The sequence below is a fragment of the Lentzea californiensis genome (genome assembly GCF_024648825.1).
Classification (GTDB): Bacteria; Actinomycetota; Actinomycetes; order Mycobacteriales; family Pseudonocardiaceae; genus Lentzea; species Lentzea californiensis.
Genome location: NZ_JANBBE010000013.1, coordinates 111620 through 168726 on the forward strand (window position 1 = coordinate 111620; position 57107 = coordinate 168726).

General features: G+C 69.3%; 55 protein-coding genes (1 of these 55 cut by a window edge). 31 read left to right on the top strand and 24 right to left on the bottom strand.

All coding sequences use genetic code 11. The features are described from left to right. Positions 1-13 precede the first annotated feature (13 nt). From LX88_RS35330 to LX88_RS35355, 6 genes are all read left to right on the top strand, one after another. Positions 14-193, top strand: a complete 180-nt coding sequence (locus LX88_RS35330; RefSeq protein ID WP_258952120.1) for a hypothetical protein — start codon at positions 14-16, stop codon at positions 191-193. Between the two features lie 278 nt (positions 194-471). Then, positions 472-1311, top strand: a complete 840-nt coding sequence (locus LX88_RS35335) for a helix-turn-helix domain-containing protein (protein WP_090066966.1) — start codon at positions 472-474, stop codon at positions 1309-1311. 289 nt (positions 1312-1600) lie between these two features. Beyond that, positions 1601-2203, top strand: a complete 603-nt coding sequence (gene pgsA, locus LX88_RS35340) for a phosphatidylinositol phosphate synthase (protein WP_258952121.1) — start codon at positions 1601-1603, stop codon at positions 2201-2203. Further along, on the top strand, positions 2200-3102 hold the full coding sequence (locus LX88_RS35345; RefSeq protein ID WP_258952122.1) for a phosphatidylinositol mannoside acyltransferase: 903 nt from the start codon (positions 2200-2202) through the stop codon (positions 3100-3102). The genes pgsA and LX88_RS35345 overlap by 4 nt, the downstream gene beginning before the upstream one ends. Then, the gene (locus LX88_RS35350) at positions 3099-4211 is read left to right on the top strand and encodes a glycosyltransferase family 4 protein (protein ID WP_258952123.1); all 1113 of its coding nucleotides are present in this window, start codon (positions 3099-3101) and stop codon (positions 4209-4211) included. The genes LX88_RS35345 and LX88_RS35350 overlap by 4 nt, the downstream gene beginning before the upstream one ends. Further along, complete coding sequence (locus tag LX88_RS35355; RefSeq protein WP_258952124.1) at positions 4208-5158, top strand: NUDIX hydrolase; 951 nt, start codon at positions 4208-4210, stop codon at positions 5156-5158. Before LX88_RS35350 ends, LX88_RS35355 begins: the two co-directional genes overlap by 4 nt. On the opposite strand, the gene LX88_RS35360 is transcribed toward LX88_RS35355, so the two are convergent. The 5 genes from LX88_RS35360 to LX88_RS35380 all read right to left on the bottom strand — a co-directional run bounded on the left by LX88_RS35360 (position 5118) and on the right by LX88_RS35380 (position 11981). Next, positions 5118-7175, bottom strand: coding sequence for a tetratricopeptide repeat protein (locus tag LX88_RS35360; RefSeq protein ID WP_258952125.1), 2058 nt, complete (start codon positions 7173-7175; stop codon positions 5118-5120). The two genes, LX88_RS35355 and LX88_RS35360, sit on opposite strands and share 41 nt — an antisense overlap. 68 nt (positions 7176-7243) lie before the next feature. Further along, on the bottom strand, positions 7244-8236 hold the full coding sequence (locus tag LX88_RS35365) for a TIGR03842 family LLM class F420-dependent oxidoreductase (protein ID WP_258952126.1): 993 nt from the start codon (positions 8234-8236) through the stop codon (positions 7244-7246). A gap of 15 nt (positions 8237-8251) precedes the next feature. Next, complete coding sequence (gene hydA / locus LX88_RS35370; protein ID WP_258952127.1) at positions 8252-9637, bottom strand: dihydropyrimidinase; 1386 nt, start codon at positions 9635-9637, stop codon at positions 8252-8254. Further along, positions 9634-10476: a nitrilase-related carbon-nitrogen hydrolase gene (locus tag LX88_RS35375; protein WP_258952128.1), complete on the bottom strand. Its 843-nt coding sequence runs from the start codon at positions 10474-10476 to the stop codon at positions 9634-9636. Before LX88_RS35375 ends, hydA begins: the two co-directional genes overlap by 4 nt. Then, positions 10473-11981, bottom strand: a complete 1509-nt coding sequence (locus LX88_RS35380; RefSeq protein WP_258952129.1) for an NCS1 family nucleobase:cation symporter-1 — start codon at positions 11979-11981, stop codon at positions 10473-10475. Before LX88_RS35380 ends, LX88_RS35375 begins: the two co-directional genes overlap by 4 nt. Before the next feature lie 144 nt (positions 11982-12125). Here LX88_RS35380 and LX88_RS35385 point away from each other — a divergent pair, with 144 nt between their 5' ends. After that, positions 12126-12827 (top strand): alpha/beta hydrolase, encoded by a 702-nt coding sequence (locus tag LX88_RS35385; protein WP_258952130.1) that lies wholly within the window; start codon positions 12126-12128, stop codon positions 12825-12827. On the opposite strand, the gene LX88_RS35390 is transcribed toward LX88_RS35385, so the two are convergent. Genes LX88_RS35390 through LX88_RS35400 form a run of 3 tightly spaced genes read right to left on the bottom strand, consistent with a single transcriptional unit; the run spans position 12808 to position 14312 of the window. Beyond that, positions 12808-13311: an RDD family protein gene (locus LX88_RS35390; RefSeq protein ID WP_258952131.1), complete on the bottom strand. Its 504-nt coding sequence runs from the start codon at positions 13309-13311 to the stop codon at positions 12808-12810. The genes LX88_RS35385 and LX88_RS35390 overlap by 20 nt on opposite strands. Positions 13312-13347: 36 nt before the next feature. After that, positions 13348-13965: a class I SAM-dependent methyltransferase gene (locus tag LX88_RS35395; protein ID WP_258952132.1), complete on the bottom strand. Its 618-nt coding sequence runs from the start codon at positions 13963-13965 to the stop codon at positions 13348-13350. Between the two features lie 17 nt (positions 13966-13982). Continuing rightward, the gene (locus LX88_RS35400; RefSeq protein ID WP_258952133.1) at positions 13983-14312 is read right to left on the bottom strand and encodes a MerR family transcriptional regulator; all 330 of its coding nucleotides are present in this window, start codon (positions 14310-14312) and stop codon (positions 13983-13985) included. A gap of 128 nt (positions 14313-14440) precedes the next feature. Between LX88_RS35400 and LX88_RS35405 the strand changes: the two genes are divergently transcribed. Then, positions 14441-14893 (top strand): hypothetical protein, encoded by a 453-nt coding sequence (locus LX88_RS35405; RefSeq protein WP_258952134.1) that lies wholly within the window; start codon positions 14441-14443, stop codon positions 14891-14893. Positions 14894-14924: 31 nt separating this feature from the next. Here the strand turns inward: LX88_RS35405 and LX88_RS35410 are convergent, their stop codons facing one another. Then, positions 14925-16517, bottom strand: a complete 1593-nt coding sequence (locus LX88_RS35410; RefSeq protein WP_258952135.1) for a PucR family transcriptional regulator — start codon at positions 16515-16517, stop codon at positions 14925-14927. 107 nt (positions 16518-16624) lie between these two features. Here LX88_RS35410 and LX88_RS35415 point away from each other — a divergent pair, with 107 nt between their 5' ends. Beyond that, entirely contained in the window at positions 16625-17908 is a 1284-nt protein-coding gene (locus LX88_RS35415) for an aspartate aminotransferase family protein (protein WP_258952136.1), read from the top strand. Further along, on the top strand, positions 17905-19404 hold the full coding sequence (locus LX88_RS35420; RefSeq protein WP_372511484.1) for a CoA-acylating methylmalonate-semialdehyde dehydrogenase: 1500 nt from the start codon (positions 17905-17907) through the stop codon (positions 19402-19404). The genes LX88_RS35415 and LX88_RS35420 overlap by 4 nt, the downstream gene beginning before the upstream one ends. A gap of 100 nt (positions 19405-19504) precedes the next feature. Here the strand turns inward: LX88_RS35420 and LX88_RS35425 are convergent, their stop codons facing one another. Both LX88_RS35425 and LX88_RS35430 read right to left on the bottom strand, forming a co-directional pair. Continuing rightward, on the bottom strand, positions 19505-19780 hold the full coding sequence (locus LX88_RS35425) for a hypothetical protein (protein ID WP_258952137.1): 276 nt from the start codon (positions 19778-19780) through the stop codon (positions 19505-19507). A gap of 99 nt (positions 19781-19879) precedes the next feature. Beyond that, positions 19880-20047 (bottom strand): hypothetical protein, encoded by a 168-nt coding sequence (locus LX88_RS35430; RefSeq protein WP_258952138.1) that lies wholly within the window; start codon positions 20045-20047, stop codon positions 19880-19882. A 96-nt stretch (positions 20048-20143) separates the two neighbouring features. Between LX88_RS35430 and LX88_RS35435 the strand changes: the two genes are divergently transcribed. Then, positions 20144-20848: a DUF6338 family protein gene (locus LX88_RS35435; RefSeq protein WP_258952139.1), complete on the top strand. Its 705-nt coding sequence runs from the start codon at positions 20144-20146 to the stop codon at positions 20846-20848. Further along, a complete protein-coding gene (locus tag LX88_RS35440; RefSeq protein WP_258952140.1) occupies positions 20848-23835 on the top strand; it encodes a CHAT domain-containing protein in 2988 nt (995 codons plus the stop codon). Before LX88_RS35435 ends, LX88_RS35440 begins: the two co-directional genes overlap by 1 nt. On the opposite strand, the gene LX88_RS35445 is transcribed toward LX88_RS35440, so the two are convergent. Beyond that, on the bottom strand, positions 23820-24206 hold the full coding sequence (locus LX88_RS35445) for a hypothetical protein (RefSeq protein ID WP_258952141.1): 387 nt from the start codon (positions 24204-24206) through the stop codon (positions 23820-23822). The two genes, LX88_RS35440 and LX88_RS35445, sit on opposite strands and share 16 nt — an antisense overlap. Positions 24207-24344: 138 nt before the next feature. Beyond that, positions 24345-26402 (bottom strand): elongation factor G-like protein EF-G2, encoded by a 2058-nt coding sequence (locus LX88_RS35450; protein WP_258952142.1) that lies wholly within the window; start codon positions 26400-26402, stop codon positions 24345-24347. A gap of 248 nt (positions 26403-26650) precedes the next feature. Here LX88_RS35450 and pdxS point away from each other — a divergent pair, with 248 nt between their 5' ends. Continuing rightward, on the top strand, positions 26651-27544 hold the full coding sequence (gene pdxS / locus LX88_RS35455) for a pyridoxal 5'-phosphate synthase lyase subunit PdxS (RefSeq protein ID WP_090066984.1): 894 nt from the start codon (positions 26651-26653) through the stop codon (positions 27542-27544). A gap of 58 nt (positions 27545-27602) precedes the next feature. Here pdxS and LX88_RS35460 read toward each other — a convergent pair whose 3' ends face one another. From LX88_RS35460 to LX88_RS35470, 3 genes are all read right to left on the bottom strand, one after another. Then, positions 27603-28175, bottom strand: a complete 573-nt coding sequence (locus tag LX88_RS35460) for an LppU/SCO3897 family protein (RefSeq protein ID WP_258952143.1) — start codon at positions 28173-28175, stop codon at positions 27603-27605. Positions 28176-28291: 116 nt separating this feature from the next. Continuing rightward, on the bottom strand, positions 28292-30463 hold the full coding sequence (gene helR, locus LX88_RS35465) for an RNA polymerase recycling motor ATPase HelR (RefSeq protein ID WP_258952144.1): 2172 nt from the start codon (positions 30461-30463) through the stop codon (positions 28292-28294). Between the two features lie 350 nt (positions 30464-30813). After that, a complete protein-coding gene (locus LX88_RS35470) occupies positions 30814-31368 on the bottom strand; it encodes a helix-turn-helix domain-containing protein (RefSeq protein ID WP_258952145.1) in 555 nt (184 codons plus the stop codon). Between the two features lie 58 nt (positions 31369-31426). Between LX88_RS35470 and LX88_RS35475 the strand changes: the two genes are divergently transcribed. Together LX88_RS35475 and LX88_RS35480 are read left to right on the top strand one after the other, a co-directional pair. Next, positions 31427-32128, top strand: a complete 702-nt coding sequence (locus LX88_RS35475) for an AzlC family ABC transporter permease (protein WP_258952146.1) — start codon at positions 31427-31429, stop codon at positions 32126-32128. Next, on the top strand, positions 32107-32415 hold the full coding sequence (locus tag LX88_RS35480; RefSeq protein ID WP_258952147.1) for an AzlD domain-containing protein: 309 nt from the start codon (positions 32107-32109) through the stop codon (positions 32413-32415). Before LX88_RS35475 ends, LX88_RS35480 begins: the two co-directional genes overlap by 22 nt. Positions 32416-32423: 8 nt before the next feature. On the opposite strand, the gene LX88_RS35485 is transcribed toward LX88_RS35480, so the two are convergent. Next, positions 32424-32864, bottom strand: a complete 441-nt coding sequence (locus tag LX88_RS35485; protein WP_090066988.1) for an Lrp/AsnC family transcriptional regulator — start codon at positions 32862-32864, stop codon at positions 32424-32426. Positions 32865-32938: 74 nt separating this feature from the next. Here LX88_RS35485 and LX88_RS35490 point away from each other — a divergent pair, with 74 nt between their 5' ends. The 4 genes from LX88_RS35490 (at position 32939) to LX88_RS35505 (ending at position 37028) form a co-directional block, all read left to right on the top strand. After that, a complete protein-coding gene (locus LX88_RS35490; RefSeq protein WP_258952148.1) occupies positions 32939-34126 on the top strand; it encodes a trans-sulfuration enzyme family protein in 1188 nt (395 codons plus the stop codon). A gap of 138 nt (positions 34127-34264) precedes the next feature. Continuing rightward, positions 34265-35599, top strand: coding sequence for an amino acid permease (locus LX88_RS35495; RefSeq protein WP_258952246.1), 1335 nt, complete (start codon positions 34265-34267; stop codon positions 35597-35599). A 59-nt stretch (positions 35600-35658) separates the two neighbouring features. Continuing rightward, positions 35659-36282, top strand: coding sequence for a pyridoxal 5'-phosphate synthase glutaminase subunit PdxT (pdxT, locus tag LX88_RS35500; protein WP_258952149.1), 624 nt, complete (start codon positions 35659-35661; stop codon positions 36280-36282). Further along, on the top strand, positions 36279-37028 hold the full coding sequence (locus LX88_RS35505; protein WP_090012872.1) for a YebC/PmpR family DNA-binding transcriptional regulator: 750 nt from the start codon (positions 36279-36281) through the stop codon (positions 37026-37028). The genes pdxT and LX88_RS35505 overlap by 4 nt, the downstream gene beginning before the upstream one ends. Before the next feature lie 57 nt (positions 37029-37085). Here the strand turns inward: LX88_RS35505 and LX88_RS35510 are convergent, their stop codons facing one another. Together LX88_RS35510 and LX88_RS35515 are read right to left on the bottom strand one after the other, a co-directional pair. Continuing rightward, positions 37086-37244: a DUF397 domain-containing protein gene (locus LX88_RS35510; RefSeq protein ID WP_258952150.1), complete on the bottom strand. Its 159-nt coding sequence runs from the start codon at positions 37242-37244 to the stop codon at positions 37086-37088. Beyond that, positions 37241-38077, bottom strand: coding sequence for a helix-turn-helix domain-containing protein (locus LX88_RS35515; RefSeq protein WP_258952151.1), 837 nt, complete (start codon positions 38075-38077; stop codon positions 37241-37243). The genes LX88_RS35510 and LX88_RS35515 overlap by 4 nt, the downstream gene beginning before the upstream one ends. Positions 38078-38204: 127 nt before the next feature. Between LX88_RS35515 and LX88_RS35520 the strand changes: the two genes are divergently transcribed. Together LX88_RS35520 and LX88_RS35525 are read left to right on the top strand one after the other, a co-directional pair. Beyond that, positions 38205-38705: a DUF4262 domain-containing protein gene (locus LX88_RS35520; protein ID WP_245983488.1), complete on the top strand. Its 501-nt coding sequence runs from the start codon at positions 38205-38207 to the stop codon at positions 38703-38705. Continuing rightward, positions 38702-39169: a GNAT family N-acetyltransferase gene (locus tag LX88_RS35525; protein ID WP_258952152.1), complete on the top strand. Its 468-nt coding sequence runs from the start codon at positions 38702-38704 to the stop codon at positions 39167-39169. Before LX88_RS35520 ends, LX88_RS35525 begins: the two co-directional genes overlap by 4 nt. Positions 39170-39380: 211 nt before the next feature. Here LX88_RS35525 and LX88_RS35530 read toward each other — a convergent pair whose 3' ends face one another. Further along, positions 39381-39944, bottom strand: a complete 564-nt coding sequence (locus LX88_RS35530) for a TIGR03086 family metal-binding protein (protein WP_258952153.1) — start codon at positions 39942-39944, stop codon at positions 39381-39383. A gap of 148 nt (positions 39945-40092) precedes the next feature. Between LX88_RS35530 and LX88_RS35535 the strand changes: the two genes are divergently transcribed. Next, positions 40093-41562, top strand: coding sequence for a peptide MFS transporter (locus tag LX88_RS35535; RefSeq protein ID WP_258952154.1), 1470 nt, complete (start codon positions 40093-40095; stop codon positions 41560-41562). Positions 41563-41769: 207 nt separating this feature from the next. Here LX88_RS35535 and LX88_RS35540 read toward each other — a convergent pair whose 3' ends face one another. Together LX88_RS35540 and LX88_RS35545 are read right to left on the bottom strand one after the other, a co-directional pair. Continuing rightward, positions 41770-43050 (bottom strand): cytochrome P450, encoded by a 1281-nt coding sequence (locus LX88_RS35540; protein WP_258952155.1) that lies wholly within the window; start codon positions 43048-43050, stop codon positions 41770-41772. A 31-nt stretch (positions 43051-43081) separates the two neighbouring features. Next, positions 43082-43675 (bottom strand): TetR/AcrR family transcriptional regulator, encoded by a 594-nt coding sequence (locus tag LX88_RS35545; protein WP_090066997.1) that lies wholly within the window; start codon positions 43673-43675, stop codon positions 43082-43084. Positions 43676-43829: 154 nt separating this feature from the next. Between LX88_RS35545 and LX88_RS35550 the strand changes: the two genes are divergently transcribed. From LX88_RS35550 to LX88_RS35585, 8 genes are all read left to right on the top strand, one after another. Next, entirely contained in the window at positions 43830-43982 is a 153-nt protein-coding gene (locus LX88_RS35550) for a hypothetical protein (protein ID WP_258952156.1), read from the top strand. Between the two features lie 233 nt (positions 43983-44215). Next, a complete protein-coding gene (locus tag LX88_RS35555; protein WP_258952157.1) occupies positions 44216-47086 on the top strand; it encodes a PQQ-dependent sugar dehydrogenase in 2871 nt (956 codons plus the stop codon). Positions 47087-47336: 250 nt separating this feature from the next. Further along, positions 47337-48425: a glutamate-cysteine ligase family protein gene (locus LX88_RS35560; protein ID WP_258952158.1), complete on the top strand. Its 1089-nt coding sequence runs from the start codon at positions 47337-47339 to the stop codon at positions 48423-48425. After that, positions 48422-49726: an ergothioneine biosynthesis protein EgtB gene (egtB, locus tag LX88_RS35565; protein ID WP_258952159.1), complete on the top strand. Its 1305-nt coding sequence runs from the start codon at positions 48422-48424 to the stop codon at positions 49724-49726. Before LX88_RS35560 ends, egtB begins: the two co-directional genes overlap by 4 nt. Positions 49727-49730: 4 nt before the next feature. Next, entirely contained in the window at positions 49731-50456 is a 726-nt protein-coding gene (gene egtC, locus LX88_RS35570; protein WP_258952160.1) for an ergothioneine biosynthesis protein EgtC, read from the top strand. Further along, the gene (gene egtD, locus LX88_RS35575) at positions 50453-51424 is read left to right on the top strand and encodes an L-histidine N(alpha)-methyltransferase (RefSeq protein ID WP_258952161.1); all 972 of its coding nucleotides are present in this window, start codon (positions 50453-50455) and stop codon (positions 51422-51424) included. The genes egtC and egtD overlap by 4 nt, the downstream gene beginning before the upstream one ends. Positions 51425-51487: 63 nt before the next feature. After that, positions 51488-53083: an alpha/beta hydrolase gene (locus LX88_RS35580; RefSeq protein WP_258952162.1), complete on the top strand. Its 1596-nt coding sequence runs from the start codon at positions 51488-51490 to the stop codon at positions 53081-53083. 160 nt (positions 53084-53243) lie between these two features. Continuing rightward, positions 53244-54854: an alpha/beta hydrolase gene (locus LX88_RS35585; RefSeq protein ID WP_258952163.1), complete on the top strand. Its 1611-nt coding sequence runs from the start codon at positions 53244-53246 to the stop codon at positions 54852-54854. On the opposite strand, the gene LX88_RS35590 is transcribed toward LX88_RS35585, so the two are convergent. Both LX88_RS35590 and LX88_RS35595 read right to left on the bottom strand, forming a co-directional pair. Then, positions 54839-55273 (bottom strand): hypothetical protein, encoded by a 435-nt coding sequence (locus LX88_RS35590; RefSeq protein WP_258952164.1) that lies wholly within the window; start codon positions 55271-55273, stop codon positions 54839-54841. The two genes, LX88_RS35585 and LX88_RS35590, sit on opposite strands and share 16 nt — an antisense overlap. Then, positions 55270-55989 (bottom strand): sulfite exporter TauE/SafE family protein, encoded by a 720-nt coding sequence (locus LX88_RS35595; RefSeq protein WP_258952165.1) that lies wholly within the window; start codon positions 55987-55989, stop codon positions 55270-55272. The genes LX88_RS35590 and LX88_RS35595 overlap by 4 nt, the downstream gene beginning before the upstream one ends. Before the next feature lie 63 nt (positions 55990-56052). Here LX88_RS35595 and LX88_RS35600 point away from each other — a divergent pair, with 63 nt between their 5' ends. Then, positions 56053-57107 carry the 5' portion of a LamG-like jellyroll fold domain-containing protein gene (locus LX88_RS35600; protein ID WP_258952166.1) on the top strand. The gene runs 709 nt beyond the window's last position, so the window shows 1055 of its 1764 coding nt (coding positions 1-1055); the start codon lies at positions 56053-56055; its stop codon lies beyond the right edge, outside the window.

Sequence of the window (57107 nt, forward strand, 5' to 3'; positions counted from 1 at the left end):
CGATAGTCGATCTATGTCTCGACTGTTGCTGCCCTTGGTGGGCTGCGTCCTGCTCGTCGCGCTCGGCGTGAGCGCGCTCATGTACGCCCAGTACGACGACGCTCCGGGCCTCGGGCTCATCGCGTTCGTGCTGATTTTCGGTGGCATCGGCCTTGGTGTTCGCGCGGTATTGCGGGCTAAACGGGGCGTTTAGTCGGCGTGCCCGTGATTGAAAGTCGTACTAATTGTTGGACAAAAGAGTGACAAAAACCACTCAGGTTGTCTGCACTGGACAATCAAGGGTGTTTCCATGTGACGTGGAATGGCTTTCGATTGCATCTTTCGGGTGCTTTTCTCCAGTCGATCGAGACGTAACAGCAGCACAAAGCGATTCCAGGTAGGTGAGATCACCCACCTGGAGGTGTCAACTGCGAGTCAAGTCCCCGCCTATGGCCGATCGTCTCACCGTGTGCGAATGGTTACGGTGCGAACATGACCGCACCTGAGCGTTCGCGATTAGCGAGAGAGCGGCTTTCGCGTGAACTACGCCGGTTGCGCACCGAGGCGAAGATGACCGGCACGGCCACCGCCCGTGCCACCGGGATGAGCCAGTCCAAGCTGTCGAAGATCGAGAACGGCATGCTGCTCCCGTCCGTGACGGATGTGGAGCGTCTCGTGGCGGAACTGGCCGCCGCGAGAGAGACGCGCATCGAACTGGTCGAACTCGCCAGGTCGCTGCACGCGGAGGCGGAAACCCGTCGCGTCGTGCTGCACCGAGGAGCGCACCGCCACCAGCAGACGATCAGCCGCGTGGAGGCGCGGGCCGCGACTTCGAGGTTCTTCCAGGTCAACCTGGTGCCCTCGCTGCTGCAGTCCGAGCCCTACCTGCGGACCGTGCTGGGGACGATGCCGCATTCGGAACACGAGGCCGCGGTGGCCGCCCTGCGCACCCGCCGATCCCGGATGGACGACCTGGCGAAGCAGTTCGTGTTCGTGCTCTCCGAAAGCGCGCTGCGCTGGCGGATGGGCTCGGCGGAGCTGATGGCGGAACAGGTGGAACACCTGGCCGCGATCCAGCGCCGCCCGAACGTCCGGCTCGGCGTCGTGCCGTGGTCCGCGGACGCGAACGTGGTCGCTTTGCACGGGTTCCACATCTACGACGAACGTGTCGTGACGGTCAGCGTGCTGACCGGCAACGCCACCATCACCGACCCGCTGGACGTGCGCGAGTACCTCGCGCTGTTCGGGCGGCTGGAGAGGCTGGCGGTGCGAGGGGAGGAGTTGCAGGGGTTGCTGAAGCGCATCGCCGAGGACCACCGCCGGCTCGGGTAGACCGGCTCGGCTGGAGAACGTCCGCTGGACGCTTTCCGGCTGGAGGTCTGCGGCCGGAGTGATTTCCGCGAGGGGGTCAGGCGGGTTGTTCGCGGGTGCTGTCGCTGTGCCGGCGGCGCTCGTCGGCCCGCCTCCCGGCACCGTGGCGGAGGAGCGGGTTCGGACCGCCGCCCGCCTGCGGCACCGCCGCCTCAGCCGCTCGGCCCCGTTTCCGCCGCAGGGGTGTCCCGCGTTCCGCGCTTACCCGCGGAACGCCTGTTTCACCAGTCCAGCTAGGCTGCGACCTGCCATGCTGAACATCTTCGCTCGCGCGTCCGTCTCGCGCGTCACCGACCCGATCGGGGCGTGGCTGCTGGCGCGTGGCCTCACGCCCAACGCCGTGACCGTGGCCGGCACCATCGGTGCCGTCGCGAGCGCTCTGTGGTTCATCCCCCGCGGGCAGCTGTTCGCAGGCTGCGCGCTGGTGGCGTTCTTCGTGCTGCTCGACCTGATCGACGGCGCCATGGCCCGCGCGCAGGGGCCCACGAAGTTCGGTGCCGTGCTCGACGCCACCTGTGACCGCATCGCGGACGGGGCGCTGTTCGCGGCGCTCACCTGGTACGCGTTCGACACCGGCGACCGGTGGACGGCCGCGGCCGGGTTCATCTGCCTGGTGGCCTCGCAGGTCATCTCGTACGTCAAGGCGCGCGCCGACGCGACCGGGCTCTCCGCTGACGGCGGGCTGGCCGAGCGGGCCGAGCGGTTCATCATCGCGCTGCTCGGTGCCGGGGTGCAGGGGCTGGGCGTGCCGCACCTGATGGCCATCTCGCTGTGGCTGCTCGCGGCGATGACGGTCGCCACGGTGCTGCAGCGGATCTTCGCGGTCGCGAAGTCGGCGCGGGAGGCGGCGTGAACCTCGCGACCCTCGGGTACAGCGCCGGGTGGCGGCTGATCCGCCTGTTGCCGGAGTCGTGGGCGCGCGGGTTGTTCCGCGCGGGTGCCGACTACGCGGTGCAGCGCGGTGGCGCGAGCATCGACCAGCTGCGCACGAACCTGCGGCGGGTCGTGCCGCGGGCGGGTGAGGACGAGCTCGACGAACTGGTGCGCGACTCGCTGCGGTCCTACGCGCGGTACTGGCGCGAGGCGTTCCGGTTGCCGTCGATGGACGTGCGCGCCGCCCACGAGAACCGCAGGTTCCAGGTGTCCGGCCAGGAGAACCTCGACGCGGCACTGGCGAACGGCACCGGTGCGATCGCCGCCCTGCCGCACAGCGGCAACTGGGACATGGCGGGCGTCTGGCTCGTCGGCCACTCCGGCACGTTCACGACGGTGGCCGAGCGGCTGAAGCCCGAGTCGCTGTACCGCAAGTTCGTGGAGTTCCGCGAGACGCTGGGCTTCGAGGTGCTGCCGACCAGCGGCGGCGACCGTCCACCCGCGACGGTGCTGGCCGAACGCCTGCGCGCCAACAAGGTCGTGTGCCTGCTGGCGGACCGCGACCTGACGTCGTCCGGCGTGCCCGTGACGTTCTTCGGCGAGCAGACCCTGATGCCCGCGGGCCCGGCACACCTGGCCGCGACGACGGGCGCCGCGCTGCTGCCGGTCGGCTGCTGGTTCACCGAGGACGGCTGGCACTTCCGCATCCACCCGCCGATCAAGGTCAGCACCGTCCAGGCCGCCACGCAGGCCGTCGCGGACGTGTTCGCCGCCGACATCGCCGCGCACCCGGCCGACTGGCACATGCTGCAGCAGCTCTGGCTCGCCGACCTGCCCGAGAAGCGTCGCGCCGCCCTCGCTCGGAGGCTTTCGAGGTGAAGGTCGGCATCGTCTGCCCGTACTCCTTGGACGTGCCGGGGGGAGTGCAGGCGCACGTCGTCGACCTCGCGCGCGCCCTGATCGGCCTGGGGCACGAGGTGAACGTCTTCGCGCCGGCCGACGACGACCAGGCGCTGCCGCCGTTCGTCACGTCCGCCGGCCGCGCGGTCGCCATCCCGTACAACGGTTCGGTGGCACGCCTCAGCTTCGGGCCCGTCTCGTATGCGCGCGTCCGCCGCTGGATCGACGACCACGAGTTCGACGTCCTGCACCTGCACGAACCGACGGCGCCGTCGCTGTCGTTCCTGGCGCTGGTGGTCGCGGACGGCCCGATCGTCGTCACCTTCCACACCTCGACGCCGCGTTCCAAGATGCTGTCGGCGTTCCAGGGCGTGCTGCAGCCGTTCCTGGAGAAGGTCACCGCCCGCATCGCCGTCTCGGCGCTGGCCCGCCGCGTCCAGGTCGAGCACCTCGGTGGTGACGCGGTGGAGATCCCGAACGGCGTCGACGTCGACTTCTTCGCCTCCGCGTCCACTTTGGACGGCTATCCGCGCGCCGGTGGCACCCTCGGTTTCGTCGGCCGCTACGACGAACCGCGCAAGGGCATGCCGATCCTGTGGGAGGCGTTCGGCCTGATCGCCGACGAGTTCCCGGACCTGCGCCTGCTCGTCGTGGGCCGCGGCGAGCACGAGTTCGACGGTCCCTTCGCCGACCGGGTCGACCTGCTGGGTCAGGTCAGCGACGAGGACAAGGCGCGGATGCTGCGTTCCGTGGACGTCTACGTCGCCCCGAACACCGGCGGCGAGTCGTTCGGCATCATCCTGACCGAGGCCATGTCGGCCGGTACCGCGGTCGTGGCCTCGGACCTCGACGCGTTCCGGCGCGTGCTGGACGACGGCAAGGCGGGCGTGCTGTTCCCGGTGGGCGACGCACAGGCGCTGGCCGACGCGCTGCGCCCGGTGCTGCGCGATTCGGCACTGCGCGCCGAGTACGTCGACGTCGCCTCCCAGCGGGTGCAGGCCTTCGACTGGTCCGTGGTGGCCTCGCAGGTGCTGCGCGTGTACGAGACGGCCATCGCCGCCGACCCGCGCCGGGTGAGCGAAGCATGACCACCGCGCTCGTCGTCGTTGTCCTGGCCCTGCTGTTCGCCGCCTGGGTCCTCTCGATCGCGAACCGCCTCGACCGCCTGCACGTCCGCACCGATGCCGCCTGGGCCGCCGTCGACGCCGCCCTGGCCCGCCGGGCCGTCGTGGTCCGCGCACTGCTGAATCCCGAACTCTCCGCAGCCGCGTCGAAAGCCGAGGCTGCCTCGCGCGCCGACCGCGAAGCCGCCGAGAACGAACTCTCCGCCCTGCTGGGCGCGCTGGACCGGTCCGCTGTTGCCACGGCGCTGGCCGCCGAACTGTCCGACGCCGAAGAACGCGTGATGCTCGCCCGCCGCGTGCACAACGACGCCGTGCGCGACACGTTGTTGCTGCGCCGCCGCCGTGTCGTCCGCTGGCTGCGCCTGGCCGGCACGGCGCCGCAGCCGTCGTACTTCGAGATCGCCGAGCCGGTGGCCCCGTCGGACGCTGTAATGATCACGCCCCGGCCGTCCGCACGCGTTGTCCTCACGGACGCCGAAGGCCGCGTGCTGCTCTTCCAGGGCTTCGATCCCGCCCGCCCTCAGGAGCTCTTCTGGTTCACCGTCGGCGGTGGCGTCGAGGAGGGCGAGGAACTGCGGGACACGGCCGTGCGCGAGGCCTTCGAGGAGACGGGGCTCAAGCTCGCGCCGGAGCAGCTGACCGGCCCGATCTGGCGCCGTCGTGCGGTGTTCAGCTTCGACGGCAGGACGTTCGACGCCGAGGAGTGGTTCTTCCACGCCACCGCCGACGGCGACCTGGCCGTCGACACCTCGGGCTTCAACGACGTCGAGGAGACCATCATCTCCGGCCACCGCTGGTGGAGCGCCGAGGAGCTGCGGTCCACAGAGGACACGGTGTACCCGGTGCAGCTGGCCGAACTGCTGCCCGAGCTCACGAAGGACTGGGACGGCCGGACTCGTCCGGTTCGCTGACGCCGCGCCAGTGCTCCAGCTTCTCGCGGGTCGCGCGGACGTCGGGGTGGTGCTCACCGATCACCCTGATCTGGTGCTCCAGCAACTCCTCGAACTCCGCTGCCGCGCCGGCCGGATCACCGGTCAGCGCCCGCCACTGGGCGAGGCTCCACCGGGTCCACAGCGTGCGCGGGTGGTCCGCGCCCAGTACGCGGACCTGGTCCTCCAGCAGGGTTTTCAGCTCGCCGGCCGCGTCGTCCACCTCGCCGGCGTCACCCAGGACGGCGGCGAGGCCGTAGCGCGCCTCCAGAGCGGCGAGATCATCCGGGCCCGAGACTCGCTCCAGGTCCCGCACCAGCGCCTCGAACGACTCCACCGCGCCGTCGTGGTCACCTGTCCTGGCCCGTGCGAACGCGAGGTTGTGGCGGGTGGTCAACGTGCTCGGATGATCCGGGCCGAGCACCCGCACCTGGTCGAGGTGCAGTGCCCGGAACGCTTCGGCCGCCCCGGTCCTGTCACCCGAGACACCGAGCCAGTGGGCGTGGTTGTTGCGCACTCTCAGCGTCTCGACGTGGTCCGGGCCGAAGAGCCGTGTGACGTCGGCGAGCAGGGCACGGAACCCCTCGGCCGCCCCGGTCGCGTCGCCTCCGTTGCCACGCCAGCCGGCGGCGTTGAAGCGGCATGTCAAGGTGTCGAGGTGGTCAGGACCCAGGTACCCGGCAGCGGTGGCCTGGAGATCGTCGAAGTAGCGGACGGCGTCCGCGTGGTACCCGGCCGCGCCGAGGCTCTTGCCCGCGAGGAACAGCACGAAGTGGCCTTCGGGGCGCCACAGGTGCACGCCACCGGCGTCGGCGAGCGCCTGGGCGTTGGCCCGCAACACCTGGCCCAGCAACGGATCCGTCACGACGTCCGGCCACACCTGCTCCAGCGCGTCCGCGGCGGCTTTGACCACCACCCCGGCCCGTTCGCCGGACCACGCCGCGCGGGTGGCGCGCTGCACGAGCGAATGCACCCGCACCTCGCGTGACAGCGCCCCTTCGCTGAAGGTGAGCAGGCTCAGCCGATGCAGGCACCCGAGCCCGTCCCGCGCGCCGGCCTCGTCCACGCCGAGGAAGTCGAGCACCGCCCGCGTCGTGAAGACCGCCACCGGGATCCCGTTGGCGTCCAGCACGCTCGCGACGTCGAGCAGCGGCCGCACCACCCCGGTGCGCGCGAGCCGGTCGGCCTGCTCGACCGCCAGCGACCAGGTCGCCGCACTGGGATCGCGCCGTTCCGGCAGCAGAGCGCGGTACTCCGCGCACGACAGGTGGTCGTCCAGCATGTTCGCCGCGGCCTGGGCCAGCGCCACCGGCATCCCGCCGAGGTCGCGCACCAGCCCGTCGTCGTCCAGCAGCGCGGGCTGATCGGCCAGCGCCGTCCGCAGGTAGGCGATCCCCTCGTCCTCGGTGAACGCCTCGACGGAGACCAGCCGCCGCTGGTGCCCGCGCAGCACGGCGTCGCGGCGCAGCGTGGTGACCACCACCTGGCCACCGGACGGCGGCCACAGCCCGTCGAGGTCGCCGGGCGCCCGCAGGTCGTCCAGCACCACCAGCCACGGTTCGTGCGTGCCCGCCAGCCACTCCAGGAACGTGCGCGCGCCCCGCTCCGGATCGGGGTCGTCGACGCCGAGGACCTTCGCGGCCGCATCGGCGTAGCCGGAGACGATCGCCTCGCGCGACGTCGCCGTGACCCACACCAGCAGGTCGGCCTCACCGGCGGCCCACCGCCGTTCGGCGTGGTCCGCGGCCAGCTGGCTCTTGCCCACCCCCGGCAGTCCGGACAGCACCGTCACCGGAGCGTCGAGGTAGACCGGCCGTTCCTGGAACGCGGCCGCGCGGGGAGGCACCAGGCCGCACCGCAGCGGGAGAGCGGCCCGAGCAGGACCGGGGTGCTGGTGGTGGTGGAAGTCGCCGGTGACCGCGCCGACCTGCAGGACCATTCCGTGCACGTCTCCGTGCACGGTGTTCTCCACGGAGTGGGCGGGCGGCTCGTCAGGCATCAAGATTAGTATCCCCGCAACGCGCACCGGACGTGCCCTCCGCTGTTGCGGGCACGTCCGGCACGCTGCTACACCGCCGGGATGACCGCCGACCCGTACGCGTCGCGCGTCTTGTCCTTCTCGTCGTGCATCAGGTACAGCGCGAAGTTGTCGACGCCGATCTCCTTCAGTTCCTGCAAGCGATCGACGTGCGCCGACTCCGGCCCGACGAGGCAGAAGCGGTCCACGATCGCGTCCGGCACGAAGTCGGTGGAACGGTTGCCCGCCTTGCCGTGGTGGGAGTAGTCGTAGCCCTCGCGGTCCTTGATGTAGTCGGTCAGGGCCTTGGGCACGACCCCCGAATCCCCGTACCGCGCGACGAGGTCCGCGACGTGGTTGCCCACCATGCCGCCGAACCACCGCAGCTGGTCGCGCTGGTGGTCGAGGTCCGTGCCGACGTAGGCCGGTGCCGCCACGCAGATCGTGATCGCCGACGGGTCACGCCCGGCGGCCACCGCGGCCTCGCGGACCGACCCGATCGTCCAGCGGGCGATGTCCGGGTCGGCGGTCTGCAGGATGAAGCCGTCGGCCTGCTCGCCGACCATCTTCAACGCGCGCGGACCGTACGCGGCCATCCACATCTCGAGCTTTCCGTTGCGCACCCACGGGATCTGCACCGGTGTGCCGTGGTGCTCGACCTCCCGGCCCTCCGCCAGTTCCTTGATCACGTGCATCGCGTCGCCCAGTGTCGCGAGCGTCGCGGGCTTCTGGCCGATCACGCGGCGGGCCGAGTCGCCGCGGCCGATGCCGCAGACCGTGCGGTTGCCGAACATGTCGTTCAGCGTCGCGAACAGCGAGGCGGTCACCGACCAGTCGCGGGTCGACGGGTTCGTGACCATCGGGCCGACGACGAGGTCGCGGGTGGCCGACAGCACCTGCGAGTAGATGACGAACGGTTCCTGCCACAGCACGCAGGAGTCGAACGTCCAGCCGTAGCGGAAGCCGCAGTCCTCGGCCGCGCGGAGGCCTTCCACCACGTCCCGCGCCGGCGGGTCGGTCTGCAGCACTACACCGAAGTCCACGGGTGACCGCCTTTCTCAGACGAGGTACTGGTTGAGGTCGCGGGAGACGAAGCGGCCGTGGCCCGTCGAGCCGTGGTACGCGCCGTCCGCGATCACCTTGCGGCCGCGGGAGAACACGGTGTCGACCTTGCCGGTGACCTCGAAGCCCTCGTAGGCCGAGTAGTCCACGGCCATGTGGTGGGTGTCGGCGGAGATCGTCTGGGAGGCCTTGGGGTCGTAGACCACGACGTCCGCGTCGGCTCCCGGTGCGATCACGCCCTTGCGGGGGTACATGCCGAACATGCGCGCGGGAGTCGTGGAGACGATCTCGACCCAGCGTTCGCGGGTGATCTCGCCCTTCACGACGCCCTGGTGCAGCAGGTCGACGCGGTGTTCGACGCCGGGCATGCCGTTGGGGATCTTGGAGAAGTCGCCGACGCCGAGCTGCTTCTGGTCCTTGAAGCAGAACGGGCAGTGGTCGGTGCTCACCACCGAGAGGTCGTTGGTGCGCAGCCCGCGCCACAGCGACGACTGGTGCTCCTTGGGCCGCAACGGAGGCGACGCCACGTACTTCGCGCCCTCGAAGCCGGGCCGGGCCAGGTCCTCCAGCGAGAGGTACAGGTACTGCGGGCACGTCTCGGCGAACACGTTCTGGCCCGTGTCCCGCGCCGCCGTCACGGCGTCGAGTGCCTGCGAGGCCGACAGGTGCACGACGTACAGCGGGGAACCGGTCACCTTCGCGAGCTGGATCGCGCGGGAGGTGGCTTCACCCTCCAGCTCCGGCGGCCGGGTCAGGCCGTGCTGCACCGGGTCGCCCAGCCCCGAGGCCAGCGCCTGCGCGACGAGCTGGTCGATCGCGATGCCGTTCTCCGCGTGCATCATGATCGTGGCGCCGGTCTCGCGCGCCTTCTGCATGGCGCGCAGGATCTCGCCGTCCGTCGCGTAGAAGACGCCGGGGTAGGCCATGAACATCTTGAAGCTGTTCACGCCCGCCGCGATGCACGAGTCCATCTCCTTGAGCGACTCGTCGGTCACGTCGGAGATGATCATGTGGAAGCCGTAGTCGACCGCGCAGTTGCCGTCCGCCTTGCTGTGCCACTTGTCCAGTGTGGACAGCAGGCTGCTTCCCTTGGGCTGCACCGCGAAGTCGACGATCGTGGTGGTGCCGCCCCACGCCGCCGCGGTCGTGCCGGTCTCGAAGGTGTCCGCGGACTGGGTGCCGCCGAACGGCATCTCCATGTGCGTGTGCGCGTCGATGCCGCCCGGGATCACGTACTTCCCGGCCGCGTCGATGACCTCGTCGGCCTGGACGGAGAAACCGGGCGTGACGAGCGCGGCGATGTGCTCGCCGTCGATCAGCACGTCGGCGGCGTGCGAGCCGGTCGCGTTGATGACCAGGCCGTTGCGGATCAGAGTGCTCACGGGGTCACCAGGCCCTCGTAGGTGTCGGGGCGGCGGTCGCGGTAGAACGCCCACGTGTCCCGGACCTCGGTCAGCAGGTCCAGGTCGAGGTCGCGCACCACGAGCTCTTCCTCGGTGTCGGACGCCGCGTCGCCGACGAGCTGGCCGCGCGGTGAGACGAAGTACGTCTGGCCGTAGAACTCGTTGTCACCCAGCGGTTCCACGCCCACGCGGTTGATCGCGCCGACGAAGTACTCGTTCGCGACGGCCGCGGCGGGCTGCTCCAGCTTCCACAGGTACTCGCTCAGCGAACGCGAGGTCGCGGACGGGTTGAACACGATCTTCGCGCCCGCCAGGCCGAGTGCGCGCCAGCCCTCGGGGAAGTGGCGTTCGTAGCAGATGTAGACGCCGATCCGCCCGACCGCCGTGTCGAACACGGGATAACCGAGGTTGCCGGGCTTGAAGTAGAACTTCTCCCAGAACCCCTTCACCTGCGGGATGTGGTTCTTGCGGTACTTGCCGAGGTACGTGCCGTCCGCGTCGATCACCGCGGCGGTGTTGTAGTAGACGCCCGGCTGTTCCACCTCGTACATCGGCACGATCAGCACGATGTTGTTCTGCGCGGCGACTTCCTGCATCAGCGCCGTCGTCGGGCCGTCCGGGATCGACTCGGTGTAGGAGTAGTAGTCCGCGTCCTGGATCTGGCAGAAGTACGGCCCGTAGAAGAGCTCCTGCAGGCACAGCACCTGCGCGCCCTGGGAGGCGGCAGCGCGGATGTGATCGACCGCGTTCGCGATCATCGACTCCTTGTCGCCCGTCCACTTCTGCTGGACGAGCGCCGCCCGGATGATGTTGCTCACCTGGTCGTCTCCTTTGCCGTGGTGTCCTTCAGAGCGAGGAAGACCAGGAAGCCGGCCGCGAAGCCGACGACCCAGTTGTAGTCGTAGAGGGGCTTGAGGAACGGGATGAGCCCGTCCACCGGGAACGGCCCTCCGTGGGCGCCGCCGACCGCGAGCACCGAGCCCACGAGCGTCGCCAGCACGGCACGCCAGTTCCAGCCGCCGTTGAACCAGTACGCGCCCCTGCCGTCGAGGTAGAGGTCGGTGAGCTCCAGGTGCGTCTTCTTGATCACCCAGTACCCGGCGACGAACACGCCGGCCACCGAGGCCAGCAGACCGCCGTAGAACCCGAGCCACGCGAAGATGTAGATGTTCGGGTCGGAGATCAGCCGCCACGGCTGGATCACGATGCCGATGACACCGGTGATCAGGCCGCCGATCGCGAACGTGATCTTGCGCGGGAAGGCGTTCGAGAAGTCGTACGACGGGCTGACGACGTTCGCCGCGAGGTTCGCCGAGATCGTGGCCAGCACCAGCGACACCAGCGCGATGATCACCAGGAACGTGTTGTCGAAGCGGGACGCGAGGTCCGCCGGGTCCCAGATCGCCTCGCCGTACAGGGCCTGCGCGCCCGACGTCGTCAGGATCGCGACGATGGCGATGAACGACATGGTGGTCGGCAGGCCGAGGAGCTGCCCGATCGCCTGTTTCTTCTGGCTGCCGCCGAACCGCGTGAAGTCCGGCATGTTCAGCGACAGCGTCGACCAGAACGCGATCATGCCCATCAGCGCGGGGAAGAAGACCTTCCAGAAGTCCGGGCCCCAGCCGAGCTTGCTGGGCGTCTCGAGGATCGGCCCGAAGCCGCCCGCCTTCACCAGCACGTAGCCCAGCAGGATCAGGAACCCGATGCTGACCAGCGGCGCCGTCCAGTTCTCGAACCGCCGGATCGCCTCCATGCCGCGCCAGATCACCAGCATCTGCACGACCCAGAAACCGAAGAAGCACAACCACAACGTCCAGGGCTGGCCGCCGATCTGCGACGCCTTGGTCCAGCCCTCGCCGGTCAGCCGCCCGATGATCACGTGCAGCGCCTTGCCGCCCACCCACGTCTGGATGCCGAACCAGGCGCAGGCGATGAACGCGCGCAGCAACGCCACCAGGTTGGCGCCGCGGATGCCGTAGAAGGCGCGGGCGAACACGGGGAACGGGATCCCGTACTTCGTGCCCGCGTGGCTGTTGAGCAGCATGGGGACCAGCACGATCAGGTTGCCCAGGGTGATCGTGACGAAGGCCTGCACCCAGTCCATGCCGATCGCGATCAACGACGCCGCGAGCGTGTAACTGGGGATGTTGTGCGCCATGCCCATCCACAGCGCGAAGAAGTTGTACGTCGTCCATGTCCGCTGCTCGACGGGCACGGGCGCGAGCTCGGGGTTGTAGAACCTGCTGTCCTTGATGGGACCTGCGTCGCTCAGTTCGACGCGGCCATCAGGTGTGACCTGGGGCGGTGAGGACTCGACTGCCATCGTTCAACCCCCTGTTACGCTGCTGAAACAACGCCAACCCGGTCGGATTCCATCCCGGAATCCTGGGTCCGCCGCCGCAGGTGTGGCAGTGTCAGAGTGTCCACGCTTGTCATGATCGGCGCACATTGTGTTCCACTGGCGGCCATGGGGATCTCGCGGCGCGCCGTCCTGCTCGGCGGCGCCGGCCTGGTGGGAGCAGCGGGGACGTACGGCGCCCTGACGCCGCGGGGCCGTCGTCTGCTCGGCTGGACAGGCCCCGGCGGCGTGGTGCCGTCCGCCGAACCTGTACCCGTTCAGCCCATGCCGTGGGGTGCGTGGATGGGTGCGGCCGGGCCGGCGGTGCTCGTGCTGCACGGCCGCGGCGGCAGCGTCGCGTGGTGGGAGGAGCTCGGGCTGCCCCGGTTCCTGAACGGGTGCGGGTTCCGGTGCGCTGTGGTCAACGGTGGCGACGACTACTGGGTGGGGTTCGACCCGCCCGTGCCGTTCGAGGCCGCTCTCGGTGTGTCGATGGGCGGGTTCGGAGTGCTCGACATCGCTTCTCGCCGGTTTTTGAAGGCCGTTGCGGCCGTGAGTCCGGCGTTGTTCCCGTCGTGGGAGGACGCCGAGCGAATCGACGGGTTCGCGTCGCGTGAGGTCTGGGAGGCGCACGAACCGTTGCGGCACAAGGCGGCCATCAAGTCACCGGTCGGCGTGTGGTGCGGCCGGGAGGATCCGTTCCACGATCCCGCTCGGGACCTGGCGGCCGCTGTCGGGGCTATCGGTTCGTTCGAACACGGCGAGCACGACATCGGTTATTGGCGGCGCGTGCTGCCGGACGCGTTGAGGTTCATCGGGCAGCGACTTTGAGCCGCACCACGGCCGTGCCCGCCTTGCGGTCGTGCCAGGTCCTCGTGCCACGCAGGTCGAGTGCCTCCACGACGGACAGCACCAGCAGCACGAACCCACCCACGAGCAGCAACGACGAAAGCCATCCCGCCGACCCCGGGCCGACGTGCTCACCGACGACGACCCACGGCTGCTGCCAGCCGAGGCCCGCCATCAACGCCGGCTCCCGCCAGCCCAGCCCGGTCAGCACGAGCACCACGCCCGCGCCCGGCAGCGCGGTCGTGACGAGCGTGCGCGCCAGCGCCCTTCTGAGGTTCAGGCCGGACGCCGGGCCCACGACCCGCAGCCCCGTCAGGACCTTGCCGAGGGTGTTCAGCCGGAGCAGCAGAGCGTCGTAGACCGCCGCGCAGAGCACCACCAGCACGGGTTCGTGGACCAACGGCCAGGCCACGACCAGCACCAGGAGCCAGTCGAGCAGTCGGGCGATCAGCCGGCGAACGAGCATGATTCACGCTAAGCGGCGGAAGTCCGTCATAAGTGGTCAGTTCATGGCCAGTTGCCGCACGAACTCGGCGACCCACCTGCCGTTGTCACGCCTGACGGAACGCGGCCTCAGCCCGTCACCCGCGAACGCCTCGACCTCCGCGGGCGTGAGCGGCCACGGAGGACCGTCCGGCTCGGGACCCTCGTCGCGCGCCACGGCGAGCACCAGCAGCGTCGAGCCGGTCAGCGCCGAGACCCGCGCGGTCGCCTCGGCGTGCAGGGCGACGGGCAGCGCCTGCACCGTCATGTTCTCCACCACGAGGTCGAACGCGCGGTGCCACTCGGCGGGCGGGTCCAGCAGGTCGGCGACCACGTAGGAGACGGAGGACTCCGGGTAGCGCTTCCGGACCGCGGTCACGGCGGTGGGGGAGATGTCGAACGCGGTCACCTCGAAGCCCAGCGAGGCCAGGAACTCCGAGTCGCGGCCGTAACCGCAGCCCACGACCAGAGCGCGCTGACCGGTGCCGTCGAGGCCGTCGGCCCATTCGACGAGGTGCGGTTGCGGGTTCGGGATGTCCCACGGGACGGATGCCTTGCCGGCTTCGGCCTCGGCGTAGAGGTCCTCGAACCAGCCGGTCGGGTTGGCGGCCTGCAGACGGCGGTCATCGGGAAGCATGACCCACTTCTACCGAACTACCGCGCGGCGCGCGCCCGAGTTACGTACTCCACCAGACCGTCGTCGGCCATGTGCTGCCGCAGTTGCCGCACGGTCAAAGAAGCCGGCTGGGTCTCGAAGGGCGGTCGCAGGGAGTCCGAACGGGACAGTGCCGGCCGCACCTCCTCCAGCGGTAGAACGAAGTGACGCAGCGATCTCACCTGATAGAGGTGTCGGATGCCGTCCGATGTGTACTGGCGGTGACCGGAGGGCGTGCGCTCGGAAGCGGCCACCAGGCAGGTTTCGTCGTGGTGGTGCAGGGTGCGGACGCTCGCTTTGGCCAGGTCACCGATGCTCCAACGGGTCACGCCAGGACCGTAGGACCTCCCGTGGCGGGAGGTTCAAGCCCTGAACACCCGATCGAGCGGGTTAATTCGCGAACCGAACGCGCCGATGAAATTGAAGATCGGTCCCCAAAACCAGATTGAGGAAAACTGTGTCTCGTTCCGGACTGTTCCGTGCCGCCGCCCTGCTCGCCGCCAGCGCCGCCCCGCTTCTCGCGGGTTCCGCCAGCGCCGCCGAGCTGCCGCAGCTGGGCTCCGCTCTTCCCGAGGTCGGCGCGGACAAGCTGGTCTCCGGCGTCACCCAGCTCGCCAACCCGCTCGACGCCGCCAGCGCGGTCCAGCTGCCGAACGTCGGCGCGCCCGTGGCCTCCGACCTGCCGGTTCCCGCACTTCCCGCCGTGCCGGCCGTCGCGCAGGAGCGCTCGCTTCCCCAGCCCATCGCGGCCCAGGTCGGCGAGGTCGCCGGGCTGCCGGACCCGCGCGAGCTGCCGGGCACCGCGAACGTCGGCAACCTGCCGTCGCCGTCGCTGTCCGGTCTGACGACCGACAACGTCGTGCAGAGCCCGGCCGTCCTCTCGGGCACCTTCCCGACGATCAACGGCTGAGTTCACACGTCGAAAATGGGCCCGTGCGCGCTCACGGGCCCATTTCGTGCACCAGCAGGGCGACGTACAGGGACAGGACGGACTCCGGGTCCTCCAGCGAGACGCCGAGAACCTGCTCGATCCGGCCCAGCTGCTGGTAGTACGCCGTCCGGGACAGGTGGGCCGCCGCCGCGGCCGCCGACTTGTTGCCGCCGTTCTCGCACAGGCACCGCAGCAGCTCCACCAGCCGGGAGCCCTGGGCCGAGTCCCGTGCCAGCAACGGCCCGAGCTCGCGGTCCGCGAACGCCCGCACCCGTTCGTCCTCGCGCAGCAGGTGCAGGAGCCCGCGCAGCCGCACGTCGTCGAGCCGGTGGTAGAGCTGGGATCCCGGTGCCCGCAACGCGGCCCCGGCCACGTGCGCGGCCTCACCCAGAGAGCGGCGAACGTCCGATGTGGACGTCACGGTCGTGCCGACGGCGATGACCACGGAGAACGCCGCCGTCCGGTGGACCTCGCGGGCTACCTTGCGCAGAACGCCTTCCACGCCGACGGTCATCGGCACCGACAGCAGCGCGCGCACCGAGGTGTCGTCCACGACGCCGACCAGCGCCGCGACGGTGACCCGGCGGGCCGCCAGCGCCGTCGCTTCCGCGAGATCGCGCAGCACCTCCTGAGCGGCGAGCGTCTGCCCCTGCAGCATCGACACCGGCCGGACCGCGACGCCGATCAGCTGCCGCCGTTCCAGTGGCACCCCCAGCGCTGCCGCCCGCGCGCCCAGGTCCGGTGACTGCGGTGCCTGACCGAGCAGCTGGGCCAGCAACGTCCGGTGCGTCTGCCGTTCCAGCGACTCCCGGTCGCGCGCCACGAGCCGATGCACCGCCAACGCGGACGCGGCGCGTTCGGCCACCACGACGTGCCGGTGCGGCGGGGGCTCTGGCGAGACCATCACGAGCCGGCCCCAGTCCGCGCCGCGCGCCCCGACGATCGTGATCAGCCAGCCCGACTCGGTGTCGTAGGCGGTCCGCTCGGTCACCGTGACGGCCCGCGAGCGCGCCGCCCAGTCGTCCAGCAGCGTCACCGGGTCGTGCCCGGCGGCGTCGTAGGCGAGCACGTCGTGGCCGAGCGTCTCCAGCACGACCGCCAGCCCGGACGTCCGCGCCACCTCGCGCAGCACCTCGGACGGTTCGGCGCCCGCGACCGTCAGCGCCGTGAACGTCTCGTGCACCTGCTCCGCGGCCCGCAGCTCGGCCAGCTGGGCGTCCACGATCAACCCCACGACGGCCTCGGTCACGGCCACGTACTTGGTCTCCTCGGTGAGCGTGACCAGCGGCAACCCGTGCCGTTCCGCAGCGGTGACGAGCGCGCCCGGCACGTCGTCGCGCCACCGCCGTCCCAGCTCGACGACCAGGCCCGCGCACCCGACGGCGGCCAGCTCCTCGACGTACCGGGCGAGGCCGGACTCGGGCAGCATCACGCCGGTCGTGAGCACCAGCTCACCGCCGCGCAGCAGCGGCGCGATGTCTGCGATCTCTGCCACATGCACCCACCGCACGCGACGGCTGAGACCGGCCGATCCCGCCACCAGACGCGGCTTTCCCTGCCGGATCACCGGCAGAGCGACGACTTCGGCGACCGTCGGGTACATGGACACAACGTAATGCCAACCAGCCGATCCGGGTACAGGTTGTGCATGGCGGCGCACCCGGCGCGCCAGCAGACTCCGAGGCAGGCGTCAGACCCCTGGAGGACGAGATGGCCCACAAGGAGCTGCTGGCACGACACCGCGCGGTCATGCCGAAGTGGCTGGCCCTCTACTACGACGAGCCCATCGAGATCGCGAGCGCCGGCGGGCGCCGGGTGACCGACCGCGAGGGCACGACCTACCTGGACTTCTTCGCCGGCATCCTGACCAACGCCATCGGCTACGACGTCGCGGAGATCAGCGACGCGATCCGGTCGCAGCTCGACACCGGCGTCCTGCACAGCTCCACGCTCTACCTGATCAAGTCGCAGGTCGAGCTGGCCGAGAAGATCGCGGAACTGAGCGGCATCCCGGACGCCAAGGTGTTCTTCACCAACTCGGGCACCGAGGCCAACGAGACCGCGTTGATGCTCGCCACCCAGGCACGCCGCAGCGAGCAGGTCCTGGCGCTGCGCAACAGCTACCACGGCCGTGCGTTCGCCACGGTCGCCATCACGGGCAACCGCGGCTGGTCGGCGTCCGCGCTGTCGCCGATCAAGGTCAGCTGGGTGCACGGCGGGTACCGCTACCGCTCGCCGTTCAGGGCGATGGACGACAAGGACTACATCAGGGCCTGCGTCGAGGACCTGCGCGAGATCATCGAGACCACGACGTCCGGCGACGTCGCGTGCATGATCGCCGAGCCGATCCAGGGCGTCGGCGGCTTCACGTCCCCGCCCGACGGTCTGTTCCGCGCGTTCAAGGACGTGCTCGACGAGTACGGCATTCTCTTCATCTCCGACGAGGTGCAGACCGGCTGGGGCCGCACCGGCGAGCACTTCTGGGGCATCCAGGCGCACGACGTGGTGCCGGACGCGATGACGTTCGCCAAGGGCCTCGGCAACGGCCTGGCGATAGGCGGCGTCGTGGCCCGCGGCGACCTGATGGACACGATCAACGCCAACTCGATCTCCACGTTCGGCGGCAACCCGGTCTCCACGGCCGGCGCGCTCGCCACCGTCGACTACCTGCTGAGCCACGACCTGCAGGCCAACGCGGCCAAGCTCGGCTCGCGGCTGCTCGGCGGCCTGCGCGAACTGGCCGAGAAGCACCCGGTCATCGGTGACGTGCGAGGCAAGGGCCTGATGGTCGGCGTCGAGTTCGTCGGCCCCGAGGGCGAACCGAACGCCGGTGCCGCCGGTGTCGTCCTGGCCGAGGCGAAGGCGCGCGGCTTGCTCGTCGGCAAGGGCGGCCTGTACGGCAACGTGATCCGCCTGGCTCCGCCGATGACCCTGACCGAGGACGAACTCGAAGAAGCTCTCGGGATTCTTGCTCAGGCGGTGGAGCGCGCGTGATCAACGCCCAGAAGTGGATCAAACACCGCATCGGCGGCAAGCCCTGGGACGACGCCCCGGAACGCCTCGGCGACGTCTACGACCCGACGACCGGCAAGGTGGCCCAGCAGGTCGCCTACGCCTCGGTGTCCGAAGTGGACGCCGCCGTCGACGCCGCCGCGGAAGCGTTTGCGTCCTGGCGCAACGCGTCCCTGGCACAGCGCTCGACGGTGATGTTCAAGTTCCGCGAGCTGCTGAACGACCGCAAGGGCGACCTCGCGGAGATCGTCTCGGCGGAGCACGGCAAGGTCGTGTCCGACGCGGGCGGCGAGATCCAGCGGGCGCTGGAGTCGGTCGAGTACGCGTGCGGCATCCCGACCCTGCTCAAGGGCGGGTTCAGCGAGAACGCGTCGACCCGCGTCGACGTCTACTCGATCCAGCAACCCGTCGGCGTGGTCGGCGTGATCTCGCCGTTCAACTTCCCTGCGATGGTCCCGCTGTGGTTCGTGCCGACCGCAATCGCTTGCGGCAACACCGTGGTGCTGAAACCGTCCGAAAAGGACCCGTCGGCGGCGAACTTCATCGCCGAGATGTTCGCCGAGGCCGGGCTCCCGGACGGCGTCCTGAACGTCGTGCACGGCGACAAGGTGGCCGTCGACAGGCTCCTGGAACATCCGGCGGTCAAGGCGATCTCGTTCGTCGGCTCCACCCCGATCGCCCGCTACATCTACGAGACCGGCACCGCGCACGGCAAGCGCGTGCAGGCGCTCGGCGGCGCCAAGAACCACATGGTCGTCCTGCCCGACGCCGACCTCGACCTGGCCGCGGACGCCGCCGTCTCCGCCGGCTTCGGCTCGGCCGGAGAACGGTGCATGGCGATCTCGGTCGTGGTGGCCGTCGGCGAGGTGGGCGACTCGCTGGTCGACAGGATCAAGTCGCGGATCGCCGAGGTGAAGGTCGGCGCCGGCGCGTCCTGCGAGATGGGACCGCTGGTCACCGGCGTCCATCGGGACAAGGTCACGTCCTACCTGGACGCCGGCGTCTCCCAGGGCGCCGTGCTCGCGGTCGACGGCCGAGACCACCCGATCGACGGCGACGAGGGCGGGTTCTGGCTCGGCCCGACGCTGTTCGACCACGTCGGCACCGACATGACGATCTACACCGACGAGATCTTCGGCCCGGTCCTCTCGGTCGTCCGCTGCGGCACCTACGAGGAGGCCGTCGAGGTGGTGAACAGCAACCGGTACGGCAACGGCACCGCGATCTTCACCAACGACGGTGGCGCGGCCCGCCGGTTCCAGAGCGAGATCGAGGTCGGCATGGTCGGCGTGAACGTGCCGATTCCCGTGCCGGTGGCCTACTACTCGTTCGGTGGCTGGAAGGAATCGCTGTTCGGCGACTCGCATGCGTACGGGCCGCACGGCGTGCATTTCTTCACGCGCTCGAAGGTGGTCACCTCGCGGTGGCTCGACCCGTCGCACGGTGGCGTGAACCTGGGGTTCCCGCAGAACACCTAGCGGTCGCCGAAAAACACCTCTGCGGTGGTGGGTGGATATTGTTTCGCCCACCACCGCAGTTGTATTTCTACCCGGCAAAGAATTCCTATAGTCGCTGCTCTCACGTGTTGCGGATCTCGCGGCGTCGAATGATCACGGTGCCGTCTCCGGTGTTCATCGCACGCCACGGCGACTTCGGCTTGCCGCGGGCCAGCCAGATGCCGAGCACGATCGGCCACACGAACATCGTGGCCATCTGGAGCAGAAACCACGGCAGGCTCATCAGGATCGTGAGCAGGGACAACCGGCCCCGCTGGCCGATGCCGGCGCGTGATCGGCCGACGCCCGCCGAGACGAGCATGCCGATGAAGTAGGTGATCCCGAATGTGGCTCCCATGCCGTCCTGGCCTTTCCTGACAAACTCTCGTGTCCGTGTGTGAGAGTCCATCGGGAACACCGGTGAGGCGTTACCTTCCGGCGCGCGACCCTGCCGGATTCACTCGTTCGGCTCACTTGGCCGGAAGCCACCGAGTCTCGGCGGATTCGTGGGCGTCGACGCCTCCGGAAGCCCTTCGGAGAGCGGAATCTGCTGGTCGACCACCTTCTTCTGGCTGCGCAGCTCGTCGGCGAATTCGAAATCGTCGCCCGCGGTTTGCTCATTCATGGTCTACTCTCCTCTGCGGTCGGGGGCCCAGGTTCGCAACTTCGTGCCGGAAATCGCAACCGGCAATCGGGTCGTGCACTCGCAGAGGGAGCCGTGATGCCGTCCACGCTCACCGGGTTGATCATCTTCGTCCTGCTGCTCGTGCCAGGTTTCGTCTTCCAGCGCCGCCGGGCGCGCGACCGGCCCGCGGCCGAGGAGACCGCGTTGCAGGAGGCGCTGACGATCCTGTTCACCGGCCTGCTCCTGGACGGCCTCGGCCTGGCCGTGGTGGGCGGGCTGTGGGAGGTGATCCCGGGCAGCGGCGTCGACGTGGGCAAGCTCGTGCTGACGCCGTCCGCCTACCTGGCCGCCCATCCGGCCAGAGTGCTGGGGTGGGCGGCGGCCGTGCTGCTGATCGCCCTCGTCACCGGATACCTCGCGGCCGGACGCCGGGTCCAGGCGTTCGTGCGGCGGTCGGCGCGCAAGAGGGCGTCGACGGAACCCCACGCCTCGGCCTGGTGGCTGCTGTTCGAGGAACACCCGGCGGCGGTGCCGGTCCACGTCGGGTGCTACCTGAACGACGGGGGCTACCTGAGCGGCCGCCTGCACAGCTACAGCCGCGTGGGCAAGGAGTCCGGGGATCGCGAGCTGACTCTGCGCGACGAGATCACCTACCGCGAAGCGGGCGACGACTCGGCCGCGCAGGCGCTGGCCAACGTCGGCGCGGTGAGCATCAGCGCGCGCAGCATCCAGTTCCTGACGGTCACCTACCTCGCCCCGCCGGAGCCACCGGTGGCCGATCCGGAGAAAGCGGACTCCTGATGGCTCGAAGACCGCCGGCGACGATGTTCGGCTACACCGCGCCCCGCCGGGCTGAGGTGGTGGGCTGGCGGTGCCACCAGGACGAATGCCACCGCGCCGAGGACGAGGTTCCCCGCACGTGGCCGCACCTCTGCGACAACTGCCGTCATCCCGTGGATCCCGTGTTCGCCGAACCCTGGGCGCACGACGCAAATGGGTACGAGTTGCGGTCCCTCGTCACGTCCGCCGACGAGGCCGTCCGCGAGTACGCCGCCGCGGACCTCTGCGTGTGGCGGTTCGAAGAAGCGTTGCGTCACGACGATCGCCGGGCGGCGGCCGAGGCGCGAGCGGACCTGGCGCGGCTGGAGACCCATCGGGGCCGTGGCCGGTGGAGGGTCATCTCCTCCGCCCTGCGGCACGACGCGCTGGACCACGCGGCGGAGGAGATCCTGGCCTTCTACGAAGACGTGCGGGAGATCGGCGAAGACGACCTGGAGAACAACCACCCCAGGACCGAGGTGCGGTCGTTCGTCGGTGCCTGTCTGCTGTTCCTCTGCGACGAACGGTCGCTCAGGCATCCGCGGGAGAACGACGTCACCGCCGTCATGACGGACAGGCACGACTTCCTGCGAGAGCACCAGTTCTCGGTCGGCTCGCTGGACGACGACCGGGATCAGGCGATGCGGATGCGCGCCATGTCACGGGGATCGGCACGGCCCCGGGTGACCGAGTGGCTGCCTCCCGCAGACGTGCCCCCGCCCGTGAACGACCGTGACCTGCCAGGCCCCGCCCGTGACCGGCTGGAGGCGGGCGCGGCGGTCGTCGCCGCAGCGAAACGCGGGCAGCGCCTGGAGGAACTGGCCGGCGTGGTCGACGGCATGGCCCGCATGGCGTCGGCGTGCAACGGGACCTCGATCGCGGTCAGCGCGGCGGGTGTCCTGGCCGGTGCCGCGCTCGCCATCGCCGAGATCCACGACGACCCGGCGCCGCTGGTCGCCGCGGCGGACAGGCTCGACCCGTCCTCGGCGCTGACACACCTGCTCAGAGCTCGTGCCCACGTCGTCACGGGCGATTTCTCCCTGGCGGCGAAGGAGATCGAGGAAGCCCTGTGCCGTCACGACGGAGCGCGGCTCGGGTTGCTTCCACACCTGCACGCTCTGAACGGCTGGCTCGCCGTGCGACTCGACCCGCGCGGGCTCGACGCGGGGATCGCCGCCTGCCGGGCGGGTCGTGAGCTGGGGACGGGACGCAGCACCGCGGCCGACCCGGTGCTCGCGGGCCTGCTCGTGGAGAAGGCGCTGCACCGGCGCACCCCGGCGGACGAAGCGGTGCCGTTGCTGGAGGAGGCTTTCCGCCTGGCCGGACGGGTTGGCGCGCAGGCGGTCGCGCAGGAGGCGAAGTCGGCCCTCGCGGCCCTGACCGGCCGGGGCGGCGCGCAGAAGCGGTCGCGCGCCTGGCGTTCCGCGGTGAGGAGTGCGGAGAGCGCTCCGGTCGCCGCACAGATGCGGCTGGCGACGGCGTGGGTGCGGTGGGCGCTCGGCACCGGCGACACGGACCTGGCCGCGGAGGCCTACCACCACGTCGTCTCGCTGCTGCCCGCGCTCGTCAGGGTCCGGTACCGGGCGGACGCCCGGGCGCGGGTGCTGGCCACGGTGCGCGAGCACACCGAGGAGGCCGGGTACTGGCTCGCGAAGGCGCGGCGGTTCCGGGACGCCGCCGTGGCACTGGAGACGGGCCGCGCGGTCGCACTGAGCACTCTCGTCGAGCGGGACGATCCCGTCGTGGCGCAGGCGTTGCTGGACGTCGGCCGCGATGATCTGCTGGCCCGCTACCAGGAATCACTGGCCGCGGTGGGAAGCGGTGACAGCCATCAGGAGTGGGCGCGTTTCCAGGCGGTCGCCCGCGAGGTCGCCGACGTCATCGGGGCGGACCCGGTGGAACCCGTGGTCGAGTACGCGGACATCACCCGCGCGACCGGGGAGGGGGCGCTGGTCTACGTCGCGTCCGCAGAGGCGGGTGGGTACGCGTTGATCGTGGCCGCGACCCACGACCCGCAGTGCGTGTGGCTGCCGGACCTGGGCAGGTTCCCCGTCGAGGAGTGGCTTCGGGGTCAGGCGGTGGCCCTGAGGACCCGGGAGGACCAGCTCCCCGCGTACCTCGACTGGTTGTGGCTCAAGGGGATGCGCGACCTGCTGGCGTTCTTCGCGCACGGCTCGATCGTCACGCTGATCCCGGTCGGCGCGCTGACGTTGCTGCCGCTGCACGCGACCGCCGGTCGTGCGCTGCACTTTCCCGCGGTCAGGTACGCGCCGAACGCGCGCACGCTGCACTGGTGCCGGGCCCGCGCCGCGACGATGGCCGATCGCCCGGCCCGCCTGCTCGTCGCCGACGTGCCGAACGCGCCGGGACAGGCCGTGCTGAGGCTGGCCCCGGCCGAGACCGCCGCCGTGGCGGAGATCTGGTCCGGTCAGTGCACACGGCTGACCGAGGCGACCTGGACGGAGTTCGAACCCGCCGCACACCAGCACGACATCTGGCACGTCGTGTGCCACGGCGGCGTGAACTCGCAGGAGATCTTCCTGAGCTCGCTCAGTTTCACCGACGGCGACGTGACCATCGGGGATCTGCGCGAGCGGTTCCGCTTCGCGCCCCGCCGGCTCGCGATCATCTCCGCGTGCGACATGCAGAACGTCGGAGCCGACGCGCCGAACGAGGTGACCGGCTTGCCGTCGGCGTTGCTGCAGCTGGGTTTCGCCGGGGTGATCGCCGCGTCGTGGCCGGTGTACGACAGGGCGACGGCATTCCTGATGGCACGGTTGCACCAGGTGCTGCGGGACGGCGCGCACCCGGCCGTCGCGCTGGCCGTGGCGCAGGACTGGCTCAGGAACGCGGGAGCCGGCGAACTGGCCGCCGTCGCGCCGTCGCTTCCGCTGCCCCCGAGCGACAAAGGGCCGCGTCCGTTCGAGCACCCTTGGTGCTGGGCGGCCTTCGCTTACACAGGAGGGTGACCGTGCGGCCACGTGCCCGGGCCGTGGACGTTCAGCCACCGGCCCCACTCGTGGCCGGTGAGCATGGCACTGGGGAGGTTGCGCATCCGCTTGAACTCGATCGCGCCGTCGAGCAGCGCCAGGGCGTCCGCGGAGTCCAGGACCCCCTTGTCGGTGACCAGTTCGCGGACGAGCCGGCTCGCTCCGTACATGACGAAGCCCGATTCGTCGTTCTCGACGAACGCGCGCAGGTCGGCGACGAACCCCGCAGGATCCTGCTGCGCGTCCTGCCAGAACGGTTTCAGGCAGTTCGGATAGATGTCGGCGGAGTCCACGCCGGAGCTGTGGACGTCGAACTCGAAGCGGCCGAGCATCTCGAGTCGTTGTGCCATGTCGGAGGGAAATCTGGAGCGAGGTTTGCGGCTGAACCAGCACATGCCGCCGATATCGCGTCCTCCGAAACGGGTGTTACCACCGTGCTCGAACGGCCGTCGACCATCCACAATGGATGATCGACGGGCCGTTCGCCGTTACTTGCTGGCGCGCGCCGCCAGCGCCTCCGGCAGCGGGTCGTAGCGGGAGAAGTGGCGGGTGAACGTGCCGGTCCCCGACGTCAGCGACCGCAGCTCGACCGCGTACCTCAGCAGCTCGGACGACGGCACCTCGGCGCGGATCACCGTGCGGCCGCCCTCGTCCGCCTCGGTCCCGAGCACCCGTCCGCGTCGTCCGGACAGGTCGCCCAGCACGGTGCCGAGGTGTTCGTCGGGCAAGCGGATCGTGACCTCGTCCATGGGCTCCAGCAACTGGGTTCGGGCAGCGGACGCGGCCTCCTTCAGCGCCAGCGCGCCGGCGGTCTGGAAGGCCGCGTCCGACGAGTCGACGGAGTGCGCCTTGCCGTCCACGAGCGTCACCCGCACGTCGACGACAGGGGTGCCGTCGTGCAGGCCTCGCTCCAGCTGTGCGCGCACACCCTTTTCGACGGAGGGGATGAACTGGTGGGGGACCGAGCCACCGACGATCTTGTCCACGAACTCGAAGCCGGCGCCGCGGGGGAGCGGTTCGACCACGATGTCGCACACCGCGTACTGGCCATGACCTCCAGATTGCTTGACGTGCCGGCCGTGGCCTTTCGCGGGCCCGGCGAAGGTTTCGCGGAACGCGACGCGCACCGGTTCGGTGTCGATCTCCGCGCCGCCGGCCCGCAGCCTCGCCAGCACGACGTCGGCGTGTGCCTCGCCCATGCACCACAGGACCATCTGGTGCGTCTCGGCGTTGCGGTCCAGGCGCAGGGTCGGGTCGCTGGCGACCAGGCGGCTCATGTTGCGGGCCAGGTTGTCCTCGTCGCTGCGGGTGCGCGGCACGACAGCGATGGGCAGCAACGGTTCCGGCATGTTCCACGGCGCCATGAGCAGCGGCTGTTCGGGCGCGGACACGGTGTCGCCGGTCTCGGCGGTGGTCAGCTTCGTCAACGCGCACAGGTCGCCGGCGACGCAGTAGGGGACCTCGCGCAGGGACGAGCCGAGCGGTGAGTAGATGTGGGCCACGCGCTCGTCGGCGTCGTGGTCCTCGTGGCCTCGGTCGGCCATGCCGTGGCCGGAGACGTGCACGGGGCGTTCGGGGCGCAAAGTGCCGGAGAAGACACGGACCAACGACACGCGGCCGACGTAGGAGTCCACTGCGGTGCGGACCACCTCGGCGACGAGTGGCCCGTCCGGGTCGGCGGCCATGCGGGGCTGCGGGATGCCGTCCACCGATGTCACGGACGGAAGCTCGTGCTCCAGCGGTGACGGGAACGCGCGCGCGATGCCGTCCATCAGCTCCACCAGGCCCATGCCGGTCGCGGCGCACACGGGCATCACGGGGTGGAACGAGCCGCGCGAGACGGCGGTCTCCAGATCGGCGATCAGCGTGTCCTGGTCGATCTCCTCGCCCGCCAGGTAGCGGTCCATGAGGGTCTCGTCCTCGCTCTCGGCGATGATTCCCTCGATCAACGCCGCGCGCTCGTCCGGGTAGTCCTCACCGGACGTCAGCAGCCCGACGAGTGCGTCGCCCTCCTGCATGTACAACGGCACGACGCCCGCGCCGAACGCCGCCTGGCACTCGATGACCTCGTTGACGAAGTTCGCACGGTGGTGGTCGGTGCGTGTGATGACGACGGCGCGAGGCATGCCGACGAGAGCGCACTCCTCCCACAGCGAGATGGTGGCCGCGTCGACGCCTTCGAAAGCGTTGACAACAAAAAGGGCCGCGTCCGCGGCCCGAAGTCCTGCCCTGAGCTCACCCACGAAGTCGACGTATCCGGGGGTGTCGATCAGGTTGATCTTGATGTCCCCGTGCTGGATCGGAGCCACGGCGAGGCCTACCGACCGTTGTTGTCGCACGGCCGCCGGGTCGTGGTCGCAGACCGTGGTGCCCTCGGTGACCGATCCCGCGCGGGTCAGGACGCCGGTGGCGGCGAGCAGGGCCTCGGTGAGCGTCGTCTTGCCCGCCCCGGAGGGCCCCACGAGCACGACGTTGCGGACCTTGGCCGGGTCGTCCACAGCGACCGCGCCTGCCGATGTGCCGTTGTCGGAGTGCTTGCTTCCCATGGCGACCTCCGTCAAGTCGTAGTGTTCGATCTCACACCCGTTCACCTCCCGGGACAACCCCGAAGGCCCGATCGGATGCCCGCCAGCTCGCGAACACGTTTCACGGATTTGCCCCAGTGACGGGGCTCACGACCTGCGGTTGATCGCAAAGTGGCCTTCTGGATCGGGGCTCCAGTGGCTTGGGCGAGGGGGCCACAGCGGACGTACGGTGAGTTCACCAAGAGTTCCCCTCGTGAAAGGTTGCCCCGGTGAGCACTGATCAGGTCACGGGTACCGCCCGCGTCAAGCGCGGCATGGCCGAGATGCTCAAGGGCGGCGTCATCATGGACGTGGTCGACGCCACCCAGGCGAAGATCGCGGAGGACGCGGGCGCCGTCGCCGTCATGGCCCTCGAGCGCGTGCCCGCCGACATCCGCTCCCAGGGCGGCGTCGCGCGCATGAGCGACCCCGACCTGATCGACGGGATCATCAACGCCGTCTCGATCCCGGTCATGGCGAAGGCCCGCATCGGCCACTTCGTCGAGGCCCAGGTCCTCGCGTCGCTCGGCGTCGACTACATCGACGAGTCCGAGGTGCTGACCCCGGCCGACTACGCCAACCACATCGACAAGTGGGCGTTCACCGTCCCCTTCGTCTGCGGCGCGACGAACCTGGGTGAGGCCCTGCGCCGCATCACCGAGGGCGCGGCCATGATCCGCTCCAAGGGCGAGGCCGGCACCGGCGACGTCTCGAACGCCACCACGCACATGCGCAAGATCCGCCAGGAGATCCGCCGCCTGCAGAACCTCCCCGAGGACGAGCTCTACGTCGCCGCCAAGGAGCTCCAGGCGCCGTACGAGCTGGTCAAGGAGATCGCGCAGAACGGCAAGCTCCCCGTCGTGCTGTTCACCGCGGGCGGCATCGCCACCCCGGCCGACGCCGCGATGATGATGCAGCTCGGCGCCGAGGGCGTGTTCGTCGGTTCCGGCATCTTCAAGTCCGGCAACCCGGCCCAGCGCGCCGAGGCCATCGTGAAGGCCACCACCTTCCACGACGACCCCGACGTCATCGCCAAGGTCTCGCGCGGCCTGGGCGAGGCCATGGTCGGCATCAACGTCGACGAGATCCCGGAGCCGCACCGCCTCGCCGAGCGCGGCTGGTAAGTCTCAGGAACGAACGGAGAAGGGCGCGTCCCCGCGTGGGGCGCGCCCTTCTCCGTTCCTACGACGGCAGGTCGAAGCAGTACGTGGTCTTCGTTTCCCGGTAGGCCAACGCCTTCACCGGGTCCGTGCCGCACGCCGCCTCGTCCGCGGTGTCCGTGAGCACCCGCACCTTGACCGCTCCGGTCGCGCCGCAGTCCACCACGGGGTTCTCGGCGGTGTGCGAGGCGAGCATGAAGTCGTAGCACTCACCGTCGAAGAACACCGGGATCAGGCACAGCTGCTCGCCGTTGAAGCCCTTGTCGTTGTTGTAGGTCGCGTACGCGCCTGGGTCGTCGCCGCACCGGTCGTCCAGAAGGCCGAGCACCTTGCTCACGGTGTAGTTGTGCAGCCTGCCGTCGCAGGAGACCTTCTCGTACTTCAAGTCGGTCTCCACGCCCGTCAGCTTCACGCAGTCGCCGACCGCCGTGCTCGGGGTGCTGTCTCCCGGGATCAGGAAGAAGACGGCGGACAGCATCGTGAGCAACAGGACGCCGAGGACGCCCACGATCACCAGGCCGACGCGGGAGGTCCTCGGCGCAGGAACAGCGGGGGCCGGGTGGCTGTGGGGCGGAGGGATGGGCGGAGTCGTCATGGAATGCCCCCAGTGCGGCTCGGACGCGGATGTGATCGTCTGGCCGACACGAGCAGTCCCCCCAGACTTCCGCCCATCCTAGGGCGGTCCGGATCAGTCCCGGACCGCCTTTCGGGTCATGTGCGCACGGTCTCCGTCAGGCCGGACAGGGCGGCCGGCAACGCCTCGTGGTGCAGCACGCCGAGCCGTTGCGTGGCACGGGTCAGCGCCACGTAGAGCTCCGCCGCACCGCGCGGCCCACCGGCCAGGATCCGTTCCGGCGCAACGACCAGCACCGAGTCGTACTCCAGGCCCTTGGTCTCCGAGGCGGGCACCGTGCCGGGTACGCCGGGCGGCCCGATCACCACGCTCGTGCCCTCGAACTCCGCCTCCTGCTTGGCGAACTCCTCGATGGCTCCGGCCAGCTCGTCCTCGGTCACCAGCCGCGACCACGGCTGGACACCGTTGGCGCGCACCGAGTCCGGCGCCTTCACGTCTGGCGCGAACTCGGCCAGCACCCGTGCCGCGACGGCCATGATCTCCGCCGGCGTGCGGTAGTTGACCGTCAGCGACCGGTACTCCCAGCGGCCCGGCACGTACGGGTCGAGCATCTGGCCCCACGACGTGGCGCCCGCCGCGGCGCGACGCTGCGCCAGGTCGCCCACCACCGTGAAGGAACGGCCGGGGCAGCGGCGCATCAGCACCCGCCAGTCCATTTCGGACAGTTCCTGCGCCTCGTCCACCACCACGTGCCGGTAGGTCCAGGCGCGGTCAGCCAGCGCGCGTTCCGCGAGCGTGCGCTGGTCATGGTCCTCGAAGCGCTCGGCCAGGTCCTCGGCGAACAACATGTCCGAGGCGAAGAGGTGGTCCTCGTCGTCCATGTGGTCGAAGCGGCCGACCATGCTGTCGAGCACCTCGGCCGCGTACCGGGCCTCTGCCCGGCGTTCCGCCGCCGCGGCCTGGTCGTCGGACTGCTCGGTGCCGTCCTTGCCCAGCAGGTCGTGCAGCTCGTCGAGCAACGGCACGTCCGAGACCGTCCACGGCTCGCCCTCGGCGCGCAGGAGCGACGGGTCCGCGCCCGCCGCCGCGAGCGCCTCCGCCGACGAGTACAGCTCGCCCAGCAGCTCGAACGGCGTCATGATCGGCCACAGGAAGTCCAGCGCCGCGACGAAGCTCTCGTCGTCGGCGAGGTCCTTGACCAGGCCGGACCGCATGTCCTCCCAGGCCTGCTTGTCCGACCGGGACATCCAGCCCTTGCCGATGCGGCCGATCGCCCGCTCGGTGAGGACGTACGTGACGATCTCGCGGAACACCGCGCGGGCCTCGTTGTGCGGCAGGCCGCTGTCGCGCGCCTCCTGCCGGGCCCACTCGGCGACGTCCGCGCCTATCTCGACCACGACGTCCTTCATGCCGATCGGGATCGGCTCTTCTGGAACGCGCTGCCGGGCGGCGATGGCCGCCTTCAGCACGCCGACCATCGCGCGCGAACCCTTGATCCGCGCCACGTCCGGAGCGTCCTCGGCGGTCGCGAGCAGACCCGGCAGCAGGCTGCCCGCGGTCGAGAACACGACGTCCGACTCGCCCAGCGACGGCAGCACGCGGCTGATGTGGTTGAGGAACGCGGGGTTCGGGCCGACGACGAGCACGCCGTGCCGTTCCATGCGCTCTCGTTGCGTGTACATCAGGTACGCGACCCGGTGCAGCGCCACGACCGTCTTGCCGGTACCGGGGCCGCCCTCGATCACCAGCACGCCGGGGTGGTCGAGCCGGATGATCGCGTCCTGTTCGGACTGGATGGTCGCGACGATGTCGCGCATGCCGTCGCCGCGCGGTGCGTTCAACGCCTCCAGCAGGGCCACGTCCCCCTGCTCCTCGCCGAGCTTGCCGAACACCTCGTCGGTGAACCCGGCCAGGGCACGGCGGCGCGTGAGGAACTGACGGCGCCGGAGCATGCCCTCAGGCGTGGCCCCGGTCGCGGTGTAGAACGGCCGCGCCGCCGGTGCCCGCCAGTCGAGCAACGCCGGCTCGAACTCGTTCTCCTCGTCGAACAGCCCGATGCGCCCGATGTAGGAGGTCTCGCCGTCGACGCTGTCCAGCCGGCCGAAGCACAGGCCGTAGTCGGCCACGTTCAGGCGCTTCATCTCGCGGTGCCGGGCGCGCACCTCGTTGTCACGCTCCATCGCGGTCTCGCCGGTGCCACCCAGCGCAGACAGGTACGCGGCCTTCACGCGCGCGCGTTCCCCGTCGAGCCGCGCGTAGAGGTCGGCCACGTATTCACGCTCGGACTGCAGTTCTTCTTCGTAACCCACGTGCTCCCCAGTGCGCCTGTGTTCTGGCTGAGGCGATGAGTGTGAACGATGCACGGGGTCTTGTGGCAAGGCCCCCTGTCTGCTATACGGTTGAGTGGGAAGAATCGCACCGCTGTGTGACAAGCGCGTGTGCGACCTGGGTGGTTCTCCTCTTCAGGCTGAGTGGCATCCGCTCGACAGCACCTGCCCCAAACTCTTGCCCGCCGCCGGTTCCGTTCGGCACGCGGGGGCCCCGCGTGTCCTACAGGGGTACGTAGGGTCCCCGCGTGCCCTTGGAAAGTTGAGTCGGAGGCGCTCAGGTCTGGTGTGTGGGCGTAGCCCATCGGTTCGGGCGGGGCCTCGGCCGAGGCCTAGACCGTGTGCTCCATGACCATCATCGCGGTCGTGCCCGGCTCCAGCGCCTTGCAGATGTGCGCGAGGTCGCCGGGATAGACGATGTAGTCACCGGGCCCGAGCTCGACGGGGTCGTCGGCGAGGCCCGCGAGGCAACGGCCGGTCGCCACGATCATGTGCTCGATGCTGCCCGGCACGTGCGGGAGCGACTCGCGGGCGCCGCCGGGTTCGAGGGCCAGCCAGTAGATGTCGTGCTTGGTGCCCGGACGGCAGGCGGCCAGCAGCGTCGCGGAGTAGTGCGCGCGTTCGGAATGGATGACCGGGCCCTCGCCCGCGCGGATCACCTGCACGCGCGGCACGGCGGGTTCTACTAGCCGGCTGAACGGGACGCCCAGCGCCACGCCGAGGGCCCACAGGGTTTCCACGCTGGGGTTTCCGGCGCCGGACTCCAGTTGGGACAGAGTTGACTTCGCCACGCCGGCCTTCTTGGCGACCTCGGAGAGCGACATGCCGGTGCGGTCGCGCTCACGGCGGAGGTTGGCCGCGATGAGGTCGAGTGGTGCGTTCGACACAGAAGTCCATCCGTTCGTCTTGACGAACACCGATCCCCGGTGTTCATCTTAATGGGTGGTGCGTTCGATCTGGCGAACTCTTGATGCTGTGCTCCTGCGTGACGTTGCCGCGGTCGCACTCGGTGCCGCGGTGACCGGTGCGTCGTTCGGTGCGATCTCGGTGGCCTCCGGCCTGCCGTGGTGGATACCCGTGCTGATGTCGCTGCTGATCTTCGCGGGCGGCTCGCAGTTCATGGCCGTGGGCATTGTCGCCGCTGGTGGCAGCCCTGCCGCGGCGGTGCTGGCCGGGCTCGTGCTCAACGCGCGGCACCTGCCGTTCGGGCTCGCGATCGGGGACGTGCTGGGCAAGAGCCCGCTCGCCCGGATCGTCGGCAGCCACCTGCTGATCGACGAGTCGACGGCGTTCGCGATGGCGCAGAAGGATCCCGCGAGAGCGCGTGCGGCCTACTGGGCGTGCGGCGTGTCGTTGTTCTTCAGTTGGAACACGGGCGTGCTCATCGGTGCGCTCGTGGGGCAGGCGATCGGCGACCCGATGACGTTCGGGCTCGACGCGGCGTTCCCGGCGGCACTGCTGGCGCTCACGCTGCCGGCGCTCAAGGACGCGGCCACGCGCAACGCGGCGCTCGTGGGCGCGGCGATCGCGCTCGCCACGACGCCGTTCCTGCCCGCGGGTGTGCCGGTGCTGCTCGCGCTGGCCGGGCTGTTCGCGTTCCGCACCACCAAGAAGGAGGAGGAGCCGTGCCCGTCACCGCAGTCCTGATCCTGGCCGCCGGTACCTTCGCGATCCGGTTCGCCGGGCCGTTGTTGCGCGACCGCGTCACCCTGCCCGAGAAAGTCCGCGAACTGATGTCGGCGTCCGCGACGGTGTTGCTGCTGGCACTGGTGGCGGTCTCGGCGTTGACGAGCGGCAAGCAGTTCGGCGGCTGGGCGCTCGCCATCGGAGTCGCGGTCGGCGGTCTCGCGGCGTGGCGGAAACTGCCGTTCGTCGCAGTTATCGTGCTGGCCGCGGTGACCACTGCGGGACTAAGGCTCGTCGGTGTGGCCTGAGGAATCGATCAATGCTTCCTGACGTGCGAGAAAAGCAGGTTTGTATGAACCTCTGTCACCTCTCTGCGGCTGGTGAACTTGTCGAGCACGAGTCGTTGCAGATGGCCGACATCGGATACCGCGACGTGCACCAGGAAATCCTCTGGACCTGTCACGTGTGATAGTGCGAGCGTTTCCGGCAGCGACAGCACATAAGCCATGAACGGGTCGACGATCTCCTTGGTGTGCGGGCGGATCTTCACCGCGAGCATCGCCTGGACGTGCTGCCCGACCGCGTTCGGGTCGATCTCGGCGTGGTAGCCGGTGATCACGCCGCGTTCCCGCAGCGCCCGGTGCCGGACGACGGCCGTGGACTGCGCCACGTTGACGCGTTCGGCCAGGTCCTTGTTCTGCAGCCGCGCGTCCTTCCGCAGCTCCCGCACGATGGCCTCGTCGATCGAATCCAGCACGGCTCTTCTCCGTTCCACCGAATCAGCTGCGGTCTTTCGCCCACTCTGCCGAGGAAGTCTCCACCATTCGGGCCATGACGCGCATCGAGACCATCGCAGTGCACGGCGGCCGCGACGACCTCGCGGAGCTCGGCGTGCACGCTCCCCCCATCGACCTGTCCACCACCTACCCCGTCCCTGACCAGGCGCTCGGCGGGGAAGCACTGGGTGAGTGGGCCACCGGGGCCGCGCGGGCCGCCTCGCCGGTCTACGCACGGCTGCACAACCCGACGGTGGCCCGGTTCGAGCAGGCGCTCGCGGCTCTCGAGCACACCGAGACGTCCGTGGCGTTCGGCAGCGGCATGGCCGCGGTGACCGCCGTGGTCCAGGCCGCCTGCGTGATGGCGGGAAAACCGCACGTCGTAGCCGTGCGGCCGTTGTACGGCGGCACCGATCACCTGCTGTCGTCCGGTCTCCTGGGCGTCACGACCACGTACGTCGAAGCGGGCCTGGTGTCCTCCGCGATCCGGCCGGACACCGGGCTCGTGGTCGTCGAGACCCCGGCCAACCCCAACCTGGACCTCGTCGACATCGAGCACGTCGTGCGCCAGGCCGGCTCCGTGCCGGTCATGGTCGACAACACCTTCGCGACGCCGATCCTGCAGAACCCGGCGCTGCACGGCGCCTCCTACGTGCTGCACTCCGGCACCAAGTACCTCGGCGGGCACGGTGACGTGCTCGGCGGCGTCGTGGCCTGCTCCGAGTCGCTCGCGGCGGCGTTGCGGCAGGTCAGGATCATCACGGGCGCCGTCCTGCATCCCCTGGGCGGCTACCTGCTGCACCGCGGGCTGGCCACCCTGCCGTTGCGCGTCGAAGCGGCTTCGCGTTCGGCCGCCGTCCTGGCCTCCCGGCTGGCCGAGCACGACGCCGTGGAGTTCGTGCGCTACCCGTCCAGGTCACGGCAGATGCGCGGAACCGGCGCGATGATCGCGTTCGGTGTGCACGGCGATCCCGTCGAGGTCGTGCGGCGGCTGAAGCTCATCACGCCGGCCGTCTCATTGGGTTCGGTCGACACGCTTATCGAGCACCCCTCGGCTTTGACTCACCGCCTGGTACCCGGCGAAGAACTGCGTGCTTCTGGCGTTCCGGACAATTTGCTGCGCATTTCCGTGGGACTCGAGCACCTCGAGGACATTTGGGACGACTTGAACGCAGCGCTCTGTGACGTCGCTTACGTTAAGTCTTCCCCAACTGATTTCTTGGTGATGACCGCCACTCGCTAGGGTTCCCCGAATCAGCGCGTCGGGGCGCGGGAGGTTCCGACGCGAGCATTTTTCCGTTTCGGAAGGAACCTCCTCGTGAGTTCTGTGGAAACTGATGCGGACGGCTACACCAAGGCGTTGAGCAAGCGTCAGGTGCAGATGATCGCAATCGGTGGCGCGATCGGCGTCGGCCTTTTCCTGGGTGCGGGCGGACGCCTCGCCACAGCGGGGCCGTCGCTGATCCTGTCTTACGCGGTGTGCGGCCTCGCGGCGTTCTTCGTCATGCGCGCGCTGGGTGAACTCGTGCTCCACCGGCCCGTGTCCGGCAGCTTCGTCGAGTACGCCCGCGAGTTCATCGGCCCGTGGGCCGGCTTCACGTCGGGCTGGCTCTACTGGCTGAACTGGGCCATGACGGGCATCGCCGAGATCACCGCCGTCGCGATCTACATGCACAAGTGGTTCCCGGACCTGCCGCAGTGGATCACCGCGCTGGTGGCGCTGTTCGTGCTCGTCGCGATCAACATGCTCTCCGTCAAGCTCTTCGGCGAGCTGGAGTTCTGGTTCAGCGTCATCAAGGTGACCGCGATCGTCGTGTTCCTAGTCGTGGGCACCGGCCTGGTCATCGGCAACGCGGACGTCGGGGGCACCACGGCGTCGGTCTCGAACACCCTGGGCCACGGCGGCCTGTTCCCGGCGGGCTTCGGCATCGCGCTGATGACGCTGCAGGCCGTGGTCTTCGCCTACTCGGCCATCGAGCTCGTCGGCATCGCCGCGGGCGAGACCAAGGACCCCGAGAAGATCATGCCGCGCGCCATCAACGGCGTGGTCTACCGCATCGCGATCTTCTACGTCGGTTCGGTGCTGCTGCTGACGATGTTGTTGCCGTGGGACCACTTCACCGGCACCGAGTCGCCGTTCGTGACCGTGTTCTCGGCGCTGGGCGTCCCGGTGGTCGGCGACATCATGAACGCCGTGGTGCTGACGGCCGCGTTGTCCTCGTGCAACTCAGGCCTGTACTCCACCGGTCGCATCCTGCGGTCGCTGGCGCAGAAGGGTGAGGCCCCGGCCCTCACCGCCAGGATGAACTCCCGGCACGTGCCGTACGGCGGCATCCTGTTCACCGGCGTCGCCTACCTGTTCGGCGTGGTGCTCAACTACACCGTGCCGAAGGAGGCCTTCGACATCGCGATCGCCGTCGCGTCGCTGGGTGTCGTCTCGACCTGGGCCACGTTGATCATCTGTCAGCTGCGCCTGCGCAAGAAGGCCTTGGCGGGCGAGATCGCGCGGCCGTCCTACCGGATGCCCGGCGCGCCTTACACCTCGTACGGGACGCTGGCGTTCCTCGCGCTGGTGATCGGGCAGATGGCCTTCGCCGGCACCGCCGAGAAGATCGCGTTCTGGTCGATCCCGGTGGTCGCGCTGGTCCTGTTCCTCGGGTGGCGCTTCGTGAAGTCGCGTGAGGCGCAGCAGGCGGAGCTCGTCTCCGTCGACTGACCTGGTGTCGCCCGGAGGGCTGCGCAGCGGGGTCGTGGACCTCGAATATGCTGGTGAGCATGGTTGCAGCCCCACCCGTCATCGGCGTGCTAGCCCTCCAGGGCGACGTCCAGGAACACCTCGTGTCGCTCGCGAAGTGCGATGTCACCGCACGCCCGGTCCGACGCGCCGAGGAGCTGGACGAGCTCGACGGCATCGTCATCCCCGGCGGCGAGTCGACGACCATGAGCAAGCTCCTGGTGAACTTCGAGCTGCTGGAGCCGCTGCGCGCCAAGATCAAGGCCGGGTTCCCCGCCTACGGGTCGTGCGCGGGCATGATCCTGCTGGCCGAGAACGTGCTGGACGGCCGGGAGGACCAGGAACAGCTCGGCGGCCTGGCCGTCACGGTCCGGCGCAACGCGTTCGGCAGGCAGGCCGACTCGTTCGAGACCGACCTCGACCTGGCCGGGGAGACCGTGCACGCCGTGTTCATCCGAGCACCTTGGGTGGAGGCGGTGAGCGGGGACGTCGAGGTTCTCGCTACGGTGCCTGTTACGGCTGAGGCGGGAGACGCCGCCGGTAGGATCGTCGCGGTCAGGCAGGGCAACGTGCTGGCGACGGCGTTCCACCCGGAGCTCACGGGTGACGAGCGTGTTCACCGACTGTTCGTTGACATGGTTCGCGGTTCGACGGAGGAGAAATGAGCGGCCACTCCAAGTGGGCGACCACCAAGCACAAGAAGGCCGCCATTGACGCCAAGCGCGGCAAGCTCTTCGCGCGGCTGATCAAGAACATCGAGGTGGCGGCCCGCACGGGCGGCGGCGACCCCGACGGCAACCCGACGCTGTTCGACGCGATCCAGAAGGCCCGCAAGAACTCGGTGCCGCTGGACAACATCGAGCGCGCACGCAAGCGCGGCGGCGGCGAGGAAGCGGGCGGCGCCGACTGGCAGACGATCATGTACGAGGGCTACGGCCCGAACGGCGTCGCGGTGCTCATCGAGTGCCTCACGGACAACCGCAACCGCGCCGCCACCGAGGTCCGCACGGCCATGACCCGCAACGGCGGTTCGATGGCCGACCCCGGCTCGGTGTCGTACATGTTCAGCCGCAAGGGCGTCGTGATCGTGCCGAAGGCGGGCACGAACGAGGACGACGTCATGCTGGCCGTGCTGGAAGCCGGCGCCGAGGAGGTCAACGACCTGGGCGAGGCCTTCGAGGTCGTGTCCGAGGCCGGCGACCTGATCCCGGTGCGCAAGGCGCTGCAGGAAGCGGGCATCGACTACGAGTCGGCCGAGTCGAGCTTCATGCCGTCGGTGTCGGTGCAGCTCGAGGCCGAGGGCGCCAAGAAGATCTTCAAGCTGATCGACGCTCTGGAGGACTGCGACGACGTGCAGAACGTCTTCGCGAACTTCGACGTGTCGGACGAGGTCATGGCCGAGGTCGGCTGATCACGTCAGCAGCAGCACGAACGCCGGTCACGCAGCAGCGTGGCCGGCGTTTTCGCGTCACCGCGACCGAACGACCTCCAGGAACGCCGACCAGGCTTCGGGGGAGAGGGTGATGTGCGTGGCCGGCGCCTTGCTGTCGCGGATGCCGACGCCGTGGCCGACCTCGACGCAGTTGTTGCCATCGCCGCTGTAGCTGCTCTTGAGCCAGTTGGTCATTGGAGGCCCTCCAAGATGCTGTTGATCACCTCCCTGGATTGTTCCTGATCCAGGGCGACGGCAGCGAGGTCCGTCAGGATGTTCTCGTAGGTGTCGACGGTCTGCTTGTCATCGAAGAACAAGCAGCAGCGGACGCTCTCGATGTAGACGACCGGCGGATACTTGGGGAACTTCATCAACCGGAAGTCGCCGCACGTACCTGCGTGCATGCCGACCGATCTCGGGACGATCCGGATGCTGATGTACTTCCGCACCGACAACCGCAGCAAGTGGGCCAGCTGCTCACGCCACACCTCTTCGCCGCCGACCTGCAGCCACAGCGCCTGCTCGTGCACGAAAAATGTGAACGTCCGGGTGTATTCGAGAATCTCCGCTCGGGCAGCTCGTGCCGCAACGGTCCTCGGGATGTTCTCCTCCGAGACCGTCTGGGCTTTGGCTGTGACCGCCACGATGTACTCGTAGATCTGAAGCAGACCCGGCACGAGGATCATCGACCAGTCGATGATCTCGATGGCTTCCTTCTCCTGGTTGATCAGCGTGCGGACCTGGTCCGGCACGCCCTCGTCGGGAACCTGCAGGTAGACGTTCCCCTGCTCGCGGAACAGCTCGATCAGCCGTTCGCGTTCCTCTAGCGGTGTGCGGCAGTAGGCGAGAAGTTCGCGCACCTCGGACTCGTTGACGCCGCCCTTGCCGGCGAGCATGTCGGACAACTTGGCCTCTTGCCAGCCGAGTTCCTCGGCGAGCTGGCGCTGGGTCAGGCCGGTGCTCTCGATGGCGGCTTGGACGCCGTTGCCGAACTCGCGGCCCACCACGCTGGACGATCTCTTGGGCATGGACGGACGGTAGGGGCAGCGACCGCGAAAGCTCTATCGTTTCGCGCCAAATCTGCCTGAAGGTGGGAGCCTTGGACCAGCTCCAAGCAGGCATAAGGCGCCGGGGAGGTGCCGTAGGCTGGGTGCCGTGCTTTCCGACGAAGACATCGAGCTGCGCGCCCGCCTGCTCTCCGCGGCCGACCGGTTCGGCCACACCAACATCGTTGTGAACCCGGACGCCGAGGGCGCGGGATACGTGTTCTCGGTGGGGGCCTGGCGCCGGTTCGGCGTGGCCGAGGCCGTGGTGATCGGGCTGCCGCAGGGCATGGGCGAGAACCTGATCAACATGTACGTCCAGCGGGCCAGCGCGGGTGAGCGGTTCCAGCCCGGCAAGCTCTACGACGACTTCTTCGACGGGGTGCCCGTCGCGTTCGAGCGGGTCTACAAGGGGTTCTACCCCGAGTTCTTCGGGAGCGCCTACCTGCTCTACGACGGGTCGGACTTCGCGGCGCTGCAGATCATCGTGCCCACGCCGCAGGGGCAGTGGCCGTGGCAGCCGGACGCGCCGGAGGGGTTCCACGACCACCAGATCATCCTCACCGAGAGCGGTCTGCCGGAGAGCTGGACGCCGGGGGTCACCGGGCCGTGAACGTCCACATCGGACCGTTGACGCGTGAGCACGCCGGTGAGGTCATGACGATCCAGCGCGCCGCGTACCTCGCGGAGGCCAGGCGGTACGGCGCGTGGGACCTGCCGCCGCTCGTCGAGACGCTCGACGAGGTCCGGCGTCACCTGGGCGACGGCACGCCGGCGTTCGGCGCGTTCGACGGGACGCGGCTCGTCGGGTCGGTGCGCAGCCGGGTCGACGGAGAACGCATGGAGGTCGCCCGGCTGGCCGTCGCACCGGACGTGCAGGGCGGCGGGGTCGGGCGGAGGCTCCTCGAGGCGATCAGCGAACGGGCGCCCGCGGAGGTGCGGGTCGTCTGGTTGTTCACCGGCGCCGAGAGCGACGCGAACATCAGGTTCTACGAGAGCGCCGGGTTCGTCCGGGTCAGCGAGCACCTCGACGCCGTCGGGATCAGGTGCGTCACCCTGGAGCAGGAGGTCGTCTGACGCCCGGCGTCGTTCCGGAGGAGACCAAACCGTTGTCCGGAGGTCGTTGTCCGCTTCTGGAGCACCGACACCGGACAACGATCTACCTGTAGAAATGCGGTGCGATCAACGGTCCGGGGGGATCCGGGGATCGTTGCCGGGGGAGGAGCGCCCCGCACCGCGGGAGGCACAGGGGGATGCGGTGCGGGGCGCTTCGGCGAGAACCGGGAACCTAGGGGTTGCGTCCCAGAAGCCCGATCAGCCGGGTCTGGTCGTCCGCGTCCGGCGGCACCGGAACGGGCGAGTCGAACATCGACGACCCGCTCCAGTCGCCGATGTTGCGCTCGACGTACTTCAGGACGGCCGAGGCGAGATCGGGATCGATGCGTTCGTCGGCGCCGATCGAGCGCGCCAGGTCCCACGAGTGGACCGCCAGATCGGCGGTCATCTGCCAGCAGTACTCCTCGGCGTCCAGCTTCCCGGACGACACGGTCACGGGTTTCGCCAGCGCGAACGGCCCGAGCCACGCCTCGCGCGCCGCCGCGGCCGCCACGACCCAGGACACGAGCGGGTCGCCGCCCAGGTTGTCGTGGTCGAACCGGTCACCGACCTGCGCCGCCGTGCAGCCGGCCAGCAGTTCCGGCGCCCAGAGCTGCTCGTACACGAGATGGCCGACCAGGTCTCTGACCGACCACTCCCGGCAGGGGGTGCCGAGCGACCACTGGTCCGGTGCGATCTGCCGGACCCTCCGGTCGAACTCCGTCATCGCCACGCCGTGCGCCTGGATCAAGTCCATCCCAGCAGTGCATCAAATCCCGGCCAAGTGCGCACCCTGACATGAGAGTTGGGCCACCTGGACGCAACCGCGATTGCAAACCGTACGCGCGTTCGGCGTAATCTCGACCAGATCCGCCGTGACATCGTTGACACGAGAGGACGATGACGTGAGCGCTCCTAGCGCCAGCATCTCCGCGCAGGACAAGGGATTCTTCGGGCACCCCCGAGGCCTGTCCACGCTGTTCTTCACCGAACTCTGGGAACGGTTCTCGTTCTACGGGATGAAGGCCATCCTCGGCCTCTACCTGTGGACAGCCGTGGCCGAGGGAGGTCTCGGCGTCGACAAGGCGCTCGCCCTGTCCGTCGTGGCCATCTACGGCACGGCGGTCTACATGTCCGGTGTCGCGGGCGGCTGGCTGGCCGACCGCGTCTGGGGCGGGCAGCGGTCGGTGTTCTACGGCGGCGTGCTGATCATGTTCGGCCACATCGCGCTGGCCCTGCCGATCGGCCTCGCGGGCGTCTACACGGGCCTGGTCCTCATCGTGCTCGGCACGGGCCTGCTCAAGCCGAACATCTCGACGGTCGTCGGCGGCCTCTACGGGCAGCACGACAACCGCCGCGACGCGGGCTTCACGATCTTCTACATGGCCATCAACATCGGTGGCTTCATCTCGCCGCTGATCACCGGCGCGCTCGCGGACGGCCTCGGCTTCCACTGGGGCTTCAGCGTCGCCGCGGTCGGCATGGCGTTCGGTCTCATCCAGTACCGGTACGGCCGCAAGAACCTGCGCGGCTCGGCCGCCGTGGCGCCGAACCCGTTGCCCGCGCAGGAGAAGGGCCGCATCTACGGCCTGATCGGCCTCATCGCCGCGGCGATCGTCGGGCTGGGCGTGGTGGCGTTCTTCGTCGGTGGTGTCGAGGGCGTCATCCTGATGATCAGCATCATGTCCATCGTGCTGCCCATCGGCTACTTCACCGTCATGCTGCGCAGCAAGAAGACGCTGCCGCACGAGCGTCCGCGGGTCGTCGCCTACATCCCGCTGTTCATCGCGGCGGCGATGTTCTGGCTGATCTTCGAGCAGAGCGCCTCGGTCATCGCGGAGTTCGCCGACTCGAACGTCGACAACCACGTGTTCGGCTGGGAGTTCCCGGTCGCCTGGTTCCAGTCGATCAACCCGATCATGATCATCCTGCTGGCGCCGCTGTTCGCGCTGCTGTGGGTGAAGCTCGCGAACCGCGCGCCGTCCACGCCGCGGAAGTTCGCGGGCGCGCTGGTGCTCGTCGGCCTGTCGTTCGTGCTCATGTACTTCGCGAGCAACTCGGCCGCCGACGGCAAGGTGACGCCGCTCTGGCTCGTCGTGATGTTCCTGATCATGACCGCCGGTGAGCTCATGCTCTCCCCGGTCGGCCTGTCGGTCACGACGAAGCTGGCGCCCAAGGCGTTCGCGTCGCAGACGATGGGCCTGTGGTTCCTGGCCAGCTCGGCCGGCACCGGTGTGGCCGCGCAGCTCGTGAAGTTCTACACGACGAGCCCCTCGGCGTACTTCCTCACGCTGGGCGGCGCGGCCGTCGTTCTGGGCGCCGGCCTCGCGGTGGCGGCCCCGGCGATCAAGAAGCTGATGTCGGGCGTGGAGTAGTTGATGAGGGGAGCTTTCATAAACCTGAGGTTTATGAAAGCTCCCCTCATCAACAAGGTGAGAGGGAGGCCCGTCGCGGCGGCGGTGCGGCGGGTCTCCCTCTCACTTCTAAGAATGCACTACGCAGATGTGTCATTGGGGCACGAACATTGCTCCAGCCGGGTGAAGTCGAGCACTCGCCGCAACGAAACTAGCCCCAGGTCAGCATTAGTTCACCGTCAGTGATCGGCTCGTTTCGTTGGCCCGTACCGGAAGACGCAACGCGCCGCGGATGAGCTTCGAGCGCCTGCGCGTCACCGGGCCGTCCGCCGCGAGGTTCGGGAAGCGCTTGAAGAGCTCGTGCAGCGCCAGAGATCCCTCGATGCGGCTCAGGCCGGCGCCGATGCAGTAGTGGATGCCCGCGCTGAACGCGAGGTGCTCGCGCGCGTTGGACCGCGTCGGGTCGAACTTCAGCGGGTCCTCGAACACCCTCGGGTCGCGGTTCGCGGCGGCCAGCATCAGCATCACCGGCATGCCCTTGGGCAGCGACACCCCGGCCAGTTCGAGACGTTCGCCAGGCCAGCGGATCGTGTACTGCACGGGCGGGTCGAGCCGGAGCACCTCCTCGACGAACCCCTCGGCGTACTCGGGGCTCTGGGCCAGCGGCGCCACGGTGTGCGGGTTCTCGAACGCCTTCAGCACGCCGTTGCTGATCAGGTTGACCGTCGTCTCGAAGCCCGCGAAGAGCAGCAACCCGGTGGTGGCGACGAGGTCCTCGCGGCTGAGGTCCTCGTGCCGCGTCACGAGGTGGCTGACGATGTCGTCCTGGGGGTTGCGGCGGCGTTCGTCGATCAGGACGTCGATGAAGTCGTTGTACTCGACGATCGTGGTGTGCAGGTCCTTCAGCTGCTGGTGCGACCACACGCCGTCGAGCGTCTCCGCCAGTGCGCTGCCCCAGCGGGCGAAGACGTCCTTGTGGTCGTCGGGCACGCCCAGCAGGTCGGCGATGACCTGGATCGGGACCTGTGAGGCGAACTCGGTGACGACGTCGAAGCGGTCGCCCAGCCGGTCGAGGTGGTCGGTCACGATCTTCTGGATGGACGCCGTGCGGTCTTTGAGTGCTCGTGGCGTGAAGAACGGCTGCACGAGCTTGCGCAGGCGGGTGTGGTCCGGCGGGTTCTTCATCAGGAACGAGTCCTGTACCGGGTTGACGATCTTCTCGCCGTCCTTGACCAGCGTGATCGGCACCATCGACGCCTCGTCGAAGGTAGCGGTGACGAACCTGTTGTCCCGCAGCACCGAATCGCAGATCTCGCGGCTCGGCGTCACGTAGGCGCCCATGCGGCTGCGCACCATGTCACCCTTGGCGCGCACCTTCTCGTACATCGCGTACGGGTCGCGGTCCGGTGGCGAGGCCATGACGCCCGCGTACGGGTCACCGATCAGCGCGTAGCCGCGGACGAGCGTGCGCAGCGCGAAGAACTGGGCGGTGGTCTTCAGCGTGGACATGTGTCCACAGTGAGGTTTACGCGAAGAACCTTCAAGAGTTGCGGCGGTGTCGCCGCACGGTTTCTTCCACGAGGTCGAGCACGGGTTCCATGTCGTCGGCCGGGAGGCCCATGGCGAGGTGCGAGACGAGGCCTTCCAGCACGAGTTCCAAGAAGCTCGTCAGCACCGTGACGTCGACGTCGTCACGCAGGTTGCCGGCTTCGCGCTGCCGGATGAGGCGCTGGCGGGTGGCGGCGGTGAGCTGCTCGCTGCGTTCGGCCCACCTCGCCCGGAAGTCCGGGTCGGTGCGGAGCCGGCGGGAGACCTCGAGGCGCGTGCCGAGCCAGTCGGCGGCGTGCTCCTCGGTCCGCTTCTCCGGCTCGTCGAGGAGGTCGCGCATGACCTGGACGAGGCCCTGCTCGGCGACGACGTCCGCCATCCGGAGCGCGTCGTCCTCGGCCAGTGCGAGGAAGAGCGACTCCTTGTCGCGGAAGTGGTGGAAGATCGCTCCGCGGGAGAGGCTTGTGGCCTCTTCCAGACGGCGTACCGTGGCACCCTCGTAGCCGTGTCGCGCGAAACAGGCACGCGCGCCGTCGAGGATCTGACGGCGGCGGGCGTCGAGGTGGTCCTGGCTCACCCTGGGCACCGGTAGATGGTCGCAGGGTGAGGGTGGGAAATCCAATCCGTACGTACGGATTGGACACGTCCATCGGTGTGATCTTCCCCGGTGATCCCTTTCGTGTGGATCATCGGCCGGGCCTGCGCGAACGGGCGGCGCCGTGCCCATATCCTCTGCCGCCATGGACACCCAGGATTTCACCAAGCTGTCGACGCTCGCCGAGCGCCTGGGGTGGCAGCGGCGTGAGTTCACCGGCGTCCACGTGATCGACCTGCTGCTCAGCCGGTCCGTCTCGGACCTCATCGTCGCCCTCGCGGAGAACCGGGACAGGTGACGGGATTCTGGTAAGCGCTTTCCAGGCCGGTCGGGACGGGGTTGACTCAGCTGCCGCGTGGTGGTGTGATCTGCGCGACAGTAAATAAACTTTCTTGTCTAAAACTGAATCCGCCGCCGCGTCGTGATCCCTCTACCCGTCTCGTGGGAGGCACAACAGTGGCACCGAGTAGAAGCCGGGCGTTTCGCGCGTTCGGCGCGATGGGTGTTGCCTGCACAACAGCCGTCGCGGTGATGTCGGTACCGGAGCCGGCCCTCGCGGCCCCGGTGCGGTACGAAGCGGAGGACGCCACGATCTCGCAGGGCGTGGTGGAGTCAAACCACGCCGGGTTCTCCGGGGCCGGGTTCGTGAACGTCGACAACGTCGCGGGGAGCTCGGTCGAGTTCACCGTCACCGCGTCGAGGGCGGGCCAGGCCAAGCTGATCCTCCGCTACGCCAACGGGACCGCCGACACCCGGCCGGTCGACGTGAGCGTCAACAACGGTCTCGCCGTCGACGAGCGCGCGTTCGCCGCCACGGGTGCCTGGACGACGTGGGCGTCGGCCGAGAACACCGTGACCCTGAACGCGGGCTCGAACAAGATCAGGCTCACGTCCACCGGTGCCACCGGTGGACCCAACCTCGACTACCTGGAGGTCGAGGAGCTCGCGTTCGTTCCCGCGCCGGAGCAGGAGGCGGAGGACGCGACGATCAGCCAGGGCGTCGTCGAGTCCAACTGGGCGGGCTTCTCCGGCCGCGGGTTCGTCAACTACGACAACGTCATCGGCTCGTCCGTCGAGTACGTGATCAACGCCGAGTCCGGCGGCGAGCACGACCTGACGTTCCGCTACGCCAACGGGACGACGGCCGACCGCCCGGTCTCGGTGACCGTGGACGGCGCCGGCGCGCAGATCGTCTCGTTCCCCGGCACCGGCGCGTGGACGACGTGGCAGACGCGGACCGCGAAGGTCACGCTGCACGCCGGGGCGAACAGGATCAAGGCGACCGCGACCACCGCGAACGGCGGCCCGAACGCGGACAAGCTGACCGCCGTCCTGGTCGGCCCGCCGGACAACGAGGCGCCGACGCCGCCGCGCACCCTGCAGTTCGTCGGCTCCACCCACAACTCCGTGTCGCTGAAGTGGGAGGCGGCCACCGACAACGTGGGCGTCACCGGCTACGACGTCTACCAGCACGGCCAGCTCGTCACGAGCGTCGGCAACGTGCTGGAGGCGACCGCGACCGGCCTGCGTCCCGACGTCGAGTACGACTGGACCGTCTTCGCGAAGGACCGCGCGGGCAACGTCTCGCAAGCCTCGAACAACGTGCCGGGCCGCACGAAGCCCGCGCCCGTCGACAGTCAGGCACCCACCACGCCGGGCACCCTGCGTTCCACCGGTGCCACCTCGACCAGCGTCGCCATCGCGTGGGGCGCATCGAGCGACAACGTGGCCGTCACCGGCTACGAGATCCACTTCGACGGCGCCCTGAAGCAGACCGCGGACGGTTCGGCCACGTCGGCGACCGTCGCCGGCCTGGTGACCGGCCAGACGTACGCGGTGAAGGTGCGTGCCAAGGACGCGGCGGGCAACTTATCGGCTTTCACGAACGAGATCACCGTCAAGCCCGCGGCCGGTGGCGGCACCGGCGTGCCGAACCCCGGCACGGTCAAGCAGATCGCGTCCGGCGTCGACGTCGCGTGGGGGCTCGCGTTCCTGCCCGACGGCGCGGCGCTGGTGACCGAGCGCGAGACGTTCAACGTGCTGCGCGTGACCGAGGCCGGTGCCAAGACCGTCGTCGGCAAGGTGCCCGGCGCCATGGGCACCAACGGCGAGGGCGGCGCGCTCGGCATCGAGGTGTCGCCGAACTTCGCCTCCGACCGGTCCGTGTACGTCTACCACACCTACAGCGGCGGGAACCGCCTGGTCAGGGCCCAGTTCGACGGTGCTCAGCTGACCGGCTGGACCACGTTGCTCGACGGTGTGCCGAAGAACCGCTACCACAACGGCGGGCGCCTGCGGTTCAGCCCGGACGGCCGGTACCTGTTCGTCTCGACCGGTGACGCGCAGAACGGCAACAACGCGCAGAACCTCAACACCAACGCCGGCAAGATCCTGCGCCTCAACGCGGACGGCTCCATCCCGTCCGACAACCCGTTCCCCGGCAAGGCGATCTGGAGCTACGGCCACCGCAACGTGCAGGGCCTCGACTTCGACTCGCAGGGCCGCCTGTGGGCCTCGGAGTTCGGCAACTCGCAGCAGGACGAGGTCAACCTGATCACCAGGGGCGGCAACTACGGCTGGGAGCCCTGCGAGGGCACGATCGGCAGCTGCGCCGGCACCGTCGCGCCGAAGAAGACCTGGCCGACCTCGCAGGCCTCGCCCTCGGGCCTGACGATCATCAACGACCACGTCTTCGTCGCCACCACCGTCGGCCAGCGCATCTACCGGATGCGCATCGACGCCAACGGCAACCTCGTGGACCAGCAGATCTACTTCCAGGGCACCTACAACCGCCTGCGGACGGTCGAGGTGGACCAGGAAGGTGACATCTGGCTGACCACGACGACCGACAAGGACGGCTCGGCCGGCAACGACCGGGTCCTGCACATCGACATCGTCTACGAGGGCGGCAGCGCCTTCACGCTGTCGTCGCCGGCGTTCGCGGACGACGCGATGATCCCGGCCAGGCACACCTGCGCCGGTGACGGTGTCGCGGGCCAGGACCCGTCGCCGGCGTTCGCGTGGGGCGCGTCCGCCGGGGCGCAGGCCTACGCCATCGTGTTCGCGGACCGCGTGAACAACGGCAACAAGCTCCATTGGGCGATGTGGGACATCCCGGGTGCCACCCGCTCGCTGCCGGAGAACCTGGGTTCCGGGTTCGCCGTGCCGGGCCAGGGTGCGGCGAAGCAGAAGGCGATGGGATCCGGTGCCAACGCGCTGAAGTACTTCGGGCCCTGCCCCGGCGGCTCGACCAACCCGTACACGTTCACGTTGTACGCGTTGAACACCGCGACGGTGCCGGGAATCACCTCCGGTTCGTCGATGGCGCAGATCGAGACGGCCATCAAGAACGCGTCAACCTCCGGCACGGTGCTGCGCGGCCGTTCGAATGCCAGGACGTAGATCCAGCCAGTGGGACAGGTGCCCGTGTGCACGCGTGCACACGGGCGCTTCACTTGGTTCGTAAGGTTTTGAGGGCTGCGAGTGTCAGACCCCGCGTGTAGCGTCGAACGGGCCAGACGATCACGGGGAGTGTGGCAGCGTGACTGCGTTGCGTAACCAACCGGCGCCGGCGAGGTTCGCCGATCGCGCCGAGGCCGAGGCTTACGTGGCCTCGGTTTGTTTCAAACACGGGCCTCCGAGGCTTTTCGGCGTGGAGCTCGAATGGACCGTCCACCACGCCGAAGACCCTGCTCAGGTCCTCGACAAACACCGGCTCGCCGCCGCTCTCGGCGAACACGCACCACCCACTCTCGTTCCGGACAGCCCGCAGAGGCCGCTTCCCAGCGGCACCCCGCTGACCGTCGAACCGGGCGGGCAGGTCGAGATCTCCACTCCTCCCTGCACCAGCCTCCCGGACCTCTTCTCCACAGTCGCCCAGGACGTCTCCCACCTCACCGCCATGCTGGCCGACCACGGTCTCGTGCTCGGAGACAAGGGCGCTGACCTGCACAGACATCCCACGCGCGTGCTGCAGGTGCCCCGGTACGCGGCGATGGAGCACGCGTTCGGCGGGCTCGGCGCCGACGGCATCTCGATGATGTGCAACACCGCGGGCCTGCAGGTGTGCCTCGACTTCGGCGAGCAGAAGCACCTGCAGGACAGGTGGGCCGCCGTGCACCAGCTCGGCCCGGTGATGATCGCGCTGTTCGCGAACTCGCCGAGCATCGGTGGCATGCACCAGGACTGGGCGTCCGCGCGCATGCGGGCGCTCTACGGCTGTGATCCCGTGCGCACCAGACCCAGTGCTGTGTGCGCCGATCCGGCCCAGGCCTACGCGCGAAGAGTCGTCGACACGCCCGTCATCGTCGTGCGCGGGCCGGGTTCCAACTGGATCCCGGCGCGCAGGTTCACGTTCGCGGAGTGGCTGGACGGGGCGCACGACCGCGTCCCCACGAGCGACGACCTGGACTACCACATGTCGTTGATGTTCCCGCCGGTGCGGCCGCGCGGGTACATCGAGATCAGGTACCTCGACACACCCGCGCCGGGCGGGTGGATCGCGCCGAGTGCGCTGCTCGTCGCGCTGTTCAGCGATCCGTCCGTTGTGGACGGTGTGCTGGCGGCGACGGAACGGGCCGCCGGGCGGTGGCTGAGCGCCGCGCGGTACGGACTGGCGGACGAGCGCATCGCGCGTGCCGCGAAAGACGTTGTGGCGCTGGGCATCGAGGCGTTGCCCCGCACCGGACTTTCTCAGGACCAGATCGGCATCATCAGCCGGGAGCTTGAGGGGAAGCTGTGACCCGCCAAATCGATGGAGACGACCTCCGCGAGCAGGTGGCGGGGGAGCTGTTGCGCTCGCGCGCGCGTTCCACCGCCCTGACCGACGCCGTCGACGAGCACGACCTCGTGCGGCAGCATTCGAAGCTGATGTCGCCGCTGGTCTGGGACCTGGCGCACATCGGCAACCAGGAAGAGCTGTGGCTCGTTCGCGACGTCGGCGGACGTGAACCGGTGCGCAGCGACATCGACGAGTACTACGACGCGTTCAAGTTCTCGCGCAGCGTGCGGCCCGAGCTGCCGCTGCTCAACCCTCGTGAGGCCCGCCAGTACGTCGGCGACGTGCGCGGCAAGGTGTTCGACGTGCTGGAGAAGGTGCCGCTGCAGGGGCGCCGGCTCGTCGAAAACGGCTTCGCGTTCGGGATGATCGTGCAGCACGAGCAGCAGCACGACGAGACGATGCTGGCGACGCACCAGTTGCGCACGGGTGAGCCAGTGCTGCACGCACCGTTGCCGCCCGGTGGGGCCCTGGTCCCCGCGACGGAGGCGTTCATCCCGGGCGGGCCGTTCGAGATGGGCACGTCGGACGAACCGTGGGCGCTGGACAACGAACGTCCGGCGCACGCCGTCCACGTCGACTCGTTCTTCATCGACACGACACCGGTCACGAACGGCGAGTACGCCCAGTTCATCCTGGCCGGCGGCTACGACGACCGTCGCCTGTGGACGGACGAGGGCTGGGAGCACCGGACGAACGCCAAGCTCGTGGCGCCGAGGTTCTGGCAGCGCGAGGAGAACTCGTTCGTGCGCACGGCGTTCGGCGTGACGGAGCCGATCGTGCCGGACGAACCCGTGGTGCACGTGTGCTTCCACGAGGCTCAGGCGTACGCGACGTGGGCTCACAAGCGCCTGCCCACGGAAGCCGAGTGGGAGAAGGCGGCCCGCTTCGACACCGCCGCCGGCAAGACCCGCCGCTACCCGTGGGGCGACGAGGAGCCCACCGAGGAACACGCGAACCTCAACCAGCGCCACCTGCGCCCGGCCCCGGTCGGCGCGTACCCGGCGGGGGCGTCCCCCGCCGGCGTGCACCAGCTGATCGGTGACGTGTGGGAGTGGACGTCGAGCGACTTCGGGCCGTACCCCGGTTTCGAGGTCTTCCCGTACGAGGAGTACTCGAAGGTCTTCTTCGGTCCGGACCACAAGGTGCTGCGCGGCGGTTCGTTCGGCACCGACAAGTCCGCGATCCGTGCCACGTTCCGCAACTGGGACTACCCGATCAGACGGCAGATCTTCGCCGGCTTCCGCTGCGCCAGGGACGCCTAGCCGGATGTGCCGCCACCTGGCTTACCTGGGCACCGCCGTGCCCATCGCCGGCCCGCTCTACGAGGCACCGCACTCGCTGGAGCACCAGTCCTACGCGCCCGGCGACATGCGGGCGGGCGGAACCGTCAACGTCGACGGCTACGGTGTCGGCTGGTTCCCCGGCCCGGTGCGCTACCGGCGCGCCGGCACCCTGTGGAGCGACCCGAACCTGCGCCGGCTGGCCGGCACGGAGTCGACGGCCTTCCTGGCCGCGGTCCGGTCCGCGACCACGGGCATGCCGGTGGCGGACGCGGCGTGCGCGCCGTTCACCGACGGCACGTGGCTGTTCAGCCACAACGGACGCGTCGACGGCTGGCCCCACACCGTGGCGGGGCTGGCGAAGACGCTCGACGTTACCGACCTGCTCACGATGGACGCGCCGACCGACTCCGCGCTGTTGTGGGCGGTCCTCAGACGCCGTCTGGAGACCGGGAAGAACCCGGCTCAAACGCTCGTTGAACTCGTGCGGGAGGTCGCGGACGCGGCACCGAGGTCGCGCCTGAACTTCTTGCTGACCAACGGAGAAGTGCTCGTGGGGACGACGTGGACACACGCCCTGTGGGTGCTGCAGAAAGGCGAGGGCGTGACACTCGCGTCCGAGCCGCTCGACGACGACCCCGGCTGGCGGGAGATCCCCGACCGGCACGTGGTCACCGCCGTTCCATCCACTGTGGAGGTTCGACCTTTATGACCGAGCCGGTGCTGGACGTTCATCTCAAGCCGGAGGACGCCGCACACGCGCTACGTGCCGACGTGCGGGCCGGACTGACCGCGGACCCGAAGTGGGTCTCGCCGAAGTGGTTCTACGACGCCGTGGGCAGTGCGCTGTTCGAGGACATCACGCGGTTGCCCGAGTACTACCCGACCCGCGCCGAACGGGAGGTGCTCGCGGAGCGCGCGGGCGAGATCGCGTCGACGACGGGCGCGCATTCGCTGGTGGAGCTGGGTTCCGGCTCGTCGGAGAAGACGCGGCTGCTGCTCAGCGCGTTGCGCGAGCACGGGACGCTGCAGGAGTTCGTGCCGCAGGACGTGTCGGTGTCGGCGCTCACCGAGGCCGCGCACGCGATCATCGAGGACTACCCGGGCCTGCGGGTGCACGGCGTGGTCGGCGACTTCACGCAGCACCTGTCGTTGCTGCCCGGTGAGTCGCCGCGCCTGGTCGCGTTCCTGGGCGGCACGATCGGCAACCTCATCCCGGAGGAGCGGGAGAAGTTCCTCCGCACGGTCCGCGACGTGCTGGATCCGGGGGAGTGGCTGCTGCTGGGCACGGACCTCGTCAAGGATCCGGGCACGCTGGTGCGCGCGTACGACGACGCGCAGGGCGTGACGGCGGAGTTCAACCGCAACGTGCTGAACGTGCTCAACCGCGAGGTCGGCGGTGACTTCGACGTCGAGGCGTTCGAGCACGTGGCGTTGTGGAACGCCGAGCAGGAGTGGATCGAGATGCGGCTGCGCGCCAAGCGGGCGATGAGCGTGAACATCGCCGAGCTCGGTCTGGTCGTGGAGTTCCGCGAGGGCGAGGAACTGCGCACCGAGGTGTCGGCCAAGTTCCGCGAGGAGGGCGTGCGGCAGGAGCTGGAGGACGCCGGATTCACGCTGCACCGCTGGTGGACCGATGCCGAGGGACGGTTCGCGGTCTCGCTGGCCCAAGCGGTGTAACTCAGGTCACAACCCGACGATAGGCGGGTACTGGCGGCCTGCCGACAGTGGTGGGCTGGCTCGATGACTCCTGCAGCAACCCGTGCCGTGCGCGTGGCGCTCGTCAGTGCGCTCGCGCTCGGCACCGTCATCACCGGTCTGGGCAGCGCGTCAGCCCAGACCGAAGCCACCTCCGCCGTCAGACCCGCCGCGTGGGGGCCGTGCGCGGCGGACGTGCTCGCCGAGATCCCCGCCGCCGAACGCACGAAGGTCAGCTGCGCGGTCCAGACAGTGCCGGTCGACCACTCGCGCCCGCGCGGTGACTCGACCGGCGTCGTCATGATGAAGCGCCCCGCCGGCGACCCGGCGAAGAAGATCGGTTCGCTGTTCATCAACCCCGGCGGCCCCGGTGGCGCCGGCCTGATCTACAGCGCGTACGGCTCGAGCTTCTTCACGCCGGAGATCCTCGAGAAGTTCGACCTCATCGGCTTCGACCCGCGCGGTGTCGGCCGCAGCGCGCCGCTGCGCTGCTTCCGCACCCAGGAAGAGGCCGAGGCGGTGAACGAGGGCTGGTACGCGCTGCCGATCACTCGCGACGAGATCGCCGGCTCGATCCGGCAGTCCAAGGTCTACACGGACTACTGCAAGATCAACGCCGGTCCGCTGCTCGACCACATGTCGACGGAAGCGGTCGCACGCGACCTCGACGTGATGCGCGAAGCCGTGGGGGACAGGCAGCTCACGTACGTCGGTTTCTCGTACGGCACGCTGCTCGGGGCGACCTACGCGAACATCTTCCCGCACCGGTCACGTGCCCTGGTGCTGGACGGCAACGTCGACCCGAAGCTGCGTCTGACCAACGGCGCGCAGTACGACCGCGAGCGCGCCCGCGGCTTCGAGATCGCGTTGGACGCGATGCTGAAGCGTTGCGACTCCGTCGGCGTCGAGCGGTGTGCGTTCGCCGGCGACGCGCGCAAGAAGTTCGACGACATCCGCGAGTCGCTGCGCAAGGGCCCCACGACGTTGCCCGGCGGCACCCAGGTGACGCTGACCGACGTCGTCGGCCGCACGGCGAGCAACCTGTACAGCCCGACCACGTTCAAGGCCCTCACGACGTGGCTGCAGTCGATCCACGCGGCCCAGAACCCCTCCGCCGCCCTGACCGTCCAGTCCGTTGTGGACGTTCCGCTGCTGAACAACCTCGGCGGCAAGGCCGACGTCCGGGCGCTGCCGGAGACGCCGTACACGAGCGACGACTCGTACTACGCCGTGAACTGCATCGACAAGCCGTTCTCCCGCTCGAACCGCAACTGGGCCCAGACCGCGGACAGGTGGGAGAGGGAGTCGCCCACGTTCGGCCGCTACCAGGCCGCGTCCGACCTGCTGACCTGCCCGACGTGGCCGGCCCGCAACCCGGACCGCTGGATCGGCCCGTGGAACCGCCACACCAAGAACCCGATCGTCGTGGTGGGCAACTACTACGACCCGGCGACGCAGTACCTGTTCTCGGAGCGCATGGCCGAGCAGCTCGGCAACGCGCGCCTGATCAGCGTCGACGCGTTCGGTCACTGCATCCTCGGTGACTCGGCCGGCGCCGACGCGGCGGTGACGAGGTACCTCGTCGACCTCACCGCGCCCGCGAACGGCCAGGTGTTCCAGCCGAACGCACAACCGTTCTAATCCTGCCGTTGAAGGTTGATGAGGGGAGCTTTCATAAACCTCAGGTTTATGAAAGCTCCCCTCATCAACCTCGCAGGCTGGTTCGTTGATCCCCGCCTGTCGTCGGACACCCGACGATAGGCGGGTACAAACGGTGCACTGTCGGTGATGGGGTGCATCCGTGACGTCATCTTCTTCAGCGCGTGTCGTGCTCGCGAGTGCGCTCGTGCTCGGCACCATCGTTTCCGGCCTGGGCGTGGCGAGCGCCCAGACCGAGGTCTCCTCGAACGTCAGACCCGCTGCCTGGGGGCAGTGCGCGGCCGACGTGCTCGCCACCCTTCCCGCCTCCGTGACGCCCGAGGAGCGCGCCAAGCTCACCTGCGCCGTCCAGGAGGTGCCCGTCGACCACTCGCGTCCGCGCGGTGAGAAGACCGGCATCGCCATGATGAAGCGGCCCGCGAACGACCAGTCGCGCAAGATCGGCTCGATCTTCCTCAACCCCGGCGGGCCCGGTGGTTCCGGCCTGCTCCGCGGCGCCGTCGCGAAGAACTACTTCCAGCCGTCCGTGCTGGACCGGTTCGACGTCGTCGGCTTCGACCCGCGCGGTGTGGCCCGCAGCGCGCCGATGCGCTGCTTCCGCACCCAGGAGGAGGCCGACTCGGTCAACGAGGGCTGGTACTCCCTGCCCATCACCAAGGCCGAGATCGCGAGCTCCATCAAGCAGTCCAAGGTCTACACGGACTACTGCAAGATCAACGCCGGTCCGCTGCTCAACCACATGTCGACCGAGGCCGTCGCGCGCGACCTCGACGTCATGCGCGAGGCCGTCGGCGACGAGCAGCTCAACTTCGTCGGCTTCTCGTACGGCACGCTGATCGGCTCGACGTACGCGAACATCTTCCCGCAGCGCACGCGGGCGATGGTCATCGACGGCAACGTCGACCCGCGGCTGCGCCTCACCAACGGCGCGGAGTACGACCGCCAGCGCGCCGACGGCTTCGAGATCGCCCTCGACGCCATGCTGAAGCGCTGCGACTCCGCCGGTGTCACCAAGTGCGCGTTCGCCGGTGACGCCCGCGGCAAGTTCGAGGCCATGAAGACGGCACTGGGCAAGGCTCCGGCCACGTTGCCGGACGGCAAGGAGGTCACCCTGGCCGACGTGGTGGGCCGCGTCGCCGGCGACCTGTACTCGATCGCCCGGATCGCGCCGCTGGCCGCCTGGCTGCAGACCGTCCACCTGGCGCTGAACCCGTCCACCGCGACCCTCGGCGTCCAGTCCACCGTGGAGCTGGCCGCGCCGCTGAACAACGCCGGCGGCCGCATGGACGTCGACCCGCTGCCCGACACCCCGTACACCGCGGACGACTCGTACTACGGCGTCAACTGCACCGACAAGCCGTTCTCCCGCACGAACCGCAACTGGGAGAAGACCGCGGCGAAGTGGGAGGCGGAGTCGCCCACGTTCGGCCGCTACCAGGCCGCGTCGGACCTGCTGACCTGTGCCACGTGGCCGACGCGCAACCCGGACCGCTGGATCGGCCCGTGGAACCGCAAGACGAAGAACCCGATCGTCGTCGTGGGCAACTACTTCGACCCGGCGACGCAGTACCTGTTCTCGCAGCGCATGGCCAAGCAGCTCGGCAACGCGCGGCTGATCAGCGTCGACGCGTTCGGCCACTGCATCCTGGGCCGCTCGGCGGCCACGGACGCGGCGGTCGCGAAGTACCTGGTGGACCTCGTCGCACCGGCCGACGGCCAGGTGTTCCAGCCGAACGTTCAGCCGTTCGCCTGATTCCTTCGCTGAAAGCGGTGGCGGTGCTCGTGCAGCACCGCCACCGCGGCGGCGACGATCAGCACGACCGCGGAGTAAGCGGGCAACAGCCACACCGCGAGGCCGAAGAGCGCTGCCGTGACGAACGCCGCCGGGGTGCGTCGCACGACGGCCCACACCAGCACCACCGAGACGATCGCCCAGAGCAGGCGGTAGTCGTAGACCACCTCGACTCCGAGAAACCGGGCGCTCATCTCCACCCCTCGCAGCGTCTCGTAGCTCTCTTGGCCCGTGTACCAGTCAGGCTGGGTGCCACAGCGCGCACCGGGTTGCGCGCACAGGTCGTCCAAGCCCTTCAGTTCGAGGATCGGCGCGTACACGACCACCGTCAGCGCGGCCAGCGCGCCGATCCCGAGCACGACCCACGAGGGGATCTTCACGACAGCAGGCTCCTCACGATCAGCACGACGGCACTCGCCCCCGCCACGACCAGCATCGGGGTGCGGACGCCCTTGGCGTCGAACTTCTTGCGCAACGGCCCCGAAAGCAGGAATCCGGCGACCAGGAACGGGATCAGCAGCACACCGCTCCACAGCTGGTGCGCGGCGACGTTGCCGGTGACGGTCAGGCCGGCGATCGAGACGGCCGAGCCCAGCGTGAAGAACGCCGCCAGCGTCGCCCGCACCTCCGGCCCGGCCTGGTTCTGGTAGAGCAACGCGACCATCGGGCCGCCGATCGACGTGGCCGTGCCGAACGAGCCGCTCGCCACGCCCGCGGTGACCAGTGACGGCGGGGTGGGCTGCGGGCGCCAGGACGTGATCGACAGCAGCACGCACGCCAGCACGGCGGCGCCGACGACCACGCCGAAGCTCTTCGGGTCCAGCGAGTCGACGATCCAGATGCCGACGACCGTGCCCGGCAGGCGGCCGAGCATCGCCCAGCCGACGCCGCGCCAGTCCACGTGGCCGAACTCCCTGGCCAGCGACATGACCGCGTGCGCGCAGGCGATGACCAGGACCGGCACCGGAACCAGCGCCGGGTCCAGCAACGCGAGCAGCGGCACGGCGACCAGCGCCAGTCCGAAGCCGATCAGGCCCTGCAGCAACCCTCCGCAAGCGACGACCACGCCGGCGACCGCCAGCAACCCCCAAGACATAGTTCGCGATGCTATCGACCGGTGTTCGCCTGCTGTTGGCCCAGCACACCTACGCTCCGCGCCATGACCGCGTCCCGCCGCTCCTTCCTGCTCGGCACCGGTGCCACCGCCGCCGCTGCCGCCCTGGTCACGCCTGGTTCCGCCACCGCTGACAACGTTGTCGGAGGCCGGCCCGACCCCGAGTCGCGGCGGTTCACGCTCGCCGTGATCCCGGACACGCAGTACATGTTCGACCTCGACCGCGGCGACTCCGCGCCGTTGAAGGCCACGCTGCAGTACCTGGTCGACCGCCAGAAGTCCGAGAACATCGTCTTCATCAGCCACCTCGGCGACCTGGTCGAGAACGCGCGGAAGAGCGAGATCGACGACATCAGCGAGCGGTTCGAGGTGCTCGACCGCCGCCAAATCGGCTACAGCGTGCTCGCGGGCAACCACGACGTGCCGAACTCGCGGCTGGACGACCAGCGCGGGCCGACGCCGTACCTCGACAGGTTCGGGCCACGGCGGTTCCGGTCGTCGCCGACGTTCCGCGGCGCGAGCGCCGACGGCTACAACACGTTCCACGTCTTCCGCGCGGGCGGCAGGGAATGGCTGGTGCTCGCGTTGGACTGGCGCATGTCCGCCAAGGGTTTCGAGTGGGCGCGCTCGGTTCTGCGGCAGCACGCCAAGCTGCCGGTCATCCTCACCACGCACGAACTGGTCTACGACGGCGGTGACGGCACCGCAGCGATGTCCGACTACGGCCGCAGGCTGTGGAACGAGCTGATCAAGGACAACGACCAGATCTTCCTGACGCTGAACGGGCACTTCTGGCCACCGGCCCGCACGACGATGCGCAACACCGCCGGCAACGACGTGCACGTGCACATCGCGAACTACCAGGACCGCTACTACGGCGGCGGCGCGATGATCCGGTTCTACCACTTCGACCTGGACCGCGGTGTGATCGACGTCCGCACCCTGTCGCCGTGGCTGCTCGGCAAGAGGTCGCTCAACCCGCTGGAGCGCAAGGAGACCGAGCTGACCGGCCCGGCCGACCGGTTCAGCGTGCCGATCGACTTCGAGCAGCGGTTCGCCCGCTTCGACCCGCCGGTGCTGCCCGCGCCGCAGCCCGTCCA

Coding starts and splice junctions, on each gene's coding strand:
- LX88_RS35330 (WP_258952120.1), top strand. CDS start 14: ATGTCTCGACTGTTGCTGCCCTTGGTGGGCTGCGTCCTGCTCGTCGCG.
- LX88_RS35335 (WP_090066966.1), top strand. CDS start 472: ATGACCGCACCTGAGCGTTCGCGATTAGCGAGAGAGCGGCTTTCGCGT.
- pgsA (WP_258952121.1), top strand. CDS start 1,601: ATGCTGAACATCTTCGCTCGCGCGTCCGTCTCGCGCGTCACCGACCCG.
- LX88_RS35355 (WP_258952124.1), top strand. CDS start 4,208: ATGACCACCGCGCTCGTCGTCGTTGTCCTGGCCCTGCTGTTCGCCGCC.
- LX88_RS35360 (WP_258952125.1), bottom strand. CDS start 7,175: ATGCCTGACGAGCCGCCCGCCCACTCCGTGGAGAACACCGTGCACGGA.
- LX88_RS35380 (WP_258952129.1), bottom strand. CDS start 11,981: ATGGCAGTCGAGTCCTCACCGCCCCAGGTCACACCTGATGGCCGCGTC.
- LX88_RS35385 (WP_258952130.1), top strand. CDS start 12,126: ATGGGGATCTCGCGGCGCGCCGTCCTGCTCGGCGGCGCCGGCCTGGTG.
- LX88_RS35390 (WP_258952131.1), bottom strand. CDS start 13,311: ATGCTCGTTCGCCGGCTGATCGCCCGACTGCTCGACTGGCTCCTGGTG.
- LX88_RS35395 (WP_258952132.1), bottom strand. CDS start 13,965: ATGCTTCCCGATGACCGCCGTCTGCAGGCCGCCAACCCGACCGGCTGG.
- LX88_RS35410 (WP_258952135.1), bottom strand. CDS start 16,517: ATGTACCCGACGGTCGCCGAAGTCGTCGCTCTGCCGGTGATCCGGCAG.
- LX88_RS35415 (WP_258952136.1), top strand. CDS start 16,625: ATGGCCCACAAGGAGCTGCTGGCACGACACCGCGCGGTCATGCCGAAG.
- LX88_RS35425 (WP_258952137.1), bottom strand. CDS start 19,780: ATGGGAGCCACATTCGGGATCACCTACTTCATCGGCATGCTCGTCTCG.
- LX88_RS35430 (WP_258952138.1), bottom strand. CDS start 20,047: ATGAATGAGCAAACCGCGGGCGACGATTTCGAATTCGCCGACGAGCTG.
- LX88_RS35435 (WP_258952139.1), top strand. CDS start 20,144: ATGCCGTCCACGCTCACCGGGTTGATCATCTTCGTCCTGCTGCTCGTG.
- LX88_RS35440 (WP_258952140.1), top strand. CDS start 20,848: ATGGCTCGAAGACCGCCGGCGACGATGTTCGGCTACACCGCGCCCCGC.
- LX88_RS35445 (WP_258952141.1), bottom strand. CDS start 24,206: ATGGCACAACGACTCGAGATGCTCGGCCGCTTCGAGTTCGACGTCCAC.
- LX88_RS35450 (WP_258952142.1), bottom strand. CDS start 26,402: ATGGGAAGCAAGCACTCCGACAACGGCACATCGGCAGGCGCGGTCGCT.
- LX88_RS35460 (WP_258952143.1), bottom strand. CDS start 28,175: ATGACGACTCCGCCCATCCCTCCGCCCCACAGCCACCCGGCCCCCGCT.
- LX88_RS35490 (WP_258952148.1), top strand. CDS start 32,939: ATGACGCGCATCGAGACCATCGCAGTGCACGGCGGCCGCGACGACCTC.
- LX88_RS35495 (WP_258952246.1), top strand. CDS start 34,265: ATGATCGCAATCGGTGGCGCGATCGGCGTCGGCCTTTTCCTGGGTGCG.
- pdxT (WP_258952149.1), top strand. CDS start 35,659: ATGGTTGCAGCCCCACCCGTCATCGGCGTGCTAGCCCTCCAGGGCGAC.
- LX88_RS35505 (WP_090012872.1), top strand. CDS start 36,279: ATGAGCGGCCACTCCAAGTGGGCGACCACCAAGCACAAGAAGGCCGCC.
- LX88_RS35510 (WP_258952150.1), bottom strand. CDS start 37,244: ATGACCAACTGGCTCAAGAGCAGCTACAGCGGCGATGGCAACAACTGC.
- LX88_RS35515 (WP_258952151.1), bottom strand. CDS start 38,077: ATGCCCAAGAGATCGTCCAGCGTGGTGGGCCGCGAGTTCGGCAACGGC.
- LX88_RS35530 (WP_258952153.1), bottom strand. CDS start 39,944: ATGGACTTGATCCAGGCGCACGGCGTGGCGATGACGGAGTTCGACCGG.
- LX88_RS35540 (WP_258952155.1), bottom strand. CDS start 43,050: ATGTCCACGCTGAAGACCACCGCCCAGTTCTTCGCGCTGCGCACGCTC.
- LX88_RS35550 (WP_258952156.1), top strand. CDS start 43,830: ATGGACACCCAGGATTTCACCAAGCTGTCGACGCTCGCCGAGCGCCTG.
- LX88_RS35555 (WP_258952157.1), top strand. CDS start 44,216: ATGTCGGTACCGGAGCCGGCCCTCGCGGCCCCGGTGCGGTACGAAGCG.
- egtC (WP_258952160.1), top strand. CDS start 49,731: ATGTGCCGCCACCTGGCTTACCTGGGCACCGCCGTGCCCATCGCCGGC.
- egtD (WP_258952161.1), top strand. CDS start 50,453: ATGACCGAGCCGGTGCTGGACGTTCATCTCAAGCCGGAGGACGCCGCA.
- LX88_RS35580 (WP_258952162.1), top strand. CDS start 51,488: ATGACTCCTGCAGCAACCCGTGCCGTGCGCGTGGCGCTCGTCAGTGCG.
- LX88_RS35595 (WP_258952165.1), bottom strand. CDS start 55,989: ATGTCTTGGGGGTTGCTGGCGGTCGCCGGCGTGGTCGTCGCTTGCGGA.